Consider the following 53,822-nt stretch of genomic DNA (forward strand, 5'->3'; position numbering starts at 1 on the left):
GGCACATCATGACGGCGCCACACCTCCCTGCGACCTCGGTCTCTCCCGCGATCGATCCCGGCTGGGATCCGGCGGTCTGCGAGCCGCTGATCGAGCGGCTGTGGGCGCTGCGGCGCCAGATGACCGCGCTGGCTGACCGCCATGCCGACCGGCTGGCGGCCATCGACCCGGCCCACCAGGCGGGCGCGCGCAACCTGCTGCACTACCTGGCGCTGCGCTCCGGTGACCTGAGACCGCTGCAGCTCGAGCTTTCCCGGCTCGGGCTGTCCTCCCTGGGCCGCGCCGAGCCGCATGTGCTGGCCTCGATCGACAAGGTGCTCGGTCTGCTGCACCGGCTGAGCGGCCGCGACTGGACGCCGCGCGACCCGGACGAACCGGTCGGCAGCCGAGCCAGCACCCAGGCGCTGCAGCGGCATGCGGTGGCGCTGCTGGGCCGCACGCCGCCCGGGCGCGACGTGCGCATCATGGTGACGCTGCCGGGCGAAGCCGCCGCCGATCCGGGCCGGATCGACGCGATGGTGCAGGCCGGCATGGACATCGCGCGCATCAACTGCGCCCACGACACGCCGGCGCAGTGGCAGGCGATGGCCGAGGCGGTGCGGCTGGCCGCGCGCCGCGCCGGCCGCGAGGTGCGGGTCCTGATGGACCTGGGCGGCCCGAAGCTGCGCACTGGCCCGATCGAGAGCGGCCCGGAGGTGGTGCGGCTGCGCCCGCGCCGCGACGAGCTGGGCCGGGTGATCGCACCGGCGCGGCTGGCGCTGCGTCCGGCCGGCTCGGCCCGCCCGGTCGGCGCCGAGGCCGATGCGGTGCTGGGCGTCGACCCCGACTGGCTCGCGCCGCTGAAGGTCGGCGATCTGATCTCGCTGAAGGACGCCCGGCGCGCGCAGCGCCAGCTCGAGATCGTCGAGCGCCATGCCGACGGCGTGATCGCGGCCCTGAGCCGCAGCGCCTACCTGACCGCCGACGTGGTGCTGCGCCACGAGCCGCACCGCGATCGCCGCAGCGCGCTGCATGACCTGCCCGCGGCGCAGGGCCTGCTGCATCTGCGCCGCGGCGACCGGCTGCAGCTGCTGCCCGAGGGCCTCGGCCACGAGGCCCGCCCGGTCGGGCGCGGCCGGCGCGCGCAGCCGGCCAGCGTCTCCTGCACCCTGCCGGAAGCGCTGGCGGCGGTGCGGCGCGGCGACCGCATCTGGTTCGACGACGGCCGCATCGGCGGCGTGGTGCGCAAGCGTCTGGACGGCGGCGGCGTGCTGGTCGAGATCGGCTCGGCACGCGAGGGCGGCGAGAAGCTGGCCGCCGACAAGGGCATCAACCTGCCCGACACCGCGCTCGACCTGCCGGCGCTGACCGCGCAGGACCTGCAGGACCTCGACACCGTCGTCGCCACCGCCGACCTGGTCGGCCTGTCCTTCTGCCAGTCGGCCGACGATGTGCGCCGGCTGCGCGCCGAACTGGCCGCGCGCGGCGCCAGCACGCTGGGCCTGATGCTGAAGATCGAGACGCAGCGCGGCTTTGCCGCCCTGCCCTCGATCCTGCTGGCGACGATGGAGGGGCCGACCGCCGGCGTGATGATCGCGCGCGGCGACCTGGCGGTCGAATGCGGCTACGAGCGGCTGGCCGAGGTGCAGGAGGAAATGCTATGGGCCTGCGAGGCCGCGCACCTGCCGGTGGTCTGGGCCACCCAGGTGCTCGAGACGCTGGCGCGCACCGGCCGGCCCTCGCGCGCCGAGATCACCGACGCGGCGATGGGCGAGCGCGCCGAATGCGTGATGCTCAACAAGGGCCCGCACATCATGGACGCGATCCGCATGCTCGACGACATCCTGCGCCGCATGCAGGAGCACCAGTCGAAGAAACGCCCGCTGCTGCGCGCGCTGCGCGCCTGGCGGGGCGCGCTGGATGGACAGGGAGCCCCGGGCTGAGCGATGCTCGCGGGCATGAAGATCGACTTCGTCTCCGATGTTTCCTGTCCGTGGTGCGCGATCGGCCTGCATGCGCTGGAGCAGGCCCTGGACCGGGTCCGCGCCGACGGCATCAGCGCCACGCTGCATCTGCAACCCTTCGAGCTGAATCCGGCGATGCCGCCCGAGGGCGAGGAGATCGTCGGCCACCTGACGCGCAAGTACGGCATCACGCCCGAGCAGGTCGCGGCCAACACCGAGGCGATCCGCCAGCGCGGCGCCAGCGTCGGCTTCACCTTCGGGCTGGGCAAGCGAAGCCGGATCTGGAACACCTTCGACGCGCATCGGCTGCTGCATCACGCCGGGCTGATCTCGCCCGAGGCACAGTGCCGGCTCAAGCACGCGCTGCTGCGCGCCTACTTCACGCGGGGCCAGAACCCGGGCGCGCGCGACGTGCTGTGGCAGGCCGCGGCCGAGGCCGGGCTGGAGGCCGCCGAGGTCGACGCGGTGCTCTCGAGCGACCGCCATGCCGAGGCGGTGCGCGAGCGCGAGCTGTTCTACCAGCAGCACGGCATCCGCTCGGTGCCGGCGATCATCCTGAACGAACGCCACCTGATCTCCGGCGGCCAGCCGGTCGAGGTCTTCGAGCGGGCGCTGCGGCAGGTGGCGGCGCTGGAGGGCTGAGCGCCCTCACCCCCGGCCCCTTTCCGCGACGCCACCCTCTGCGACAATTCCGCGCATGGACACGCTCGACACCCAGGACATCGCCGCCTACATGAACCGGGTCGGCGCCGCCGCCCGCAGCGCCGCCACCGCGATGGCGGCCGCCTCCACCGCCGCGAAGAACCGCACGCTGCTGGCGCTGGCGCGGCTGCTGCGCGAGAACGGCCCGGCGCTCGACGCCGCCAACGCCCGCGATCTGGACGCGGCCTCGGCCGCCGGCCTGTCCGGCCCGATGCTCGACCGCCTGAAGCTCGGCCCGAAGGTGGTCGCCACCGTCGCCGAAGGCTGCGAGCAGCTGGCCGCGATGCCGGACCCGATCGGCGAGATCACCGGCGTGAAGCGCCGCCCGACCGGCATCAGCGTCGGCCAGATGCGCGTGCCGCTAGGCGTGTTCGGCATGATCTACGAGAGCCGCCCGAACGTGACGATCGAGGCCGCCTCGCTCGCCATCAAGAGCGGCAACGCCTGCATCCTGCGCGGCGGCTCGGAGGCGATCCACTCGAACCTGGCGCTGTGGAAACTGGTGCAGGCAGCGCTGGTCGAGGCCGGGCTGCCGGCCACCGCGGTGCAGCTGGTCGAGACCACCGACCGCGCGGCGGTGGGCCGCCTGATCGCGATGCCCGAGTTCGTCGACGTCATCATCCCGCGCGGCGGCAAGGGCCTGATCGAGCGCATCTCGGCCGAGGCGCGGGTGCCGGTCATCAAGCACCTCGACGGCAACTGCCACACCTACATCGACGCGCAGGTCGACCTCGCGCAGGCGCTGGTGGTCACCGACAACGCCAAGACGCAGAAGTACAGCCCCTGCAACGCCACCGAGTCGCTGCTGGTGCATGCGGATCAGGCGGCGGCCTTCCTGCCGCGGATCGGCGCGATCTTCGCCGCCAAGGGCGTGGAGATGCGCGCCTGCCCGCGTGCCCAGGCGATCCTGGCCGACGTGCCCGGCGCGACGGTGGTGGCTGCGGTCGAGCGCGACTGGGCCGAGGAATACCTGGCGCCCGTCATCAGCGTGAAGGTGGTCGACACGCTCGACGAGGCCATCGCGCACATCAACCGCTTCGGCAGCCACCACACCGACGCGATCCTGACCACCAACCACCCCAACGCGATGCGCTTCCTGCGCGAGGTGGACTCGGCCAGCGTGATGGTCAACGCCAGCACCCGCTTCGCCGACGGCTTCGAGTACGGCCTGGGCGCCGAGATCGGCATCTCCACCGACAAGTTCCACGCTCGCGGCCCGGTCGGCCTGGAGGGGCTGACCTCGATGAAGTGGGTGGTGCTCGGCCAAGGCGAGATCCGGCAATGAGCGCAGTGACACACGCCGCGCGCGACCCGCGCACCGCGCTGGTGCTGTTCTCCGGCGGCCAGGACTCGACCACCTGCCTGGCCTGGGCGCTGGAGCGCTTCCAGCGGGTCGAGACGCTGGGCTTCGACTACGGCCAGCGCCACCACATCGAGATGGACTGCCGCCTGACGGTGCGCGAGGAGCTGCAAGCCGCCTTTCCGCACTGGGCCGCGCGCCTGGGCGAGGACCATGTGCTCGACCTGAGCCTGATCGGCCAGATCTCCGACACCGCGCTCACCACCGAGCGCGAGATCGAGCTGCAGGCCAACGGCCTGCCCAACACCTTCGTGCCGGGCCGCAACCTGCTGTTCCTCGGCTTCGCCGCGACGCTGGCCTACCGGCGCGGCGCGTCGGTGCTGGTCGGCGGCATGTGCGAGACCGACTACTCCGGCTACCCGGACTGCCGCGACAACACGATGAAGGCGCTGCAGGTGGCGCTCTCGCTCGGCCTGGACACGCCGATGACGCTCGAGACGCCGCTGATGTTCCTGACCAAGGCGCAGACCTGGGACCTGGCCGAGCAGCTCGGCGGCCAGACGCTGGTCGAGCTGATCGTCGAGCACACCCACACCTGCTACCTGGGCGAGCGCGGGGCACGCCACCCCTGGGGCCACGGCTGCGGCCACTGCCCGGCCTGCGAGCTGCGCCGCGCCGGCCACGCCGCCTGGCTGGCCGACCTCTGAGCGGGAGCGCGCGCTCGCCATGTCCATCCCGGTCCTGATCGTCGTCGCGCTGCTGTTCTTCTGGGTCATCGGCGCGACCCAGCGCCTGAAGCGCCTGCGCAGCGCCGCCACGACCCTGTTCGCGCCGCTGTCGAGCGACCTGAGACAGCGCCATGCCATCGCGCTGGCGCTGGCGCATGCCTCGCGGCCGATGCTCGGCGACGAGCATGCGCTGATCGTGCGGCTGGTGGAGACCGCGCAGGCAGCCGGACATGCGCTGGACGCCGCCCAGGCACGCAGCATGCGCGGCACCGCGCTGCAGGCCATCGGCGAGGCGGAAGTCGCGCTGCTGCAGGCCCTGGACGGGCTGGCGCTGCATCTGCAGGATCTGACTTCCGGCAGCGGCCCGGTGGCCGCCATCACCGAGCTGCTGCGCCAGCGCGACACGCTGCAGGAGCAGCTCGCCGCCGATCGCCATCTCTACAACCATGCCGCGCAGACCTACAACGATGCGCTGCACCTCTTCCCGACCACGCTGGTGGCGACGCTGCTGCGCCTGCGCGACGCCCCGCTGCTGGCCAGCGGCGCGGCGCCCTCGCGCGGCGGCGTGCTCGTCAGCCGCCCGACGCCGATGATCTGAACTGCGGTCCCGCGGCCCCTCAGCGATACCGCGGCGTGCCGTTGCCGGGCGGAAACGCGTCTTCGAAAAAAACAATTTCCGGCTGGACAATCCCGTGTTCAAGGGGGCAAAGTGAGAAAAATTGCTGAATATGCAAGTTTTGTCTCACGATGCAGCATGCTCTGACACGCGCCCAGCCTGAACTGGATGCCGACGGCCTGGCGGTCTGGCAGCAGCTCGGGCGCCTGGCCGGACCGGGTGAGCGCCAGGCGGCGGCACTGGCGCTGCTGCTGTGGCCGGGCAACGATGCCGAGCGCCGCGCCTGGGACGAGACGGTGCGCGGCGTGCAGGGTGCCGCCTCGCTGCGCGATCGCATCGGCCGACTGCCGCCCGCTGCCCGGCTGCCCGCGCTGGAGCGGCTGCTGCTGCGGATCACGCTGGAGCAGCCGCTGGAGGATCGCCAGGCGCTGCTGCAGTCGGCGCGGCGGGTGATGTGCGCCGACGGCAGCGTCAGCGCGCTCGACCGGCTGGCCTGGCTGGCGATGCGCCATCTGCTGGGCGGACCGGTGCGGCTGCACCGCGGCGGACTGCGCGAGGACAACGAGCTGTCGCAGCTGCCGCTGGCGATGCGGCAGGCCATCGCCAGCCTGAGCGCCTACCTGGCGCGCATGGTGCCCGAGCCGCCACGGCGCGAGCGGGTCGATGCGGCCGGCGCCGCCTGGCATGACCGGGTGGTGCACGAAGTCTGGGGCTCGGCCTCCGTGCCGCCGCCTTGCCAGGTGCCCGATGTCGACCAGCTCGGCCGCGCGCTGCAGACGCTCGCCGGTCTGGGCTGGGTGCACCGGCCGCTGCTGGCACGGGCCTGGGTCGATGCGGCCGACACCCGACCCGGCCTGCGGACCCGGCTCGACGAGCCGCTACCGGTCGCCGCCGAGGCGCTGCGCCTGGCCTGCGTGCTGATCGACACCCCGCTGCCACCGACGCTGGCCGCGCACTTCATCCGCGAGCCGGAACAGCCGCGTCCCGGCAGCATGGCCTGAGCACGCCGGCCGCGTAGACTGCCGGCCGTGAGACACGATTCCCCCTCCCCTGCCGGCGCGGCCTCGCCGGCCTCGCTGCCGCTGTCGCAGCTGCTGCACCACACCGCCGAGATGGTCGCCGCGGTGCGCGCCGGCCGCTCGCTGTCCGATCTGCTGGCCACCTGCCCGCCGCAGGCCCGGCCCGGCACCCAGGCGCTGAGCTTCCATGTGATGCGCTGGATGGGCGGCGCCCAGGCCGCGCGCGAGCGGCTCGCGCCGCGCCGGCCCGCACCGGCGGTCGACGCGCTGCTGATCACCGCGCTGGCGCTGCTGTGGCCCGAGTCCGAGCCGCCCTATGCCGAGCACACGCTGGTCGACCAGGCGGTGGCCTGCGCACGCCGGCGCACCCCCGCCAGCGCCGGCTTCGTCAACGCGGTGCTGCGGCGCTTCCTGCGCGAGCGCGAGGTCCTGGTGCCGGCGCTGCGGCAGGAGGTGCCGGCGGCACGGCACCAGCATCCGCGCTGGTGGATCGATCAGGTCCGGCGCGACTGGCCCGACCGCTGGGAAGCGCTGCTGGACGCCGCCAACCAGCCCGGCCCGATGATGCTGCGGGTCCACGCCGGCCACGGCAGCGCGGAAAGCTATGTCGCCGCGCTGGCCGAGGCCGGGCTGCAGGCCCGTGCCGTCGGCGCCCGCGCGCCGCAGGCGGTGCTGCTGGAGACGCCGGCGCCGGTGCAGGCGCTGCCCGGCTTCGCCGACGGGCGGGTATCGGTGCAGGATCTCTCGGCGCAGCTGGCCGCGCCGCTGCTGCTCGGCGGCCTGCCCGGCGGCGAGCTGCCGGCCCTGCCGGCCGGCGCCCGGGTGCTCGACGCCTGCGCTGCGCCCGGCGGCAAGACCGCCCATCTGCTCGAGCTGGCCGACCTGGACGTGCTGGCCCTCGATGCCGACGCCGACCGTCTGAAGCGGGTCGACGAGACCCTGGCGCGGCTGCACCTGCAAGGCCGCACCCGCGCCGCCGATGCCCGCGACACCGCCGCCTGGTGGGACGGCCAGCGCTTCGATGCCATCCTGCTCGATGCGCCGTGCAGCGCCTCGGGCATCGTGCGTCGCCACCCCGACGTGCGCTGGCTGCGCCGCGCCAGCGACATCACCGAGCTGGCACGCACCCAGACCGGCCTGCTCGAGGCGCTGTGGCCGCTGCTGAAGCCGGGCGGCCGGCTGCTCTACGCCACCTGCTCGATCTTCCGGGCAGAGGGCGCCGGACAGATTTCATCATTTCTGCAACGCCATCCGGAGGCGCGTGCGCTGCGCGCGCCCGGCCATCTGCTGCCACTGCCCGACAATCGGGTCGAGGCGGCTGGCGCGACATCGTCGCCGGCAGCCGGTTCGGGCGACGGATTCTTCTACGCCCTCCTGCACAAGTCACCCGCGTCCTGATCGACCTGACGGCCCGTGCCGAGACCGCCTGAACTTCGCCCGCACAGCAGCCCGCGCCGCCGGCTGCTGGCACTGACGGCCGCCTCGCTGCTGGTCACGCACCTGCCGGCCCGGCCGGCAGCGCTCGACCTGGTGCGGCTCGATGCGCTGCGCGGCGATCAGGGCGTGCTGCTGAACTTCGAGACCCGCTTCGATCTGCCGCCCGCGGTGGAAGATGCACTCAACCGCGGCATCGCGCTGCATTTCTCGGCCGAGGCGGTACTGATGCAGGCGCGCTGGTACTGGCGCGACAAGGAGCGGGCCCGCGTCAGTCGCACCTGGCGGCTGGCCTACCAGCCGCTGACGCTGAGCTACAAGGTCAGCCAGGGCGGGCTGTCGCAGAGCTACCGCTCGCTCGGCGAGGCGCTGCGGGCGATGCAGCGCCTCACCCACTGGCGCATCGCCGATGCGCAGACCGCCGACGAGGACCGCCTCCAGCTCGAATTCACCTACCGCCTCGACACCGAGCAGCTGCCGCGCCCGATGCAGATCGGCATCGGCAGCCAGCCCGACTGGAACCTGCGCGCCAGCCGCTCGGTGCCGGTGCATGAGCAGCCGCCTTCGGGCAGCGGAGCGCGCCCTTGAGCCGCAGCTCGCTGCGCTGGACCGTCCTGATCGCGCTGCTGGCGATCGGGGGCACCGTGCTGGTGCTGGCCTTCCTGCTGTCGATCGCCACCAACAACCGGGTGCTCTACGAGCGCCACTACGAGTGGCTGCTGTGGGTCAACATCGGCGTGGCGGCCTCGCTGGGCCTGGTCATCGTCGCGGCACTGGCGCAGCTGGTGCGGCGCATGCGCCACGGCAAGTTCGGCAGCCGGCTGCTGGTCAAGCTCGCGGCGATCTTCGCCTTCGTCGGGGTGGTGCCGGGCATGCTGATCTACGGCGTGTCCTACCAGTTCGTCGCGCGCTCGATCGAGAGCTGGTTCGACGTCGAGGTCGAGGGCGCGCTGGAGTCGGGCCTGAACCTCGGCCGCACCACGCTGCAGCTGCTGGTCAACGATGTGGCCGCCAAGACCCGGCAGGCCGCGGAGAGCAGCGCCGAGAACGGCGCCGACCCGGGCAGCCGGGTGCAGCTGCTGATGCTCGAGCGGCTGCGCGAGCAGCTCGCCGCGCAGAGCGTGGCGGTGCTCTCGGGCAGCGGACAGGTGCTGGCCAGCGCAGGCGGCGCCGTCGGTGCGGCGATGCTGCCGGATCGGCCCAGCCCCTCGCTGCTGCGCCAGGCCCGCGGCCAGCGGGTCTTCGCCCAGCTCGAGGGCCTGGACGCCGACACGCCGATCGACGGCGCGATCACCTCGGGCGGCCCGGTGCGGGTGCGTGCCATTGCCTGGATGCCCTCGCCCTCGCTCAGCCTCGACGGCGCCGACCGCTATCTGCAGATCACCCAGACGGTGCCGCAGGAGCTGGTCGGCAACGCGCTTCGGGTGCAGCAGGCCTACAGCGAGTACCAGGAGCGCGCGCTCGGCCGCGAAGGCCTGAGGCGCATGTACATCGGCACCCTCACGCTCACGCTCATCCTGGGCATCTTCAGCGCGCTGCTGATGGCCGCCGGCCTGGGTCACCAGATCGGCCGCCCGCTGGTGATGCTGGCCGAGGGCGTGCGCCAGGTCGCGCGCGGCGACCTGCGCCCGACCGCCGTCTTCGCCTCGCGCGACGAACTGGGCGGCCTGACCCGCTCCTTCGCCGACATGACCCAGCAGCTCGCCGACGCGCGCGGCCTGGTGCAGCGCAGCCTGGCCGAGGCCGAGAGCGCCAAGGCGCACCTGCAGACCATCCTGGACAACCTCAGCTCGGGCGTGATCGTCTTCGAGGCCGATGGCCGCATCGACACCGTCAACCCCGGCGCCGCACGCATTCTCAGCCTCGACCCCTCGGCCTGGGCGCGGCATCCGATCGACCGCCTGCCCGGCCTGGAGACCTTCTCCGCCGCGGTGCTGGCGCGCTTCGAGACCCATCTGCGCGACCTCGAGGACACCGGCGACGAGCCGGCCGGCGACGCGCACTGGCAGGAATCGCTCGAGCTCGGCAGCACCGAGGCGCCGCAGACGCTGCTGGTGCGCGGCGCGCTGCTGCCCGAAGGCGCACGGCTGCTGGTCTTCGACGACATCTCCGACGTGGTGGTCGCGCAGCGCAGCGTCGCCTGGGCCGAGGTGGCGCGCCGGCTGGCCCACGAGATCAAGAATCCGCTGACACCGATCCAGCTCTCGGCCGAGCGGCTGCAGCACAAGCTCGAGGCCAAGCTGGCCGGCACCGACCAGCAGATGCTGGTGCGCTCGGTGGGCACCATCGTCACCCAGGTGCAGGCGATGAAGACGCTGGTCAACGAGTTCCGCGACTACGCGCGGCTGCCCTCGGCCCGGCTGGAGCCGCTGGACCTGAACGCGCTGGTCATCGAGGTGCTGGGCCTGTACGCGGCCCAGCAGGAAAGCGGCCGGCTGCGTGCCGAACTCGCGCCGGAGCTGCCGCTGCTGGCCGGCGACGCCAGCCAGCTGCGCCAGGTCATCCACAACCTGGTGCAGAACGCGCTCGACGCGGTGGCCGATCTTCCGGACGGCCTGGCCATCGTCTCGACCGAGTCCACCCGACCGGATGACGGCCAGACGCGTGCCATTCGCCTCAAGGTGATGGACAATGGCCCCGGTTTCTCGGAAAAAGTTCTCAAGCGTGCATTCGAACCCTATGTCACCACGAAGGCCCGCGGCACCGGCCTGGGGCTGGCCGTGGTGAAGAAGATCGTCGAGGAACACGGTGCGCGCATCCGCCTGGGCAACCTCGCCGACGAGGCGCAGGACCCGGCCGCGGGACCGGCGCGGACCGGTGCCCAAGTTTCGATATCATTTTCGCGATGGGCCCGAGGCGGGGGAACGCCTGCGGGCAACGAGCCCGGACGCCACCGAACCCCACCCTCTCCCGACGTCAGCGCGTCCTGATCACTCATGGCCAACATACTTGTCGTCGACGACGAAATGGGCATCAGAGCCCTGCTGCAAGAGATCCTGACCGACGAAGGTCACTCCGTCGAACTGGCGGAGAACGCCGCGCAGGCGCGCATGCTGCGCGAGCGCCAGCGTCCGGATCTTGTCCTTCTCGACATCTGGATGCCCGACGTCGACGGCATCACGCTGCTGAAGGAGTGGAACAGCGGCGCCCAGCTGACGATGCCGGTCATCATGATGTCCGGCCACGGCACCATCGACACCGCGGTCGAGGCGACCAAATACGGCGCGATGGCCTTCCTGGAAAAGCCGATCACGCTGCAGAAGCTGCTGCGCGCGGTCGAGCAGGGTCTGGCCAAGCCGCAGCCGGCCCGCACCGGGCCGGGAGAGACCGCCGCCGCCAGCCTGCCGCCCCAGCGCCCGGACCGCATCGACCTGCCCGGCAGCGAGCCGGTGGTGATCAGCGCCGCACCGGTTCACGGCGGCTATGTGCCGACGATCCAGAACCTGAACAGCCATGCGCATCAGGCGGCCTCCGCCGGCATCACCATGGCCAGCGGCCCGCAGGCCGACCAGAGCTTCAACCTCGACCGGCCGCTGCGCGAGGCGCGCGACGCCTTCGAGAAGGCCTACTTCGAGTTCCACCTGGTGCGCGAGAACGGCAGCATGACCCGCGTGGCCGAGCGCACCGGCCTGGAGCGCACCCACCTCTACCGCAAGCTCAAGCAGCTCGGCGTCGACCTCAGCCGCAACAAGCGCGGCGCCGGCTGAACACGGTCAGAAAAAAATCTCGCCGAAACGCTTGCAGATCCAAAAGAATACGTGCCATAATTTCCTTCTCGACGGCCAAGTAGCTCAGTTGGTAGAGCAGCGGATTGAAAATCCGCGTGTCGGTGGTTCGATTCCGCCCTTGGCCACCAGAACAAGAGAAGCCCGCTTGATTTCAAGCGGGCTTCTTGCTTTTCCGTTCCGGTTCGACTGTTCGCTTCGCCTGTGCACGTGCCCGCATGAGATCCCCGATCCACATCGTCGACGTCGATCGCCTCGAGACCTGGACCCGCTGGCGCGCCGGCCTGTGCGACAGCTGCGCGGCCAACTGCTGCACGATGCCGGTCGAGATCCGCCTGCCCGACCTGGTGCGCCTCGGCCTGGTCGACGCCTTCGAGGCCGAGCATGAAGAGCCCCGCCTGATCGCCCGCCGGCTGGTCAAGAGCAGGCAGGTCGAGCGCTACAACCAGAAGGACGGCATCTTCACGATGGCGCGCCGCGCCAACGGCGACTGCCAGTTCCTCGACGCCACCACGCGCCGCTGCACCGTCTACGAGCAGCGCCCCAACACCTGCCGCAAGCACCCGCAGGTCGGGCCGAAGCCGGGGCACTGCCCCTACGGCGCCCGCGAGGCGCGCACCGCCGACAGGAATGCACGCGAAGGCCGGCTGATCCGGAAATCATGATCCGGATCAAGACCTACAATCCGGGTCAACCCTGATGCCGGGCCTGTTTCCTGCATCGGGCTGCCATGGACGGCGGCGGCGATGCACGGCGATGGGCGCCAAGACACGCGAATCCGGCCCGAAGGAGTACGACATGCGCCGGATCACGCTGACGCTGGCCCTGCTGGGGGCGCTGCTGGCCAGCACCGCACGGGCGGAGACCATCACCGAAGTGCTCGAGCGCTCGCAGCTCTCGCGGCTGGACGGCCGTGTCGCGGCCCCGGCCGACAGCGAGCGCGCCGCGCGGGTGCGCGCCAGCTTCGCGCGTCTGGTCGCGCTGGCGCCGCCGGCGCATCCGGTCGAGCTGCGGGTGATGCAGGGCGGCGTGCAGGCCGAGGCGATGCTGGGCCGGCTGCTGGTCGTGGGCGAGGCGGTCGGCGATCTGCCCGAAGGCGAGCGGCTGATGCTGCTGTCGCACGAGTACGGCCATCTGGTGCTGGGGCACTGGGACCGCCTGGTCGGCCTGTACCGCCACCACATTCCCGGCGAGGTCCGGCCCGACACCACGGATCCGGTCGCGCAGGCGCTGGGCCGCGACGGCGCGGAGCTGTCGCACCGCCAGGAGTTCGAGGCCGATGCCTTCGGCTTCCGCCTGGCGCAGCAGCTCGGCGTCGGGCTGGACGAGGCGCTGTCGCTGCTGATGCGTCGCCCGGCCGCCAGCGACACGCCGACGCATCCGGCCACCCGCCGGCGCATCGCGCAGCTGCGCATGCTGCAGGCCCGCGAGGCCGGCAGCGATCCGGCCCCGCTGCGCGGCGCGACGACCGCCGCCGCCCCGGCCGCTACCCAGCCCTGACCGCCGCGTTCAGCGCGGCGCCGGCTCGCTGCGCACGCTGCTGAGCACGCCGTGCTCGCCCAGCCCCACCGGCGAGCCGCTCAGGATCGAGGCGGCCAGCGCCAGGCCACGCACCACCCGGCTGTCGGGCGCGTCCCAGTACTCCACCTTCAGCGGCACGATCTTCAGCAGCGCCAGGTCCGGCGAGTCCGGACCGTCCGGAAACCACGGGCGCGCGGCGGCCGTCCACAGCGCGTGGATGCGCTCGCGGTCGTCGACCTGCTCGGCGCGGCCGGCGATCGACACGAAGGTCGAATGCACCTCGTCGCTGAAGGCCAGATTGACCGGATGCGGCCGGGCATCCGCCTGGCGCCGGCAGAAGAACCACAGCAGGCCCTGGGCGTCGAACTCCAGCAGCGTCATCGGCCGGCTCTCGAGCAGCTCGCCGGTGCCGGGCTCGGTCAGCATCGCGAAGCGGTCCTTGCCGATCAGGTCGGCGAGCTGGCGCTGCGCGGCCAGCGGGTGATCCTTGTGCTGGGACATCGAAATCTCCTTGATGAAGTCGGGAACGGGAAGGGAGAAAGGACGGACGGGGGCCGGGGCCGGGCGGGCCGCTCACCACAGGCGCTCGAACATCAGCGCGGCGCGCTCGACCAGCCGGCCCGGCCAGGGCCGCTCGCGCCAGGAGGCCAGCGTCACCGGACGCGAGTCGGCGACGTCGCGCTCGAACATGCGCTCCATCGCGGCGCCGAAATCGCGCCCGAGCACGAAGGCGTTGACCTCGTCGTTGCCGGTGAAGCTGCGCCAGTCCATGTTGCTGGAGCCCACGCTGGAAAGCACGCCGTCAACCACGAAGGTCTTGGCATGCAGCACCGAGTGCTGCAGCTCGTGGATGCGCACGCCCGCCGACAGCAGCTGCTCGTAGCGCGCGCGCCCGGCGTGCAGCACCGGCGCGAAGTCGCTCATCGACGGCAGCACCAGCTGCACGTCGACGCCGCGGCGGGCGGCCTCGCACAGCGCCTCGACGATGCGGTCGCCCGGCGCGAAATAGGCCATCGTCAGATGCACGCTGCGGCGCGAGGCGGCGATCGCGCCCAGCAGCGTGGCGTGGATGCGGTTGTCGCCGGGCTCGTCGGGGCCGCTGGCGACGACGCGCACCACGTCGTCGCCGGTCGCCTCGGCCGGCAGCGTGCGCGAGGGCTCCTGCGGCGGCGCCAGCACCGCCTCGCAGCCCTGGCGCTGCCAGGTGGTGCGCACCAGCGCATCGAGCCGCACCGCCGCCGGGCCGCGGATCTCGACCTGCGTGTCGCGCCAGCCCGACTGCGCCGGATCGCGGCCCTCGGGCGGACGCCGACCCGACGAGCCGGCCCATGAGCCCGACGCATAGACCGCGCTGATGTTGATGCCGCCGGTGAAGGCGGTCTCGCGGTCGACGACGACGATCTTGCGGTGATCGCGGTGCAGCAGCCCCCAGTGGCCCAGGCGGCGGAGCGGATTGACCGGGTTGAACTCGCAGCTCGGCACGCCCTGCTGGCGCAGCGCCTCGAACAGCGCCGGATCGGTGCCGAAGGAGCCGACCGCGTCGCGCAGCAGCGCCACCTCGACGCCCTCGGCGCGCTTGCGCGCCAGCAGCCGCGCCAGGCGCTGCGCCAGCTCGGCATCGTCGACGATGTAGCTCTGCACCATCACGCTGGAGCGGGCGCGCTCGACCGCCGCGAACATCGCGTCGAAGGTGGCCGGGCCGTCCTCGAGCAGGCGCACCCGGTTGTGGCTGTACAGCCGCACCCGCGACTGCGCGCCCATCACCGCCAGATGGTGGCGCAGCAGCCCGGCCTCGCCCTCGGCCGCGACCTGTGCGATCACCCGCCGCGCCGGCGCCGGCGCCATCGCGCCCTGCGGGCCGACCACCTGCACCGCCGAGGCCGCCACCGCGGCCGGCTGCAGTTCGGCCTGGCGCAGCGCCTGGTCGATCTGGTGCGTGTCGGTCAGCCGACCCGCCGCGCAGGCCGACAGCAGCCCGCCGGCCAGCAGCATCGCCGCCGCGGCAGCGCGGCAGGGCCCGCAGCGGGAAGGCGCGGCGGCGGCGGAGCGATCGGAGGCGGAGCGGAACATGGCCCCAGCATCGGGCCGGAGCGCACGTGCGCCGATCGGCCGCCGCCGGCTCGGCATGTAGGCCAAGACCGACAGCCGGACCGCCCGGCGCCCGGCAGACGGCGCGCCGGCGCCGGCCGATGCTGTGGTCCAAGGAGAACACTGAACATGGACCTGGATGTCTTCGAACAATGGGGGCGCGGCGCCGGCACCTTTCTCGCCCAGGTGGACTGGCTGCAGATGCTGGCCGCGCTGCTGGTGGTGATCGCGGTGCGCGCCGCGCTGGGCAAGGGCCTGGAACTGGTCGGGCACCGCATGGAGCGGGTCGCGCAGCGCTCCAGCAACCGCTATGACGATCTGATCGCCGACATGCTCTCGGCGACCCGCCCCGGCATGCTGACGCTGTTCGCGCTCCTGGTCGGCCTGAACATGCTCGACTTCGGCGCGCGCTGGGACGAGCGCCTCGGCCAGCTCTGGTTCATCGCGCTGGCGCTGCAGGCGGGGCTGTGGGGCCAGCGGCTGATCCGCGGCAGCCTGCGTCTGTACGGCGAACGCCACGCGCCGGCCGGCGCGTCGACGACGCTGCTCTCGTGGGCGCTGCGCACGCTGCTGTGGTCGGTGCTGGGGCTGGCGGTGTTCTCGAACCTGGGCATCGACATCACCGCCTTCGTCGCCAGCCTCGGCATCGGCGGCATCGCGGTGGCGCTGGCGGCGCAGAACATCCTGGGCGACCTGTTCGCCTCGCTGTCGATCGCGGTCGACAAGCCCTTCGAGGTCGGCGACTCGATCTCGGTGGGCGCGGTCTCCGGCACGGTCGAGCGCGTCGGGCTCAAGACCACCCGCATCCGCAGCATCAACGGCGAGCAGATCGTCATGTCCAACACCGACCTGCTGCGCCAGACGGTGTCGAACTTCAAGCGCCAGCAGACCCGGCGCATCGCCTTCGGCTTCGGCCTGACCTACGACGCCACGCCCGAGCAGCTCGCCGAGGTGCCGCAGCGCCTGCGCCGCCTCATCGAGGCCGACCCGCAGCTCGAGTTCCGCCGCGCGCACTTCAAGAGCTTCGGCGAGAGCTCGCTGGACTTCGAGGTGGTCTACATCGTGCGCGACCCGTCCTACGACGTCTACATGGACCGCCAGCAGGCGCTGAACCTGGCGCTGATGAAGGAGCTCGCCGCGATGGGGCTGCAGTTCGCCTTTCCCTCGCGCACCGTCTATACCGTTGCCGGCATGGCGCCAACCTGAGCGCGAATCACGCGACTGCGCTGGCGCTTTTCGGATCCTGGGCGCGGCCGCCACTCGCCAAGATGCGCACCTGACTCATCACGCACGGGATTCGAAGATGAAGATGCGCTCCCAGATCATCGCGCTTGGCCTGGCCGGCGTGGCGGCGGCTGCGGCGACGGGAGGCATCGGCCTGCTGTCAGGCCGCCACCTGGGCGGCACGATCGGCGACGTGATCGGCACCAGCCAGGCGCTGCAGCACAGCCAGGAGGCCGACATGATGCATGACGCGGTGCGCGGCGATGCCCAGCTGGCGGTGCTGGGCGCGCTGCAGAACGAGCCGGCGCGCATCGACGAGGCCCAGAAGGATCTGCGCGAGCACGGCCAGAACTTCGAGCAGCAGCTCAAGGCGCTGCGCGCGCTGACGCCGGATGCGACGACGCTGGCCGCGCTCGACGCGGTCGAGCCCAAGGTGCGGGTCTATCTGGACACCGCCAGCCGGGTGGTGGCTGGCGCACGCAGCAATCCGGCGGGCGTGCAGCAGGATCTGCAGGCGCTGCAGGCCAGCTTCCTGGCGCTGGAAGAGGCGATGGAGCAGCTCTCCGACAGCATCACCGGCAACTATCGCCTGCAGAGCGAGGCGGCCAGCGCTGCGGTGGCACAGACACAGTGGCTGATCGCCGCCACGCTGCTGGTGACCGGCGCGCTGCTGGCCGGCGCGGCCTTCTGGCTCAGCGGCCAGATGACCCGGCCGATGCGCTCGGCGGTCGAGGCAGCCGACCGGCTCGCCGAAGGCGACCTCAGCCGCGCCATCGAGCCCGAGGGCAATGAAGAGACCCGCCAGCTGCTCGGCGCGATGGCGCGCATGCGCGACAGCCTGCGCGACATCGTCCAGCATGTGAAGTCCAACGCCGACGAGGTGGCCAACGCCAGCCTGCAGATCGCGCAGGGCAACCAGGACCTGAGCCGCCGCACCGAGGAGCAGGCCTTCGGCCTGCAGCAGACCGCCTCGACGATGGACCAGCTCAACTCGACCGTCAGCCACAACGCCGACAACGCGCAGAAGGCCAACGAGCTGGCCAGCAGCGCCGCCTCGATCGCCGCGCAGGGCGGCCGGGTGGTCGACGAGGTGGTCGAGACGATGCGCGGCATCAACGGCAGCTCGAAGAAGATCGCCGACATCATCGGCGTGATCGACGGCATCGCCTTCCAGACCAACATCCTGGCGCTGAACGCGGCGGTCGAGGCCGCACGCGCCGGCGAGCAGGGCCGCGGCTTCGCGGTGGTGGCCACCGAGGTGCGCAACCTGGCGCAGCGCTCGGCCGCCGCGGCGCGCGAGATCAAGACGCTGATCACCGGCAGCGTCAACCAGGTCGAGCAGGGCACGCATCTGGTCGATCAGGCCGGCCGGACCATGCAGGAGATCGTCAGCTCGATCGAGCAGGTCAGCCAGATCGTCGCGCAGATCAGCCACGCCAGTGCCGAGCAGAGCGTCGGCGTCAGCCACATCGGCGAGGCGGTGACGAAGATGGATCAGGCCACGCAGCAGAACGCAGCACTGGTCGAGCAGTCGGCGGCCGCGGCCGACGGCCTGAAGCGCCAGGCTCAGGACCTGGTGGGCGCGGTGTCGGCCTTCCGGCTCGACAGCCACGCCTGATCCGCCTGGCGCGGCCGACGCCGGGCCTCAGCCGCGCCGGCGTGCACTCCAGCGCGTCACCTGCGCCGCACCCTGGTGGCCCGGTCCCTCATCGAGCATCACCTCGCCCTGCCAGCCCGAGAGCTCCTCGCAGAGCATGCCGAAGTCGGCGCGCAGATCCTCCAGCGTGCAGAGCATGTCGAGGTCGCGCGGCCCGCCGCTGTCGCGGCCGAGCTGCGCGGGATGAAAGGCCTCGACGATCACCCGCCCGCCCGGGCGCAGCCCCTGCGCCAGCCGGCGATGCACCGGTGTCCGCCAGGCCGAGGGCAGGTGCACATAGATCAGCACCAGCGCGTCCCAGGCGCCCGGCACCGGCGCCCAGACCTCCAGATCGCCCAGCTCGACATCGATGTCGACGCCGCGCTGGCGCGCCAGCTGCAGGGCCTTGTCCAGCCCGACCGGCGAGGCATCGACCGAGCAGACCCGGTGGCCCTGCTGCGCCAGCCACACGCCGTTGCGTCCTTCGCCGTCGCCGGGCACCAGCACCCGCGAGCCCGGCGCCAGCCGCGTCGCCTCGGCGCGCAGGAAGGCGTTGGGCTCCAGGCCGTACTTGAAGGTCTCGCCCGCGAAGCGCTGGTCCCAGAACTGGCGTGCGCTCATGAGCCGCTCCCGAGCGGGCCCGAGGACGCGGGCGCCACCATCGGCCAGCCCCGTGCAGCCCAGCCGCTCATGCCCGAACCGACATGACGCACATTCGCGTAGCCGCGCTCGTGCAGCAGCGCCGCCACCCGGGCGGAACGGTTCTGGGTATTGCAGATCAGCAGCACCGGCTGGGCGGGATCACGCGGGATCTCGGCCAGCCGCGCCTCGAGCTGGCTCATCGGCAGCAGCCGCATGCCGGCGGCGACACCGGTGGCATGTTCGTGCGGCTCGCGAATGTCGAACACCAGCGCACGACCGGCCTCGAGCTCGGCGCGGGCGGTCTCGAGCGAGACCGGGGCATCGGGGCCGCCGGCCGGCGAGCAGGCCCCCAGCCAGGACAGCGGCAGCGCGGCAGCCAGCAGGCCCAGCGTCCGCCGGCGGGATCGGATCGGAAGATTCGGCATGAGCGGCGTTATACCCGGGCCGGCGCGCGCCGGACGTGCGCAGGATCATGCCCCGCCCGCCTCGCCCGAGCGGACGACTCGCTACAGTGCGGCCTCATGGCTGCCGCACCCGCACTGAAATTCCTCTCTCCCGCCTGGTTCTCGATCGTCATGGGCCTGTCCGGCCTGGCGCTGGCCTGGCGGCGCGCGGTGCCGCTGATGGGCGAGCCGGCGCTGGCGCTGTCGATCGCGCTGGGCGGGCTGGCCGCGGCGGTCTTCCTGGTGCTGGCCGGCCTGAGCGTGCTGCGGCTGCAGCGCCACCCGGAAGCCTGGGCGGAAGACCTGCGCCATCCGGTGCGCCATGCCTTCGTCGCGACCCTGCCGGTGTCGCTGATCCTGCTGGGCACGCTGGGCGTGGCGCTGGACGGCCACGGCGCGCTGGCCGAGGCCGTCTGGTGGGCCGGCAGCCTCGGCCAGCTCGCGGTCACCGTCTGGGTGCTGTCGCGCTGGTGGGCCGGCAACCGCGCCGGCGGCCTGCAGTGGGCGACGGTCACGCCGGTGCTGATCATCGCGGTGGTCGGCAATGTGCTGGTGCCGATGGCCGGCGTCGAGCTGGGTCATGCCGAGTGGGCGGCGGCGCAGTTCGGCATCGGGCTGCTGTTCTGGCCGCTGGTGATGGCGCTGCTGCTGGTGCGCATCGCCTCGCAGGGCCTGTGGCCGGAGCGGCTGATGCCCTCGCTCTTCATCCTGGTCGCGCCGCCGGCGGTGATCGGCCTGTCGGCACTGGCGCTGGGGGCGCCTGCGCTGGTCGGCTGGATGGCCTGGGGCGTGGCGCTGGCCTGCTTCCTGTGGGTGGCGACGCAGGGTCAGCGCATCGTCTCGCAGGCCTTCTCGGTCGGGCACTGGGCGGTGTCCTTCCCGCTGGCGGCGTTTGCCGGGCTGACGCTGGAGCTGGGCCGCCACGGCAGCGGCGGCCCGATGCCGGTGCTCGGCCCGCTGCTGCTGGCCTTCGCGTCGGTGATCGTGCTCGGTCTGTCGATGGGCACGGTGCGCGGCCTGCGCCAGCGCACCCTGCTGGCGCCGGAGCCGGTCGCGACGATCACCCCGATCTCAGGCTGAAGCGCGCCGATCCGACCAGGCCGCGCCCGGCACGTCGAAGCGGTCGGCATTCATCACCTTGACCCAGGCGGCGACGAAGTCGCGCACGAACTTCTCGCGGCTGTCGTCCTGGGCGTAGAGCTCGGCGTAGGCGCGCAGCACCGAGTTCGAGCCGAAGACCAGATCGACCCGGGTCGCCGTCCAGCGCGGCGTGCCGGTGGCACGATCGCGCAGCTCGTAGCGGTTGCGGCCCACCGGCGTCCAGCTCAGGCCCATGTCGGTCAGATGGACGAAGAAGTCGTTCGACAGCACGCCGACCCGGTCGGTCAGCACGCCGTCGCGGCTGCCGCCGTGATTGACGCCGAGCACGCGCAGACCGCCGACCAGCACCGTCATCTCGCAGGCGCTCAGCCCCATCAGCTGCGCGCGATCGAGCAGCAGTTCCTCCGGCGTGGCCGCGAAGTGCTGCTGCAGCCCGTTGCGGAAGCCGTCGGCCAGCGGCTCCAGCACCGCGAAGGAGGCCGCATCGGTCGTCGCGTCGGTGGCGTCGCCGCGGCCGGGCAGGAAGGGCACCGCGATCGGCACGCCCGCCGCCTGCGCCGCCTCCTCGATGCCGAGGCTGCCGGCCAGCACGATCACGTCGGCCACGCTGGCGCCGGTGTCGGCGGCGATGCGCTCGTACACCGCCAGCACCCGCGCCAGGCGCTCGGGCTCGTTGCCGGCCCAGTCCTTCTGCGGCGCCAGGCGGATGCGCGCGCCGTTGGCGCCGCCGCGCTTGTCCGAGCCGCGGAAGGTGCGCGCGCTGTCCCAGGCGGTGGCGATGCGATCGGCCAGGCTCAGGCCGCTGGCCCGGATCTGCGCCCGCACCGCGTCCAGGTCGATGTCGCTGCGGCCCGCCGGCACCGGGTCCTGCCAGAGCAGGTCCTCGGCGGGCACGTCCGGACCGAGATAGCGCACCTTCGGGCCCAGGTCGCGGTGGGTGAGCTTGAACCAGGCGCGGGCGAAGACCTCGCTGAAATGCGCCGGATCGCGGTGGAAGCGCTCGGCGATCGGCCGGTAGAGCGGATCCATCTTCAGCGCCATGTCGGCGTCGGTCATGATCGGATTGCAGCGGATCGAGGCGTCCTCGACATCGACCGGACGGTCCTCGTCGCGGATGTCGACCGGCTCCCACTGCCAGGCACCGGCCGGGCTCTTGCGCAGCGTCCACTCGTGGCCGAACAGCATGTCGAAATAGCCGTTGTCCCACCGGGTCGGATGGGTGGTCCAGGCGCCCTCGATGCCGCTGGTCACCGCATCGCGGCCGATGCCACGGCCGCTGCGGGCATTCCAGCCCAGGCCCTGCTCGTGCAGATCGGCGCCTTCCGGCGCGGGGCCGAGCTGTGCGGCGTCGCCGTTGCCGTGCGCCTTGCCGACGGTGTGGCCGCCGGCGGTCAGCGCCACCGTCTCCTCGTCGTCCATCGCCATGCGGGCGAAGGTCTCGCGCATGTCGAGGGCGGTGCGCAGCGGGTCGGGCTGGCCGTCGACGCCTTCCGGGTTCACATAGATCAGGCCCATCATCACCGCGGCGAGCGGGTTCTCGAGCGTGCGCTCGCCGTCGCGGCTGCCGGCGTAGCGGCTGCCCTCGCTGCCGGTGGGCGCCAGCCAGGCCTTCTCGGCGCCCCAGTAGATGTCCTTCTCGGGATGCCAGATGTCCTCGCGGCCGAAGGCGAAGCCGTAGGTCTTCAGCCCCATCGACTCGTAGGCCATGTTGCCGGCCAGGATCATCAGGTCGGCCCAGCTGATGCGCCGGCCGTACTTCTTCTTGATCGGCCACAGCAGGCGGCGCGCCTTGTCGAGGTTGCCGTTGTCCGGCCAGGAGTTCAGCGGCGCGAAGCGCTGGCTGCCGCTGCCGGCGCCGCCGCGGCCGTCGGCGATGCGGTAGGTGCCGGCCGAGTGCCAGGCCATGCGGATCATCAGGCCGCCGTAGTGGCCCCAGTCGGCCGGCCACCAGGGCTGGCTGTCGGTCATCAGCGCCTTCAGGTCGCGCTTGAGCGCCTCCACATCGAGCTGGCGCAGCTCGTCGCGGTAGCTGAAGCCGGCGTCCATCGGGTCGGTGCGGGTGTCGTGCTGATGCAGGATGTCCAGGTTCAGCGCCCGCGGCCACCAGTCGGCCTGGGCCTGCGCCGTGCGGGCGCTCGTGGGGCTGCCGTGCATCACCGGGCACTGCCCGCCGCGTGTCGTGCTGTTCGCATCCATGCTCATCTGATCTCTCCTGGGGGGGACGACAAGGTCGCCGGGAAGGCTATCCGGCCCGGTTCCGGCGCACCGGCACAAAAGCCGGACTGCACGGGCGTTCATGACGCCGTCGGGGTCTTGGCCGCAACAGGCGTGGAGAGACTTTAGATGGCAGCTATTGATCAATCTATTTGAATAGATTTATTATTGCGATAGCCGGGACCCGAGGCGCCATTCCTGCCGCGCCTGCCGGATCACCGCCACCGCCGCCGACAGCGCCAGCCCGCCCATGACACCCGCGACAATCAGGTCCGGCCAGCCGCGACCGGTGCCGAAGACGCCCAGCGCGGCGACCATCACCGCGACATTGCCGATCGCATCGTTGCGGCTGCACAGCCAGACCGAGCGCATGTTGGCATCGCCCTCGCGCCAGGCGTAGAGCATCGCCGCGACCGACACATTGGCCAGCAGCGCCAGCGCGCCGACCGCGCCCATCGTCGTCGCCTCGGGCACCGTGCCCTGCGAGAAGCTCCACAGCGCACGGCCCAGCACCACCAGGCCGAACAGGCCCATGCTGGCGCCCTTGAGCAGCGCCGCGCCCGCGCGGTGGCGCAGCGACATCCCCAGCACCCACAGCGACACGCCGTAGTTGGCCGCATCGCCCAGGAAGTCGATCGCGTCGGCCAGCAGCGACACCGAGCCCGAGCGCAGGCCCGCGCCGATCTCGACCGCAAACATCGCCGCGTTGATCAGCAGCGCCGCCCACAGCACGCGGCGGTAGCGCCCGCTGGTCGGGGCCGGCGGCGGGGAACAGGCATGGCCATGGCCGTGATCGCAGCAGGAATCGCTCATCGGGGAAGCTCCATCGTCAAGATCGGGATGAAGGCATTGCAAACCCTGAAGCGGCTTCAGGGTCAAGCCCTGACATCGCCCCTCGTGCGTGCGACCATGCGCGCATGAAGATCAGCGAACTGGCCCGCGCCACCCGCACGCCGGTGGGCACCATCCGCCACTACGAGCGCGAGGGCCTGCTGCCCGAGCCGCCACGCCAGCAGGACAACGGCTACCGGCGCTACGGCCCGGCCGATGTCGAGCGGCTCGGACTGATCCGCCAGGCGCGTGCACTCGACATGTCACTCGACGAGATCCGCGTGCTGCTGGCGCTGCACGACACGCCGCAGGCGCCGTGCGACGCGGTCAACGCGCTGCTCGACGCGCACATCGGCCACGTCAGCGCGCGCATTCTCGAGCTGCAGCAGCTCGAGGCGCGGCTGCTGGCCCTGCGCGCACGCTGCGCGCAGGCCAGCGACGCCGGCCACTGCGGCATCCTCGCCGGCCTGGCCTCGGGCGAGCCCGCCGGCCCGGAGGGCGCGACCGGCGACGGCAGCCTCCATGCGGGCGTGCATGTCGGCGGCGCGCACCGCGGCCACGGGCATTGACCCGGATCTGACCCGCGGGTGACAGCGCCCGGCCCGCCCGGCGTGGTCTTCTGCGGGCTCCCGGCCTGCCCGGACGCCGACGAGGAGACCCCGATGAGCCACACCGACACCGACGCCCACACCGATCCCGCCGCTTCTCCCGCCGCCACGCTGGCGCGCTGGCTCGACGACGAGCAGCGGGTGCGCGCCACGCTGGGTCCGCCAGGCGTGGCTCGGCCGGCACAGATCGCGCACCTGAGCGGCATGGAGTGGTTCACCGCGATCAGTCGCGGCGAGCTGCCCTCGGTGCCGATCGGCGCGACGCTGGACTTCCTGCCGATCGAGTTCGAGCCCGGCCGCTTCGTCTTCCAGGGCCGGCCGGACCTGCGCCACGCCAACCCGATGGGCACCATCCACGGCGGCTGGATCGCGACGCTGCTGGACTCCTGCGTCGCCTGCGCGGTGCACACGATGCTGCCGGCCGGACGCGCCTACACCACCGCCGAGCTGAAGATCAGCTATGTGCGCGCGCTCACGCCGCAGGTCGAGCGGGTGCGCGCCGAGGGCCGGGTGATTCACGCCGGCCGCCAGGCCGGCTTCGCCGAAGGCCGCCTGTTCGGCCCCGACGGCCGCCTCTACGCCCACGCGACGACAACCTGCATCGTGCTGTCGACCCGCGCAGCGGAGGGGTGAGATCGCGGCGCATCGTGGGTCCTCGCCTTCGCGAGGATGACGGATGGAAGGCGGAGGATGAAGAAGGAAAGGCGGAGGATCACGGAGACTCTGCCGTCATGCCCGCGCAGGCGGGCACCCACGCACGCACCAACGTGCCGACCCGATCCCCTCACTCAGCCTTCAACCCTCAGCCCTCATCCTTCAGCCGCTCGCGCAGGCCGCGCGCCGCCGGCCTGAGCGGCGTGCGGTTCGCGGTCCAGCCGGCCTGCCACGGCGGCGTGAGGCCGCGCAGCCGGTGCGCCATGCCGGTCAGCGTGCTGTAGAGGCCCGGGCTGGCGTTGACCTGGGCCCAGGCCTTCCACGCCAGCGCCTCCTTCCAGTCCTTCGCGCTGGCCTGGCCGGCCAGCGGCGCGTGGCCGGGCTCGGCATCGTGCTTGGCGGCGTGGCGCAGCTGCATCAGCAGCTCAGGAATCGGAATGCCGACCGGGCAGACCTCCGCGCAGGCGCCGCACAGGCTGCTGGCGGTGGGCAGATCCTGCGTCGGCTCCAGGCCCAGCAAATGCGGCGAGATGATCGAGCCGATCGGCCCCGGATAGGTCGTGCCGTAGGCCAGGCCGCCGATGCGCGCGTAGACCGGGCAGTGGTTCATGCACGCGCCGCAGCGGATGCACTGCAGCGTCGGGCGGAAGTCGGCATCACGGTAGGCCTGCGTGCGGCCGTTGTCGAGCAGCACCAGGTGCAGCTCGCGCGGGCCGTCCAGCTCGCCCTCGCCTTCCCTGCGCGGTCCGGTGATGACGTTCAGATAGGTCGTGATCGCCTGGCCGGTGGCTGAGCGGGTCAGCAGGCTGTAGAGCGGCAGCACCTGCTCGAAGGTCTCGACCACCTTCTCGATGCCGGTGATGGCGATGTGCACGTCGGGCACCGTGGTGCACATGCGGCCGTTGCCCTCGTTCTCGACCAGCACCAGCGTGCCGGTGTCGGCGACCATGAAGTTCACGCCCGACACCCCGATCGGCGCGTCGCGGAACTGGTCGCGCAGCACGCGCCGGCCGATCGCGATCAGCGCGTCGACGTCCTCGGTGTAGGGCGTGTCGGGAATTTTCTCCTCGAAGAGCGCGGCGATCTGCTGCTTGGTCTTGTGGATCGCCGGCATGATGATGTGGCTCGGGCGCTCGCCGGCGAGCTGGACGATGTACTCGCCCATGTCGCTCTCCAGGCAGTCGATGCCGTGCTCGAGCATGCGGTGGTTCAGCTCGATCTCCTCGCTGACCATCGACTTGCCCTTGACCATCGCCTGCGCGCCGTGGCGCTGCGCGATCGCCAGGAAGATCGCGTTGGCGTCCTCGGGCGTCTGCGCCCAGTGGACGTGCACGCCGCGCGCCTTCAGATTCGTCTCCAGCCGTTCCAGCAGCTCGGGCAGCCTGGAGAGGCTGTACTGGCGCACCGCCTCGCCAACGCCGCGCAGCGCCTCGAAGCCGTCGCGGTCGCTGAAATGGCCGGCGCGCTTGGTCTGCAGGAAGTCCATCGCGCTGCGGAAGCTCGCGCGCAGGTGGTCGTCGTCGACCGCGACCCGGGTGTTGGCCTTGAACTGGCGCGGATCGACGAAGGTCAGCGGGGCTTCAGTCACAGGGACACCTCCAGGTCATTGACGAGCACGATCACCAGCGCCTTCGGGCCATGCGCGCCGAAGGCCAGCACCTGCTGGATGTCGGCGGTCTTGGACGGGCCGGTGACCAGCACCAGGTTGGTCGGCATGCCGGTGGTGGCCAGGTCCTGTGCGGCGATGGCCGCCGGCAGGCTGGCGTACAGGTCGCTGGCGCGCAGCACCGCCACATGCAGCGGCGGCACCAGCGACAGCGTGCGCGGCTCGTCCGGCCCCGGGCGCAGCACCAGCGTGCCGGTGTCGGCGATGCCGGCGCGTGCGGTGGTCAGGCCGGCGTCGATGCGGTCGAACAGCTCGGTCTTCCAGTGCGCCAGCGGCCGGTCGAAGCGGCAGGCCTCGACCTCGGCCAGCGCGGCCATGAAGCCGGGATCGGCGGCCGGCCCGCGACCGACGGCCACGCGGCGCGCGCCGTGCTCGGCCAGCACCGTGCGCACCACCGCCGACCAGTCGGCGGGCGTGGCATGGCGCAGGTCGGCGCGCCAGCCGCGCGCGGCGGCCTCGAACGGGCCGATCAGCGCGGCCGGGTCGATGCGTGCGCCCAGACGGCCGCGGCCGAACGGCCCGGCGTGATAGGCCGCCAGCGACGGCACGGGCAGCGGCTGCGACGGCGCGCTCTGGCGCAGCCGGGCGAGGATGGCGCCGCGGGCGGCGCCGGTGTCGGGGGAGGCGGTGGATGAGGTCATGCGGAAGGCTCGGTGATCCGTCGTTGATGCGTCGAGGGTCAGTCGGTGACCTGCTGCGCCGCGCCCGGCAGGCCCAGGCGCTCGCGTAGGAAGCTGCCGATGTGCACGCAGCGCGGCTCGCCGGCGGCACAGCCGCCGCGCTTCTCGGCGGCGTGGTGCAGATTGAGCAGGCAGCCGCAGTCGGCGCTGACGATGACCTCGGCGCCGGTGGCGCGCACGCTCGCCAGCTTGTCCTCGACCATCGCACCCGAGATCGCCGGATGGCGCGCCGAGAAGGTGCCGCCGAAGCCGCAGCACTCGGCCTCGCGCGCCTGCGCCACCACCTCGACGCCGGGCAGCGCGTCCAGCAGCGCGCGGCTCGGCACCTGCACGCCCATCTCGCGCCGTGCCGAGCACGAGGTGTGCAGCGCCACCTTCACCGGCCGGCTGGACGGCGCCGCCGCCAGCCGCTCGCCCAGGCCCAGCACGTCGCGCGCGAAGGTGCTGAACTCGACCACCCGCGCGCCGATGTCGCGCGCCTTCGCCAGCCGCACGGCATCGTCGGCGAACAGCCGCGGCCAGTGGTGCACCATCATCCCGGCGCACGAGCCCGAGGGCACGACGATCGGCCAGGCCTCGGGGAACAGATCGAGCTGGGCCGCCGCGACGGTGCGCGCCTCGTCGGTGTAGCCGCTGGTGTAGGCCGGCTGGCCGCAGCAGCTCTGCGCCTCGGGAAACTCGACCCGCAGGCCGGCGTCGCGCAGCAGCGCGATCGCGTCCATGCCGGCCTGCGGCGCCATCAGGTCGACGACGCAGGTGGCGAAGAAATAGACGGAAGAAGGCTTGGGCATGGCGATCGGGCGGCGGCGGATCCGGTGGGGTGCAGGGGAAGCCGATGATGCGCGTGCGCCCGTCAGGGCCTACAGTGGTCAGACCAATTCCCGATCACGTTCCGATGAAGCACGCCCTCGCCGCCCGTCTGCCCGACCAGCTCGCCTCGCGCCTGGAGCGCGCCATCCTGGCCGGCGAGCACCGCCCGGGCGAGCGCCTGCCGCCCGAGCGCGACTGGGCGGCGCGGCTGGGCGTGTCGCGCGCGGCGCTGCGCGAGGCGCTCGGGCAGCTGGCCGAGCGCGGGCTGGTGATCCGCCGCCACGGCGCGGGCACCTTCGTCAGCGATCAGCCCGACGCGCGCCGCGCCGACGCCTGGACGCAGCTGCTGCAGCGCCAGCCGCTGATGCAGGCCGACCTGCTGGAATTCCGCGACATGCTCGAGGCGCGCTGCGCCGAGCTGGCCGCCGAGCGCGCCGACGAGAGCGACCGAGCGCGGCTGGCGGCCTGCCACGCGGCGGTGGCCGCGGCCTACGCCGGCCGCGACCGCCCGGCGCAGGTGCGCGCCGACGTGGCCTTCCACCGCGCCATCGCCGACGCGACCCGCAACCCCGTCTTCTCCTACCTGGTGGCGACGCTGCTGGCGCTGCTGCACGAGCATGTGAACCTCAGCATCGCCGACCTGGCACCGGACTCGGACGAGGCGCGGGCGCTGGCCGCGCAGCACGCGGCGCTGTGGCGCCGCATCGAGGCGCGCGATCCGGCCGGTGCGGCCCAGGCGGCGCGCCGCCACATCGACTTCGTGCGCCAGCGCTGGCAGCGGGCGCTGGAAGACTGAATCAGCGACCCAGTCGTCAGCCCGCTCAGGCTCGCCCTCCGCGCATCGCCTCGCCATTGGCCAGCATGCGCTGCAGCAGCGACACCAGCAGCTCGAACTCCTCGGGCCGGAAGCCGGCAAGGTGCGCGTTGAGCACATCGACCAGCACCGGCGGCACCTTCTCGGCCACCTCGCGGCCCGCCTCGGTCAGGACCAGCTGCACGACGCGGCGGTCGCTGGTCGAGCGCTCGCGCCGCACCAGGCCCTTGGCCTCGAGTCGGTCGAACAGGCGGGTGATCGCCGCCGGATCGACATCGAGATCGCGCGCCAGGGCCGCCGCGGTCACGCTGTCCGGGCAGCCCTTGAGGAGCTTGAACAGCGGCAGCCACTGCGCATGCGTCAGGTCGTGCTCGGCCAGCCGCCGGTCGGCCTCCATCAGCACCGAACTCAGCACCCGGCGCATCAGCAGGCCCAGGCTGCGGTCGGGGCTGTAGGTGCTGCAGTCGTAGATCGGCGGCAGCGCGCCGACCGCATCGTGTCGGGTCTCAGGTCCGATTTCTTGTGCGGTCTTGTGTTTGTTCATGGAGAGCAATTTCCATTGCTTAGTCAATGATTGACCAAGCAATATATCATGCCCCTGCACAGAATCCAGATTTCTCATGTACCCGGCGCATGGCCGACTGGCCGGGCTGCAGCCACAGCTGCAGGCGCTGTTCGCCAGCATTCCGAGCGACGGGTACCGCCGCGATGCGCTGTGGCCCTGCAGACCGCTCTGGCAAACTGCCGCCATGACGCCCGCCGAACCGATCCCTGCAAGCTCCGCGACCGCCGCGATCTCCGTCGTCTGCCTGTGCGCCGGCTGGTGCACCACCTGCCAGGCCTATGGCACGACCTTCGCGCAGCTGGCGCGCGACTGGCCGCAGGTGCGATTCGCCTGGATCGACATCGAGGAGCACAGCGATGCGCTCGGCGACGCGGCGCTCGACATCGAGAACTTTCCGACCGTGATGGTGCTGCGTGGCGCGCGGCCGCTGTTCTTCGGCACGATCCTGCCGCATGCGGGCACGCTGGCGCGGCTGGTGCAGTCCGCGGTGGAGGGCGGCGCCACGCAGGCGGTCGACGCCGATGGCCAGGCGCTGGCCGCGCCGGTGGCGGCGCTGCTGGCTCAGGGTGTCGGCGGCGTCGGCACCGGCGCGGCCGCGTAGCGCACGCTCAGCGACACCGTCGAGGGCTGGGCCGGCAGACCGGCCAGATGATCGATCTCGCCCCAGGCCTCGATCGACAGCGCGCCGGCCTGCCAGCGCAGCCGGTTCAGGCCGGCGTTCGGGATCGCGCAGGCACGCGCGCTCGACAGCGGCTGGCCGCTGACGCGGCGCCAGAGCATGTCGAGCACGCCGCCGTGCGTCACCACCAGCACCCGCGCGCCGGCATGGCGTGCCGCCAGCGCGTCGAGCGCGCCGTTCACCCGTGCCGAGAAGGCCCGCACGCTCTCGCCGCCGGGCAGCGCGAAGTCGGCGTCCTGGCGCAGCCACCGCTGCCACAGCGCGGGATGGCGCGCGATCACCTCCTCGGCCGTCAGCCCCTCGAACAGGCCGAAGCCCTGCTCGCGCCAGACCGGATCGAGCTCGGGCAGGGCCGCGCGCCTGGCCAGCAGCGGCGCGGCGGTCTGGCGCACCCGCATCAGGTCGCTGCTGACGATCAGGTCGAAGGGCTCGTCGGCGAGGCGCTCGGCCAGCCGCTCGGCCTGCAGCAGACCGGTCGCATTGAGCGGCACATCGAGCTGGCCCTGGAAGCGGTGGACCCGGTTCGAGTCGGTCTCGCCGTGGCGGACCAGCGTGAGAAGCGTCGGCGGCGTGCGGTGGATCATGGTCGGCCAGTATGCGGGCTGGCCACACCGGGACGACAGGCCCGACGCTGCATAATCTGCCGGCCCTGCGACCGGCGTGCACTATCGCCGTCCGGCCGTGGCCAGGCAGACTCGATACGATCCGATTCCATTCCTTCCATCACCACCGAGACCCGATCATGGCCGACATCCAAGACGCGCAACCCGTTTTCCAGATCCAGCGCGTGTACCTGAAGGACCTGTCGCTGGAACAGCCGAACTCGCCGCAGATCCTCGTCGAGCAGGGCCAGCCGTCCGTCGACATCAACCTGGCCGTCGAGGTGCAGCCGGTGGTCGAGGGCATCTATGAAGTCGCGGTGACCGCCACCGTGACCACCAAGCTCGGCGACCGCACCCTGTTCCTGTGCGAGGCCAAGGAAGCCGGCATCTTCGAGATCCGCAACATCGAGGAAGACCAGATGTCGCCGATCCTGGGCATCGCCTGCCCGGGCATCGTCTATCCCTACCTGCGTGCGGTCGTGGCCGACACCGTCACCCGCGCCGGCTTCCCGCCGGTGCATCTGGCCGAGGTCAACTTCCAGGCGATGTACGAAGCCCAGCAGCAGGGCAACGGCGCGCTGAACGCCTGAAGATGCAGATCTCGGTGCTCGGCGCCGGAGCGTGGGGCACCGCGCTCGCGGCGCAGGCGGCCACCCGCCACCCGACCCGGCTCTGGGCCCGCGATCCGGCCCAGGCGGCGGCGATCGCCGCCAGCCGGCGCAATGCGCGCTATCTGGCCGATGTCGCGCTGCCCGACGCGCTGGACATCACCGACGATCTGGCCGCGGCGCTGGCGCATGCCGGTCCGGACGGCCTGCTGATCGTCGCCACGCCGATGGCGGGCCTGCGCGAGATGCTGCAGCGCCTGCCCGACGGCGCGGCGGTGCTGTGGCTCAGCAAGGGCTTCGAGGCGGGCAGCGGCCGGCTCGGCCACGAGATCGCCCGCGAGGCGGCCCCGGGGCTGCGTGCGGGCGTGCTCAGCGGCCCGAGCTTCGCGCTCGAGGTCGCGCGCGGCCAGCCCACCGCGCTGGTGGCGGCCAGCCAGGATGCGGCGCTGTGCCAGTCGGCCATCACCGCGCTGCACGGCCCGACGCTGCGCATCTATTCGTCGAGCGATCCGGTCGGCGTGGAGGTCGGCGGCGCGGTCAAGAACGTGCTGGCGATCGCCACCGGCATGGCCGACGGCATGGCGCTGGGCCTGAACGCCCGCGCGGCGCTGATCACCCGCGGCCTGGCCGAGATGACCCGGCTGGGCCTGGCGCTGGGCGGCCGTGCCGAGACCTTCATGGGCCTGTCCGGCCTGGGCGATCTGGTGCTGACCGCCACCGGCGATCTCTCGCGCAACCGCCGCGTCGGCCTGAAGCTGGCCGAGGGCCAGACGCTCGAGCGCATCCTGGTCGAACTCGGCCATGTGTCGGAAGGCGTCTACAGCGCCGGCACCGTGCTGGAGCGCGCCACCGCGCTCGGCGTGGACATGCCGATCACCCGCGCGGTGGTCGGCGTGCTGCAGGGCGAATTCACCCCGCGCGAGGCGGTGCAGGCGCTGATGCAGCGCGAGGCGCGGGCCGAGAGCTGACGCGCCCCTCAGGCCGCGCCGGCGTAGCCGTTCTGCCGCCAGGCCTCGAACACCGTCACCGCCACCGCGTTGCTCAGGTTCAGGCTGCGCTGATCGGGACGCATCGGCAGGCGCACCCGCTGCCCGGCCGGAAAATGCCCGTCGCGCAGCGCCGGCGGCAGGCCGCTGGTCTCGCAGCCGAAGACCAGCCAGTCGCCCGGCTGCCAGGCCACCTCGGCGAAGGGCCGGCTGCCGCGGGTGGTCATCGCGAACATGCGTGCAGGATCAGGCCGGCAGGTCTCGAGCAGCGCCTCCCACGAGCCATGGCGCTGCACCGGCGCGTACTCGTGATAGTCGAGGCCGGCGCGGCGCAGCAGCTTGTCATCCATCGAGAAGCCCAGCGGCTCGACCAGATGCAGCTCGCAGCCGGTGTTGGCCGCCAGACGGATGACGTTGCCGGTGTTCGGCGGGATTTCGGGGTGGACAAGGACGATGCGGAACATGCCCGGATCATCGCCGATCGGCATGCGCCACCACCCAGACCTGCACCTCGCTCGCACCGGCCTGGCGCAGCACCGCGGCCAGCTCGGCGGCGGTGGCGCCGGTCGTCAGCACATCGTCGACCAGCGCGACCGAGGCGCCGGCCAGCAGCCGGCGGCCCGCCGGCGTGGGCGCGAAGGCGCCCTTCAGATTGCGCCCGCGCGCCTGGCGGTCCAGTCCGACCTGGTGCGGGGTGTCGATCAGCCGCTCGACCAGATCGGCGCGTGCCTGCAGGCCCAGCGGCGGCGCCAGCCGGCGCGCCAGTTCCCAGGACTGGTTGTAGCCGCGCTCGCGCAGGCGTGGCAGCGCCAGCGGCACCGGCAGCACCCAGTCCGGCCAGCGCAGCCGGTCCGCGTCGGCAGCCTGCTGCAGGGCCTGGGCCAGCAGCGCGGCCAGCGGCGTAGCCAGCTCGCAGGCGCCGCCGTACTTGAAATCGGCGATCAGCGTGCTCCAGGGCGGCTGGTAGTCGAGCGCGGCATGGCAGACCAGTCCGGTCTCCGACAGGACCACCGGCGGCGCGGCGGCGAAGACCGACTGGCAGCGGGTGCAGATCACCGCGTCCTGCCAGGCGGCGCAGACACGGCAGCGGCTGCCCAGGCCGCGCAGCAGGCGCGGCCAGCGTCCCAGCGGAGAAACCGATCCGGTGCTGCGCGCGGCCATGGCCGGCTCACTATACTGCGCCGGCATCATGCAAGACGCCTCTTCCCCCGCCGCTGCCGATGCCCCGCGACTGCGCGAACCGCGCATCGCTCCCGCCGCCCTGGCCCGCCATCTGGCGCGCGCCGCCCAGCATCCGCCGCCGTGGCTGCACGAGGAGATCGCCCGCCGCATGGACGAGCGCCTCGGCCTGATCCTGCGTCAGCCGGCGCGCCTGATCGACTGGTGGAGCCCGACCTCGGGCGGCGCGCCGCTGCTGCAGGCACGCTATCCGCAGGCGCGGCTGCTGCGCACCGGCCTGGACGGCCGTCCGCTCGAGGACGAGGCCCGCGGCGAGGGCCGCTGGTGGCAGCGCCTGCTGGGCGCCGGCCGCACCCGCCCGAGCAGCGAGAACGAGGCGCCCGCCGAGCTGCTGTGGGCCAACATGATGCTGCACTGGATCGACGACCGCCCGGCGCTGCTGGCACGCTGGCATGAGCTGATCGCGGTCGACGGCTTCCTGATGTTCTCCTGCTTCGGCCCGGACACCCTGGCCGAGCTGCGCACGATCTGGGCCGAGGCCGGCTGGGGCGCGCCCGGCAGCGACTGGGTCGACATGCACGACCTCGGCGACGACCTGGTGCAGGCCGGCTTCGCCGATCCGGTGATGGACATGGAGCGGCTGACGCTGACCTGGGATTCACCGCAGGCCCTGCTGGCCGAGCTGCGCACGCTCGGCCTGAACACGCATCCCGCTCGACAACCCGGATTGCGGGGCCGGCAGTGGCGCCGGACACTGGAATCGACCCTCACCGACCGGCTGCGCGGCCCCGACGGACGCCTGCATCTGGGTTTCGAGATCATCTACGGCCACGCCTTCCGTCCGGTCGCCCGCCCGCGTGTCGAGGCGCGCACCGAGATCTCCCTCGACACGATGCGCGAGATGACCCGCCGCCGACCGGCCTCGCCCTGAACCGGTCCGATTCCGACCTCCACGGCCTGCTGCTGCCCGGCACGGGCCCGCCCCCGTCATGCCGACGGTCAGGCCCCTCCATCACGTCACTCCATTGATCCGGATCATTCATTCAATGAAAACAACTGATCCACATCAAGAAAAAATTCACTGAAATCGCTTGCAGACCATCGGGACTTGTCGGGATGTCCGAAAGACCCGCTCGGCGTCATGCTTTGACTCAGCCTTCGCGGCCGGCCATCCGGTCCGGCCCGCGCATGGCCTGACAAGAAGAGCAGAACACGAGACAACGCCCAAGCCGACGCGATGGCCGGCTGGAGAGAAAGCGAGCGCAGAGATGTCGAGCATTTCCCCTTGGCTGGGTGCAGGCCGGGTCGGTCTGACGGGCTGGATCCTGCTGGGCGCCACCGCAGCGCAGGCGGTCAACGACCTGCCCGGCGGCCCGGCCGTGCGCCAGATGAGCTACGCCAAGCCCGCCACGCAGATCGCGGCCCAGATGGACTGGCTGCACTCGGTGATGATGGTCATCTGCGTGCTGATCTGCATCGCGGTGTTCGGGGTGATGTTCTATTCCATCCTGAAGCACCGCAAGTCGCGCGGCCACAAGCCGGCCGACTTCCACGAAAGCGTCAAGGTCGAGATCGCCTGGACGGTGGTGCCCTTCCTGATCGTCATCGGCATGGGCGCGATGGCCACGAAGACGGTGGTCGCGCAGAAGGACACCACCAATGCCGACATCACCATCAAGGCCACCGGCTACCAGTGGAAGTGGGGCTACGACTACCTGAAGGGCGAGGGCGAGGGCATCAGCTTCCTGCAGACGCTCGACACCAGCCACCGCGCGATGTCGGACGCCGGCCAGCCTGCCGGCGACGACTACCTGCTGAAGGTCGACAACCCACTGGTGGTGCCGGTCGACAGCAAGATCCGCATCATCACCACCGCCACCGACGTCATCCACGCCTGGATGATCCCGCAGTTCGGCGTCAAGCAGGACGCGATTCCCGGCTTCGTGCGCGACACCTGGTTCCGCGCCGACAAGACCGGCGACTTCTACGGCCAGTGCGCCGAACTCTGCGGCAAGGAGCACGCCTACATGCCGATCCATGTGAAGGTGGTGAGCGCCGCCGAATACACCGCCTGGGTCGATGCCGAGAAGAAGAAGATCGCCGCGCGGGCCGACGATCCGAAGAAGGAATGGAAGCTGGCCGACCTGGTCGCACGCGGCGAGAAGGTCTATGCGGCCAACTGCGCCGTCTGCCACCAGGCCAACGGCAAGGGCGCCGGCCCGATCAAGGGCCTGGATGCCTCGCCGGTCGTGCTCGATGCCGACAAGGGCCGCCAGATCGCGGTGCTGCTCAACGGCCAGAACAACGGCGCGATGCCGGCCTGGAAGCAGCTCTCCGACACCGAGATCGCCGCTGTCATCACCTACACGAAGAACGCCTGGTCCAACCGCACCGAGCAGATCGTGCAGCCGGCCGACATCGTCGCCGCCCGCAAGTAAGAAGGACGACCCAGCATGAGCGCAGTTCTCCACCCGGGCGGTCACGGCCACGACGCTGCCCACGACGATCACCACCACGCGCCGCACGGCTGGCGGCGCTGGGTCTTCGCGACCAACCACAAGGACATCGGCACGCTGTACATGCTGTTCAGCTTCGCGATGCTGATGGTCGGCGGCGTGCTCGCGCTGCTGATCCGCGCCGAGCTGTTCCAGCCGGGCCTGCAGTTCGTCAACCCGGAGCTGTTCAACCAGCTCACGACGATGCACGGCCTGATCATGGTGTTCGGCGCGATCATGCCGGCCTTCGTCGGCTTCGCGAACTGGATGCTGCCGCTGCAGATCGGCGCCTCCGACATGGCCTTCGCGCGGATGAACAACTTCAGCTTCTGGCTGATGATCCCGGCGGCGCTGGTGCTGGTGATGTCCTTCTTCATGCCGGGCGGCGCGCCGGCCGCCGGCTGGACGCTCTACGCGCCGCTGACGCTGCAGATGGGCCCGTCGATGGACGCCGCGATCTTCGCGATGCACATCATGGGCGCGTCGTCGATCATGGGCTCGATCAACATCATCGTGACCATCCTCAACATGCGCGCGCCCGGCATGACGCTGATGAAGATGCCGATGTTCGCCTGGACCTGGCTGATCACCGCCTATCTGCTGATCGCGGTGATGCCGGTGCTGGCCGGCGCGATCACGATGACGCTGACCGACCGCCACTTCGGCACCAGCTTCTTCAACCCGGCCGGCGGCGGCGACCCCGTCATGTACCAGCACATCTTCTGGTTCTTCGGGCACCCCGAGGTCTACATCATGATCCTGCCGGCCTTCGGCATCGTCAGCCAGATCATCCCGGCCTTCGCGCGCAAGAAGCTGTTCGGCTATGCCTCGATGGTCTACGCGACCGCCTCGATCGCCATCCTGTCGTTCATCGTCTGGGCGCACCACATGTACACGACCGGCATGCCGCTGACCGGCCAGCTGTTCTTCATGTACGCGACGATGCTGATCTCGGTGCCGACCGGCGTGAAGGTGTTCAACTGGATCGCGACGATGTGGCGCGGCTCGATGACCTTCGAAACGCCGATGCTGTGGGCGGTGGGCTTCATCTTCGTGTTCACGATGGGCGGCTTCACCGGCCTGATCCTGTCGATGGCGCCGATCGACATCAACCTGCAGGACACCTACTACGTGGTGGCGCACTTCCACTACGTGCTGGTGGCGGGCTCGCTGTTCGCCCTCTTCGCCGGCGTCTACTACTGGGGTCCGAAGTGGTCGGGCGTGATGTATTCGGAGACGCGCGGCAAGATCCACTTCTGGGGCTCGCTGATCACCTTCAACATCACCTTCTTCCCGATGCACTTCCTGGGTCTGGCCGGCATGCCGCGTCGCTATGCCGACTACCCGATGCAGTTCACCGACTTCAACATGCTCGCCTCGATCGGCGGCTTCGGCTTCGGGCTGATGCAGGTCTACTTCTTCCTGTTCATCGTCGTGCCGATGATGCGCGGCCAGGGCGAGAAGGCGCCGCAGAAGCCCTGGGAAGGCGCAGAAGGCCTGGAGTGGGAAGTGCCCTCGCCGGCGCCCTTCCACACCTTCGAGACGCCGCCGAAGCTCGATGCCACCGCCACCCGCGTGATCGGCTGACCCTGGAGAATCGCCATGAACGACCAGTCCACCTGCTCGCCCGACGACGACCGGGCCGCCGATCGCCGCAGCGCCAATCTGCGCCTGGCGCTGATCCTGGCCTCGGTCGCCACCGTCTTCTTCGTCGGCTTCGTCGCGAAGATCGCGCTGCTCGGCGGCGCCTGAGCCGGACGCCGGACCCGCGATGAGCGCTCGCCCCGTGCCGCCCGCCACACCTGGCGCCGCCGCAGCCGACCCCACGCTGCGGCACGACAACCGGCAGCTGCTGGGCAAGCTGTGCCTGGTCGCCGCCGTGATGTTCGGCTTCGGCTATGCGCTGGTGCCGATGTACGAGGCGATCTGCACCGCGCTGGGCATCAACGTGCTGACGCTCAACGAGCAGCGCACCTCGGCACATGCGGCCCGCGCCGACCGGACCAACACCCAGGTCGACACCAGCCGCACCATCACCATCGAGTTCGACGCCAACGCGCGCGGCCCCTGGGACTTCCGCCCGGCGCAGCGCTCGGTCACCGTGCATCCAGGCGAGGTCGCCACCGTGATGTACGAGTTCCGCAACATCCAGGACCGCACGATGGCGGCGCAGGCGATCCCGAGCTACGCCCCGAAGCAGGCCACCGCGCACTTCAGCAAGCTCGAGTGCTTCTGCTTCAACGAGTACGTGCTCAAGCCGGGTGAGTCGAAGACCTGGCCGGTGGTCTTCGTCATCGACCCGAAGCTGCCGAAGGACGTCACCACCATCACGCTGTCCTACACCTTCTTCGAAGTCGGCGCCAAGGTGCCGGCCGCGCCCGGAGGTGGCTCGTGAGCACGCCGCAGGATCCTCGCCGCGCCCCGACCTCGGCCGACGAGCTGCGCGAGGTGGTGGCCCGCAAGGGCTCCTTCGTGCAGACGCTCAAGGCGGTGGCCTGGTCCTTTCTCGGCATCCGCCGCGGCGCCGGCTGGCAGGAGGACATCAGCCGGCTCAATCCGGTGCATGTCATCGTGGCCGGCCTGATCGGCGCAGCCCTGTTCGTCGGCGCGCTGGTGCTGCTGGTGAGCTGGATCGCCGCCTCGTCTCCGGGCTGAGGCGGCGTCCCGCTCGGCCCCTCTTCCTCCCACCTCTTTCCCGACAACCCCCAGAACACCCGGCTCCAGGAGACCCATGATGTCGGCAAGCACCCCGGGCCACGCGCCCTACTACTATGTCCCGGCGCCCTCGCGGCATCCGGTGATGATGTCGATCGGCCTGTTCTTCGTCGTGTTCGGCGCCGGCCAGTGGGTCAATGCCCATGCCTGGGGCATGTACTCGGTGCTGTTCGGGATGCTCTGGTGCGCCTTCGTGCTGCGCCAATGGTTCGGCGAGGCCGCCGCGGAGGCCGAGGGCGGCCTGCTCAGCGACCGGGTCGACATTTCCTACCGCTGGAGCATGGCCTGGTTCATCTTCTCGGAGGTGATGTTCTTCGCGGCCTTCTTCGGCGCGCTGTACTGGGCCCGAGTGCACTCGGTGCCCAGCCTGGGCAGTGCGGAGAACGCGCTGCTGTGGCCGGACTTCAAGGCCGCCTGGCCCAGCGCGGTGGCCGGTGCCACCGCCTCGCCGGCCGGCACCGTCGAGCCCTTCCGGACCATGGGCCCGTGGCCGCTGCCGACGATCAACACCGCGCTGCTGCTGACCTCGGGCGTCACGCTGACCATCGCGCACCATGCGCTGATCGCCGGCCGGCGCGCGTCGACCATCCTGTGGATGTGGATCACGGTGCTGCTGGGCGTGGTCTTTCTCGGCTGCCAGGCCTACGAGTACATGCACGCCTACCGGGACCTGAACCTGAAGCTGTCCTCGGGCATCTACGGCTCGACCTTCTACATGCTGACCGGCTTTCACGGCTTCCATGTGCTGGTGGGCACGCTGATGCTGCTGGTGATCACGATCCGGCTGATGAAGGGCCATTTCACCCCGGAGCGCCACTTCGGCTTCGAGGGCGCGGCCTGGTACTGGCACTTCGTCGACGTGGTCTGGCTCGGCCTCTACTTCATCGTCTACTGGATGTGAGCTGGCGCTGAGGGGCGGGCCTGAGGCGCAGGCCTCAGCGACCCGCCGGAATGCCGGTGGGCTCGATCCAGCCCAGCGCATGGGCCAGCAGCACGAACAGGAAGATGGCGACCGACACGCCGACCCGGATGGCCAGCGCGCGCGCCATCCGCCCCTTCGGCGCCGCAGCCCCGTCCGGCCCCCGACGCAGCATGAACAGCCCGGCCGCCGCCAGGGCAAGCAGGATCAGGACCAAGGCAAGCGCGATGACGATCTTCATGGCCCGCGATTGTTCCAGCGCCACCGCGGGCGCGACAGCGCAGGAACCCGGTGCCCGGCGCCGGTCGGGCCGGATCGTGGGACTGGCCTGGATGGCGGCGCTGCTGATGATCGCGCTGACCGCCCGGCTCGGCTTCTGGCAGCTCGACCGCGCGGCGCAGAAGCAGGCGCTGCAGGCACAGCAGGCCCAGCGCGGGCAGCTGCCGGCGCTGGATGCCGCGACGCTGGCCCGCACGCCCGAGCAGAGCGTCGCGCAGCTGCAGCGCACGGTGCGGCTGCAGGGCCGCTGGGCACCGGAGGCGACCGTCTTTCTCGACAACCGGCCGATGGCCGGCCAGGTCGGCTTCCATGTGCTGACGCCGCTGCGGCTGGACGATGGCAGCGCGGTGCTGGTGCAGCGCGGCTGGGTGCCGCGTCACCGGCTGCAGCGCGATCTGCTGCCGCCGGTGCACACGCCGGACGGCCCGGTGAGCCTGCTGGCGCGGGTGATCGCCGAGCCTTCGCGGCTGCGCGAGCTGGGCGAGCCCGCCCTGACCGGGCCGATCCGCCAGAACCTCGACCTCGCCACCGCCGCCCGCGAGACCGGCCTGACGCTGCGCCCGCTGGTGCTGCTGCAGCTCGATGCGCCCGGACAGCCGTCCGGCACCGACGGCCTGCGCCGCGACTGGCCGGCGCCGGACTTCGGCATCGAGCGTCACCACGGCTATGCGCTGCAGTGGTTTGCGCTCAGCGCGCTAGGCTCCGGACTGCTGCTGTGGTTCGGATGGCTCCGGCCGCGCCTCTCCTCCCGCAACGATCCCGAGACCTGACGCCCCGCCATGACCGATGACGCCCGCGCCCAGCCGCTGACCCTCGCGGTCCACGGCCTGCCCAGCCCGGAGGCCGCGCTGCAGAGCGCCGACCGCCGCACTCGCCTGGGCCGAATCAAGATGCTGCTGGTGCTGCTGGCCTGTGCCGCACCGGTGATCGCCTCCTACTTCACCTACCACGTCATCCGGCCGCAGGCCCGTACCCACCACGGCCAGCTGATCCAGCCGCCACGCGAGCTGCCGGGCGCGGCCGAGCTGCCGCTGCAGGATCTCAAGGGCCGTGCGGTCGACCCCCGCACGCTCAAGGACCAGTGGCTGCTGGTGGTCGTCGCCGACGGCGCCTGCGACGCCGTCTGCGAGCGGCTGCTGTATGCGCAGCGCCAGCTGCGCGAATCGCTCGGCCGCGAGAAGGACCGGCTCGACCGGGTCTGGCTGGTGACCGGCGAGGCCCCGCCGCGCGCCCATCTGCTGCCGGCGCTGGCCGGCGCGCAGGTGCTGTCGGCCCCGCGCGAGGCCCTGGGCCGCTGGCTGCGGCCGGACGAGGGCCAGCCGCTGTCGGCCCATCTCTATCTGGTCGACCCGATGGGCATGTGGATGATGCGACTGCCCGCAGACTTCGAGCCGGCCAAGGCCAAGCGCGATCTCGACCGGCTGCTGCGCGCCTCCAGCTCCTGGGACCGGGCCGGCCGCGATCCGGCCATCGTCGGCGACGGCGCGGCACGGTGAGCACGATGAGCACGGCGACTCCCCCTGCCCCGGCCGGCATCGACCTCGATCCGCTGCTGCAGATGCTCGGCTTCGGCGCCGCGCTGGCGCTGCTGGCGCTGGGCTGGCTGCTGTGGCGCCACCGCGGCGCCGGCACGCCGCAGCGGCTGCGCGCACTGACGCTGCTGACGCTGGTGCTGACCTTCGATCTGGTGCTGTTCGGCGCCTTCACCCGGCTGAGCGACTCCGGCCTGGGCTGCCCGGACTGGCCCGGCTGCTACGGCAGCGCCAGCCCGCTGGGCGCACATGCCGAGATCACCGAGGCCCAGACCGCGATGCCCACCGGCCCGGTCACCCATCGCAAGGCCTGGATCGAGATGATCCACCGCTATCTGGCCACCGGCGTCGGCGCGCTGATGACGGTGCTGATGATCTGGAGCGCACTGGCGGTGCGGCGGCTGCGCCGCAGCGATCCGGCCGCGGCCGCGCGCATCGCGCCGGGCTGGGCGGCGCTGGGCTTCGTCTGGGTCTGCCTGCAGGGCGCCTTCGGCGCGCTCACCGTCACGATGAAGCTCTATCCGGCCATCGTCACCGCGCATCTGCTCGGCGGCATCGGCCTGCTGGTGCTGCTGGCGGTGCAGATGCAGCGCCACGATCCGCAGCCGCTGCAGCTGCCGGCCACTCTGCGCCGTGCCGCCTGGGGCGTGCTGGCCCTGCTGGTGCTGCAGGTCGCGCTGGGCGGCTGGGTCAGCACCAACTATGCGGTGCTGGCCTGTCAGGACATTCCGACCTGCCAGGGCCGGTGGTGGCCGCCGATGGACTTCGAGTCCGGCTTCACGCTGCGCCGGCCGCTGGGCCATCTGCCCGACGGCAGCGTGCTGCCCTTCGAGGCGCTGACCGCCATCCACATGGCGCACCGGCTCGGCGCGGTGGTCGTGCTGACGGCACTGCTGGCCTTCGGGCTGGCGCTGCGCCGTCAGCCCGGCGCCGCGGGGCCGGCGCGCGCGCTGCTCGGCCTGGCCGCGCTGCAGCTGCTGACCGGCCTGTCGAACGTGGTGCTGGACTGGCCGCTGCTGGCGGCGCTGCTGCACACCGGCGGTGCGGCGCTGCTGACAACCCTGATGGCGGCGCTGGTCGCGCGCAGCCATGCTCGGCAGCATCGCAGCGCACCACGCGCCGTTCTCGACCCCCAGCTGATCCGCACCTGATCTGCGCCTGATCTGCGCCTGATCCGCACCGCATTGCCGTTTCCCGGGAGACCCGCCATGAGCTCGACCACGCTGCCCCCGAGCGCCGCCCCCCTGACCCGCTGGCGCCAGTACACCGCGCTGACCAAGCCGCGGGTGATCCAGCTGATCGTGTTCTGCGCGCTGATCGGCATGCTGCTGGCGGTCCCGGGCGTGCCGGGTCCGCATGAGCTGGGCCTGGCGCTGGCCGCCTCGGTCGGCATCGGGCTGGTGGCCAGCGCGGCGGCCGCCTTCAACTGCCTGATCGAGCAGCACATCGACGCCCGCATGAAGCGCACCGCCTGGCGCCCGACCGCACGCGGCGACCTGAGCCGCGGCCAGGCCCTGCTGTTCTCGGCCGTGCTCGGCAGCGCCGGCATGGTGCTGCTGCATCAGGCGGTCAACCCGCTGACCGCCTGGCTGACCTTCGGCACCTTCGTCGGCTACGCGGTGGTCTACACCGTGATCCTCAAGCCGCTGACGCCGCAGAACATCGTCATCGGCGGCGCCTCCGGCGCGATGCCGCCGCTGCTGGGCTGGACCGCGATGACCGGCGAGGTCAGCCCCGAGGCGGTCGGCCTCTTCCTGATCATCTTCCTGTGGACGCCGCCGCATTTCTGGGCGCTGGCGCTGTACCGCGCCGAGGACTACGCACGCGCCGGCCTGCCGATGCTGCCGGTCACGCACGGCAGCGAGTTCACCCGGCTGCAGATCCTGCTCTACACCATCGTGCTGGTGCCGGCAACGCTGCTGCCCTTCATCCAGGGCCTCAGCGGCCTGCCCTATCTGTTCGCGGCGCTGGTGCTGGGCGCGCTGTTCATCGCCCGGGCCTGGAAACTCTGGCGCGGCTACAGCGAATTGCTGGCCCGCAAGACCTTCCGCTTCTCGATCTGGCATCTTTCGCTGCTGTTCGGCGCCTTGCTGATCGACCATTACCTGAGACCCTGGCTGTGACCGAGACCTCCGACCGACACTCTGCCCGACACCACGCCGCTTCGTCCTCCCCCTCTTCCTCGCGACGCCGGCTGCTGCGTCGCGCGCCGGCCGCGCTGGCGCTGCTGGGCGCCAGCGGCGGCGCCCTGCTGGCCGGCTGCGAGCGCAGCGCCCCGCCCATCGCCTTCAAGTCGCTCGACATCACCGGCGCCGACTACGCGCGCCAACTGGCGCTGACCGACGCCCGCACCGAGCAGCCCTTCCTGCTGTCGAACCTGAAGGGCAAGATCGTGGTGGTCTTCTTCGGCTTCACCCAGTGCCCGGATGTCTGCCCGACCACGCTGAGCGCGCTGGCCGAGACCCGCCAGCTGCTCGGGCCCGACGGCGCCCGGCTGGTCGGCGTCTTCGTCACCGTCGACCCGAAGCGCGACACCGCGGCGCTGATGAAGGCCTATGTCGGCAGCTTCAGCCCGGACTGGGTGCCGCTGCGCGGCTCGGCCGACGAGGTCGCCGCCGCGGCCAAGGAGTTCAAGATCTTCTACCGCGAGGTGCCGGGCAAGACCGAGAGCAGCTACACCATCGACCACACCGCCGCATCCTATGTGTTCGACACCCAGGGCAAGGTGCGGCTCTATGTGCGCCACAACACGCCGCCGGCGGACCTGGCCGCCGACATCCGCACGCTGCTGGCTCAGGCGGGCTGACGGCGGATCATCGCCTCCAGCGGCAGCGGCCGGATGCGCGCGGCCATGCCGGCGCAGCCGAAGGCCTCGAAGCGCTCGCGGCACAGCGCCGAGGCCGCTTGCGTCGCCGCGGCCAGTGCCTTGCGCGGGTCGAACTCGGCGCGGCTCGTCGCCAGGGCTTGGCGCATCGCGCCGCTCATCGCCAGGCGGATGTCGGTGTCGATGTTGACCTTGCGCACCCCGTGGCGGATGCCGCGCACGATCTCCTCGACCGGCACGCCGTAGGTCTCGCGCAGCTCGCCGCCATGCTCGCGGATGATCGCCAGCCATTCCTGCGGCACGCTGGAGGCGCCGTGCATCACCAGGTGCGTGTCCGGCACCGCGGCATGGATCTCGGCGATGCGGTCGATCGCGAGGATCTCGCCGTCGGGGCGGCGGCTGAACTTGTAGGCGCCGTGGCTGGTGCCGATCGCGATCGCCAGTGCGTCGACGCCGGTGGCGGCGACGAAGCCGCGCGCCTCGGCCGGGTCGGTCAGCAGCTGGTCGCGGCGCAGCCGGCCGGCCGCGCCGACGCCGTCCTCCTCGCCGGCCTCGCCGGTCTCCAGCGAGCCCAGGCAGCCCAGCTCGCCCTCGACCGACACGCCCACCGCGTGCGCGATGCGGCAGACCTCGGCGGTCACGTGCAGGTTGTAGTCGTGGTCGGCCGGCGTCTTCGCGTCCTCGCGCAGCGAGCCGTCCATCATCACGCTGGAAAAGCCCGAGCGGATCGCCTGCACGCACACCGCGGGCGAGGCACCATGGTCCTGGTGCAGCACCACCGGCAGGTCCGGATGGGTCTCGATCGCCGCCAGCACCAGATGGCGCAGATAGGCCTCGCCGGCGTACTGGCGCGCGCCCGCCGAGGCCTGCAGGATCACCGGACTGCCGGTGGCCTGCGCCGCCTGCATGATCGCGTGGACCTGCTCCATGTTGTTGACGTTGAAGGCGGGCACGCCGTAGTCATGCTCGGCGGCGTGGTCGAGCAGCTGGCGCAGCGAGATCAGGGCCATGGCAAGGTCTCCGTGTCGTTGGAAGGAAAGAATCCGCGGGCGTCGTGCAGCGCATGCCAGGCCCTCAGCAGCGCCAGGTCCACCGGCGCGTCCGGGTCGCCGGCGGGGCCCGGCAGCACCGGCCGCCAGCCGCCGCGCCGGTGCAGGCCCGGCCCGATGGCCAGCACCTCGTCGAAGATCGCGTCGGCGAAGCAGTGGCTGCGGGTGACGACGACCGGCACGCCGGCGGCGCGTGCGGCGGCCGCGCCGCCGGGCGAGTCCTCGAGCGCCAGCGTCTGCAGCGGGCTCAGGTCCAGCCGGGCCAGCACCGCGCGGTAGGCCTCCGGATCGGGCTTCTTGCGGGCGGTGTCCTCGCCGCAGACCACCGCGTCGAACCTGCTCGCCCAGCGCGAGCCCAGCTGCGCGCGCAGCAGCGCATCGACGTTGGCGCGGCTGGTCGTGGTCGCGATCGCCATGCGCACGCCCTGGTCGGCGCACTGCGCCATCAGCCCGAGCACGCCGGGACGCAGCGCGACGGCACCGGCACGCACCCGTTCGGCATAGAAGCCGTTCTTCAGCCGATGCAGCTCGGCGGCCAGCGCCAGCCGCTCGCCGGCCAGTGCAGGCGCGTCGCTGTGGCCGGCCATGTCATGCAGCAGCCGCTCGCGCCCGCCGGTGACCGCCAGCAGCTCGACATAACGCGCCTCGTCCCAGCGCCAGCCGAGCCCGAGCCGCTCGAAGGCGAGGTTGAAGGCGACGCGGTGGCCGTCGCGCTCGGTCTCGGCCAGCGTGCCGTCGACATCCCACAGCAGCGCACGCAGCGCCCCCGGTTCAGCGGCCGGCATCGGCATGTCCGTCTCCCCGGCACCCGGCCCGTTCCGCCTGGCGCAGCGCGATCAGGTGGGCTGCCAGCGCCGGCAGCCCGGGAAACAGCGCATCCGGCCGCGCCAGCGCGACCGGCTCGCCGCCGTCGTAGCCATACGGCACCGCCCAGGCGACGGCGCCGGCGTTGCGCGCGGCCTGCACGTCGGTGCGCGAGTCGCCGACATGGGCCAGCCGCGCCACCGGCACGCCCAGCGCCTCGGCCGCATGGCGCAGCACCGCGCCATCGGGCTTGCGCTGCGCCAGCGTGTCGCCGGCCACCAGCAGCGACAGCCGCGGGGCCAGGCCGCAGCGCTCCAGCAGCCGCCGCGCCGCCGCACCGGCCTTGTTGGTGACGCAGCCCAGGTGCACGCCCTCGTGCGCCAGCGCGTCGAGCGCCTCCCGCGCGCCGGGATAGGGCCGGGCCACGCTGCCGACGATCGCCGCATAGTGGCGGTCCAGCACCGGCAGCATGCGGTCGGCCAGCAGCCGCCCGACCAGGCGCGGATCGTCGGCCTGCATCTGCTGCAGCAGCCCGATCATCAGCGCGTGCAGGCCGTGGCCGATGCGCGCGCCGATCTCCGTCGGCGGCCGCGGCGCCAGGCCGAACTCCGCCAGCGTCAGGTTGACCGCCGCGGCGATCTCGCCGGCGGTGTCGACCAGCGTGCCGTCGAGGTCCAGCGTCAGCGCGTCGATCGTCATGACGCGGCCTCCGACGGCTCGGGCCGCGCCAGCACCTGCTGCACCTGATCCACCAGCGCCTCGACCGTCAGGCCGAAGTGCTCGAACAGCGCCGCGGCCGGCCCGGACTCGCCGAAGGTGTCGATGCCGAGCACCGCCGCGCAGCCATAGCCGCCCCAGGCGGCGCGCACGCCGGCCTCGATGCCGATGCGCGGCAGGCCGCGGCCGAGCACCGCGTCGCGCCAGGCGGCCTCCTGGCGATCGAACAGCGTCATCGACGGCAGCGAGACCACCCGCACCGGGCAGCCCAGCACATCGAGCCGCTGCTGCGCGCGCATCGCCAGATCGACCTCCGAGCCGGTCGCCAGCAGCACCGCACGCGCCGCCGGCCGGTCCGACAGCACATAGCCGCCGCGCGCGATCGCCGCCTGCTGCTGCGCGTCGCGCGACTGCGCCGGCAGGTTCTGGCGCGACAGCAGCAGCGCGCTCGGCCGGGGCGGCCCCTGCAGCGCCGCGCTCCAGGCCGCGGCGGTCTCGGCCTCGTCGCAGGGCCGCCAGACCTCCAGCCCCGGGATCAGGCGCAGGCTGGCGGCATGCTCGACCGGCTGGTGCGTCGGGCCGTCCTCGCCCAGGCCGATCGAGTCGTGCGTCAGCACATGCACCACGCGCAGCCGCATCAGCGCGGCCATGCGGATGGCGTTGCGGCTGTAGTCGCTGAAGGTCAGGAAGGTGCCGCCGTAGGGAATGAAGCCACCGTGCAGCGCCAGCCCGTTCATGACCGCGGCCATGCCGAACTCGCGCACGCCGTAGTGCACATGGCGGCCGTCGATGCGCCCGGCCAGCAGCGCGCCGCAGCCGGGAAAGTCGGTCAGGTTCGAGCCGGTCAGGTCGGCCGAGCCGCCGATCAGCTCCGGCAGCGCCGGCCCCAGCCGGGCCAGCACCTGCTGCGAGGCCTTGCGGGTGGCGACCGCGGGCGCCGCTGCGGCCCCGGGCGGCGCGGCCGCCGTGCTCGCGTCGAAGCCGGCCGGCCGCTCGTCACGCATCACCCGGCGCTCGAACTCGGCGGCCGCCTCAGGAAACGCGCTGCGATAGGCCTCGAAGCGCAGCCGCCAGTCGCGGTGCGCCGCCGCGCCGGCCTCGCGGCGGTCCCAGGCGGCGCGCACCGCCGGCGGCACCTCGAAGGGCGGATGCGGCCAGCCGATCGCCGCGCGGGTCAGCGCGATCTCCTCGTCGCCAAGCGGCTCGCCGTGGGCCTTCGCGGTGCCGGCACGGTTCGGCGAGCCCTGGCCGATGCAGGTGCGGCAGATGACCAGCGTCGGCGCCTCGTCGCGGCCGGTGGCGCGCACCTGGCGCAGCGCCGCGTCGAGCGCCTCGACGTCATGGCCGTCGAGCGGCCCGATCACCGACCAGCCGCAGGCGCGGAAGCGCGCCGCGGTGTCGTCGCCGAACCAGCCGGCGACCGGGCCGTCGATCGAGATGCCGTTGTCGTCGTAGAGCAGCGCCAGATGGCCGAGCCGCCAGACGCCGGCCAGCGAGATCGCCTCCTGGCTCAGGCCCTCCATCAGGCAGCCGTCGCCGGCGAAGACCCAGGTGCGGTGATCGACCACCGCATGGCCGTCGCGGTTGAACTCGGCCGCCAGGCGCTTTTCCGCCAGCGCCAGGCCGACCGCGTTGGCCAGGCCCTGGCCGAGCGGCCCGGTGGTCGTCTCGACGCCCGGCGTCACGCCGACCTCCGGATGGCCGGGCGTGCGGCTGCCGAGCTGGCGGAAGGCCTTCAGGTCCTCGATCGACAGGTCGTGGCCGCTCAGGTGCAGCAGCGCGTACAGCAGCATCGACGCATGCCCGTTCGACAGCACGAAGCGGTCGCGGTCGGGCCAGCGCGGATCGGCCGGATCGATCTTCAGATGGCGGCCCCACAGCGCGGTGGCCATCTCGGCCATGCCCATCGGCGCGCCAGGGTGGCCGGAGCGGGCGCGCTGCACCGCGTCCATCGCCAGCGCGCGCAGCGCGGCGCTCATGTCAGGCGTCGTCATGTCGGCGTCCCCCCGCTCACAGCGCGTTGAGCGCACGACGGCGCCGTTCCATCATCCGCCAGATGAAGGGCGTGAAGATCAGCTGCATCGCCAGCTCCATCTTGCCGCCGGGCACGACGACGGTGTTGGCCCGCGACATGAACGAGTCGTCGATCATGTTCAGCAGGTAGGGAAAGTCGATGCCCTTCGGGTTGGCGAAGCGGATCACGCACAGGCTCTCGGCCGGCGTCGGAATGTCGCGCGCGATGAAGGGGTTGGAGGTGTCGACCACCGGCACGCGCTGGAAGTTGACATGCGTGTGCGCGAACTGCGGGCAGATGTAGTGCACATAGTCGGGCATGCGGCGCAGGATGGTGTCGGTCACCGCCTCGGCCGAGTAGCCGCGCACGTTCTTGTCGCGCCAGAGCTTCTGGATCCACTCGAGGTTGATCACCGGCACCACGCCGATCAGCAGGTCCGGGTGCCGCGCGATGTTCACCTCCTGCGTCACCACCGCGCCGTGCAGGCCCTCGTAGAACAGCAGGTCGGTGCCCTCGGGCAGCGACTCCCACGGCGTGAAGGTGCCGGGCTCCTGGCCATGGGGCGCGGCCTCGACCGGATCGTGCAGATAGCGCCGGCGCATGCCGGTGCCGGTCTCGCCGTAGCTGCGGAAGAGCTGCTCCAGCTCCGGGAAGAGATTGTTCTCCGGGCCGAAGTGGCTGAAGTGGCGGTTGCCGTCGCGCTCGGCCTCGGTCTGGCGGGCGCGCATCGCGGCGCGGTCGTGGCGGTGGAAGCTGTCGCCCTCGATGATCGCGGCGCGGATCTGCTCGCGGCGGAAGATGTTCTCGAAGGTGCGCGTCACCGAACTGGTGCCCGCGCCGGACGAGCCGGTGATGGCGATGATGGGATGTCGCTCGGACATGGCGGAGGTCTCCTGGAAGGCGTTGTTCGTGTCGTCGTGTCGTCGTGTCAGCGGAACAGGCCGCGCTCGGCGAACAGCGGGTTCAGCGCGATGTCGCGGTCGGGCTCGCGGTGGTAGCGCTCGATGCGCTCGACCTCCTCGCGCGAGCCGAAGACCAGGCCGATGCGCTGGTGCAGGCCGCTGGGGCGCACGCCCAGCACCGGCTGGCGTCCGGTCGAGGCGCGCCCGCCCGCCTGCTCGATCAGGAAGCCGACCGGCGCGGCCTCGTAGAGCAGGCGCAGCCGCCCGGCACGGTTCGGGTCGCGGGTGTCGCGCGGGTAGAGGAAGATGCCGCCGCGCATCAGGATGCGGTGCGCCTCGGCCACCATGCTGGCAATCCAGCGCATGTTGAAGTCCTTGCCGCGCGGGCCGCTGGTGCCGGCCAGGCACTCGTCGACATAGCGCTTGACCGGCGGCTCCCAGAAGCGGCTGTTGCTGGCGTTGATCGCGAACTCGCGGGTCTGCGCAGGCACCCGGATGTCGGGGTGGGTCAGCATGAACTCGCCCAGGTTCGGGTCGAGCGTGAAGCCGGCCACGCCATTGCCCACGCTCAGCACCAGCATCGTCGCCGGCCCGTACAGCGCGTAGCCGGCGGCGATCTGCGCCGCGCCGGGCTGCAGGAAGTCGGCCTCGGTCACCTCGTGATCGCTGTCGAGCAGATCCTGCGGCGCGCGCAGGATCGAGAAGATCGAGCCCACCGTCATGTCGACATCGAGATTGCTCGAGCCGTCGAGCGGGTCGAACACCAGCAGGTACTTGCCGCGCGGCCCGGCGGCCGGGCGCGGCACCGGCCACGGCGTCTCCAGCTCCTCCGAGGCCATGCCCGACACGCCGCCCGAGGCCTCGTTGCGGCGCAGGAAGACCTCGTTGGCGAAGATGTCCAGCGGCTTCTGCTCCTCGCCCTGCACGTTGATCGCAGCGGCCGCCGCCGGCCCGGCGGTCGCCGCGCCGGCACCGGACACGCCGAGCCGGCCCAGCGCGACCTCGCGCGCGATCGCCTTGCACGCCAGCGCGACATCGAGGATCAGCGCGTTGAGCGCGCCGCTGGCCTGCGGAAAGCGGCGGCGCTCCTCGATCAGGTACTGGGTCAGCGTCGTCGGCGGGCGGGGGGCGCCGGACGGGGCGGTGTGGGGCATGCTCGTCTCCTCGAGGGATCGGTCTTGTGCTTGGGGATGTGCTCGGGGCGCTTCAGCCCGGGGCGGCCGCGAACACCCGGCTCGCGGCGATGTCGGCGGGCTCCAGCGTGCCCAGCAGCGCCGCGTCAAGCACGCGGTCGCGCTCGGCGAACAGCCGGCTGGCCTGGCGCAGCCGCGCGCGGTCGAGCGCGTTGCGCACGCTGCGCGCGTTGGCGAAGTGCGGCTGGCGCAGCCGCAGGTCGAGATAGCGCGCGAAGGTCTCGCGCGCGCCGGCGCCGAAGCGGTAGTGCTGCGCCGCCAGCATCCGGTCGGCGATCGCCAGCAGCTCGTCGGCGCCATAGTCGGGAAAGTCCAGGTGATGCGCGATGCGGCTGCTCAGGCCCGGGTTGGACTGGAAGAAGGTGTCCATGCGGTCGCGGTAGCCGGCCACGATCACCACCAGGTCGTCGCGCTGGTTCTCCATCACCTGCAGCAGGATCTCGATCGCCTCCTGGCCGTAGTCGCGCTCGTTCTCCGGGCGGTAGAGGTAGTAGGCCTCGTCGATGAAGAGCACGCCGCCCATCGCCTTCTTCAGGATCTCGCGCGTCTTCGGCGCGGTGTGGCCGATGTACTGGCCGACCAGGTCGTCGCGTGTCACCGCCACCAGATGGCCCTTGCGGATGTAGCCGAGCCGGTGAAGGATCTGCGCCATGCGCAGCGCCACCGTGGTCTTGCCGGTGCCGGGATTGCCGGTGAAGCTCATGTGCAGGCTCGGCGCCTGCGCGGCCAGACCGACGCCGGCGCGCAGCCGGTCGATCACCAGCAGCGCGGCGATGTCGCGGATGCGCTGCTTGACCGGGCGCAGGCCGACCAGATCGTGCTCCAGCTCGTCGAACACCGCCTCGACCTGGCTCTGCGCCAGCACCTCGCCGACGGTGCGCGGCGCGGTGGCGGCCGGGCTGTCCGGCGTCGGCGACGTCTGCGGCAGGTCGGGCGTCCCGGCGGCGCGGGACGGGCCGGACGTCTGCCCGGGAATGGCGTAGAGCGGGCGGTTCATCGCGGGGCTCCTGCGGACTGCGGGCGGCGGACGCGTCAGCCCGCGCGGGCGTGGCGCTCGCCCTCGGGGCGGTCGGCTCCGTAGCCGCGCACCGTGTAGCGCAGCGTGCGCCCGCTCGTCTCCTGCCGCACCAGGCCGAAGCCGGGCTCGTTCGCCGGCCGGTGGACGATGAAGCTCATCGTGATCGACTCGACGCCACGGGTCGAGTCGAAGGCCATCATGCGGATGTAGTGGCCGGGAAAGGCGGCGCGGCACTGCTGCAGCTCGGTCATCACGCCGGCGGCGTCCTGCAGGTCGAACATCGGCAGGCCGTGCATTTCCCAGTAGGTGTTGCGCGGGTGCGGGTCGTCGGTGTATTCGACGCTCCAGGCGTAGCCGCGGTCCAGGCCGTACTGGATCTGGGCGCGGATCTCGTCGTCCGTCAGGTCGGGCAGGAAGCTGAACTGGCCCTGGGTCAGGCGGCCGGTGGGGTTGGTCATCATGGTGGGGGCTCCTCAGGCGGGATCAGGCGATATCAGGCGGTGGCGGGCGTCACGGCGAAATCGCTGGTGTCGGTCGAGGCGTAGTTGAAGGAGATGTCGCCCCAGGTGTCGAGCGCCTGCTGCAGCGGCGTGCAGAAGCGGGCAGCGGCACGCAGGATCTCCGGACCTTCGTGGCGGATGTCGCGGCCCTCGTTGCGGGCCTTGACCATGCACTCCAGCGCCACGCGGTTGGCCACCGCACCGGCCTGGATGCCGGCCGGGTGGCCGATCGTGCCGCCGCCGAACTGCAGGATCACGTCGTCGCCGAACAGGTCGATGAGCTGGTGCATCTGGCCGGCGTGGATGCCGCCCGAGGCCACCGGCATGACCTTGCGCATGTCGCACCAGTCCTGGTCGAAGAACAGGCCGCGCGGCAGGTCCTGCTTCGTGTAGCTGTCGCGGCAGACGTTGTAGTAGCCCTGCACCGTCATCGGATCGCCTTCGAGCTTGCCGACCGCCGTGCCGGTGTGCAGGTGGTCGACACCGGCCAGGCGCAGCCACTTGGCCATCACCCGGAAGCTCACGCCGTGGTTCTTCTGCCGCGTGTAGGTGCCGTGGCCGGCGCGGTGCATGTGGACGATCATGTCGTTCCGGCGCGCCCAGTTGGCGATGGACTGGATCGCGCTCCAGCCGGTGATCAGGTCGACCATGATCACCACCGAGCCCAGCTCCTTGGCGAACTCGGCGCGCTCGTAGATGTCCTCCATCGTCGCGCCGGTCACATTGAGGTAGCTGCCCTTGACCTCGCCGGTGGCGGCGCTGGCCTTGTTGACGCCGTCCATCACGTAGAGGAAGCGGTCGCGCCAGTGCATGAAGGGCTGCGAGTTGATGTTCTCGTCGTCCTTCATGAAGTCGAGGCCGCCCTTCAGGCCCTCGTAGATCACGCGGCCGTAGTTGCGCCCGGACAGGCCCAGCTTGGGCTTGGTGGTGGCGCCCAGCAGCGGGCGGCCGAACTTGTCCAAGCGCTCGCGCTCGACCACCAGCCCGGTCGGCGGACCCTTGAAGGTCTTGACCAGCGCCACTGGCACGCGGATGTCCTCCAGCCGGGCCGCCTTCAGCGGCTTGAAGCTGAAGACGTTGCCGATCAGGCTGGCGGTGATGTTGGCGATCGAGCCTTCCTCGAACAGGATGATGTCGTAGGCGACCCAGGCCAACCACTCGCCCGGCCGGCCCGGCACCGGCTCGACCCGATAGGCCTTGGCGCGGTAGCTGTCGCAGGCGGTCAGGCGGTCGGTCCAGACCACGGTCCAGGTGGCGGTGGAGCTTTCACCGGCCACGGCGGCGGCGGCCTCGATCGGATCGACGCCGTCCTGCGGCGTGATGCGGAACAGGCACAGCGTGTCGGTGTCCTTCGGGACGTAGTCGGCGTCCCAGTAGCCCATCTGGCGGTACTTGAGGACGCCGGCGCTGTAGCGCTTCTTCGCGTCGGTGACGAGGCCGGGTTCGACGGGCTGGTTCATGCATGTCTCCTGTCGTGGGGATGGGATGGCCCCACTGTAGGAAGACGGATCACTCAGGTAAATTCATGTCTTGTTGGCTCTCGATTCAGGATTCCTGAATCATTGAAGAATCCATGAAGAACCTGACCCTGCGCCAGCTGCGCGTCTTCGCCGAGGTGGCGCGCCACCTCAGCTTCGTGCGCGCGGCCGAGCAGCTGCACCTGACGCCGCCGGCGGTGACGATGCAGGTCAAGGAGCTGGAGGAGGCGATCGGCCTGCCGCTGTTCGATCGCCAGGGCCGCAAGGTCTCGCTGACCACCGGCGGCGAGTACTTCCTGGTCTACGCGCGCCGGGTGCTGGCGACGCTGAAGGACGCCGAGGTGGCGATGGCGCGGCTGCGCCAT

At 71.7% G+C, this 53,822-nt stretch carries 56 protein-coding genes, 1 tRNA gene and 2 pseudogenes (1 of these 59 running past the window's edge); 36 read left to right on the top strand and 23 right to left on the bottom strand.

Features of this window, described 5'->3' with window-relative positions; all coding sequences use genetic code 11:
* From HZU84_RS12240 to HZU84_RS12300, 14 genes and pseudogenes are all read left to right on the top strand, one after another.
* Window positions 1-1,922 (top strand): pyruvate kinase (locus tag HZU84_RS12240; RefSeq protein ID WP_310734039.1); only part of this gene is annotated, 1,922 nt, incomplete at its 5' end.
* 3 nt (window positions 1,923-1,925) lie between these two features.
* A complete protein-coding gene (locus tag HZU84_RS12245) occupies window positions 1,926-2,585 on the top strand; it encodes a DsbA family oxidoreductase (protein ID WP_149504610.1) in 660 nt (219 codons plus the stop codon).
* Window positions 2,586-2,676: 91 nt separating this feature from the next.
* Window positions 2,677-3,930 carry a glutamate-5-semialdehyde dehydrogenase gene (locus HZU84_RS12250; protein ID WP_375139035.1) on the top strand — a complete coding sequence of 418 codons (1,254 nt, stop codon included), beginning with the start codon at window positions 2,677-2,679 and terminating at the stop codon, window positions 3,928-3,930.
* Window positions 3,927-4,652: a 7-cyano-7-deazaguanine synthase QueC gene (gene queC, locus HZU84_RS12255; protein ID WP_149504612.1), complete on the top strand. Its 726-nt coding sequence runs from the start codon at window positions 3,927-3,929 to the stop codon at window positions 4,650-4,652. Before HZU84_RS12250 ends, queC begins: the two co-directional genes overlap by 4 nt.
* Before the next feature lie 19 nt (window positions 4,653-4,671).
* A complete protein-coding gene (locus HZU84_RS12260; protein WP_149504613.1) occupies window positions 4,672-5,271 on the top strand; it encodes a LemA family protein in 600 nt (199 codons plus the stop codon).
* Between the two features lie 149 nt (window positions 5,272-5,420).
* The gene (locus tag HZU84_RS12265) at window positions 5,421-6,290 is read left to right on the top strand and encodes a hypothetical protein (RefSeq protein ID WP_149504614.1); all 870 of its coding nucleotides are present in this window, start codon (window positions 5,421-5,423) and stop codon (window positions 6,288-6,290) included.
* A gap of 18 nt (window positions 6,291-6,308) precedes the next feature.
* A complete protein-coding gene (rsmB, locus tag HZU84_RS12270) occupies window positions 6,309-7,706 on the top strand; it encodes a 16S rRNA (cytosine(967)-C(5))-methyltransferase RsmB (protein WP_375139036.1) in 1,398 nt (465 codons plus the stop codon).
* A gap of 15 nt (window positions 7,707-7,721) precedes the next feature.
* Window positions 7,722-8,330, top strand: a complete 609-nt coding sequence (locus HZU84_RS12275) for a DUF4390 domain-containing protein (RefSeq protein WP_244954327.1) — start codon at window positions 7,722-7,724, stop codon at window positions 8,328-8,330.
* Window positions 8,327-10,672, top strand: coding sequence for a sensor histidine kinase (locus HZU84_RS12280; RefSeq protein WP_149504615.1), 2,346 nt, complete (start codon window positions 8,327-8,329; stop codon window positions 10,670-10,672). The genes HZU84_RS12275 and HZU84_RS12280 overlap by 4 nt, the downstream gene beginning before the upstream one ends.
* Before the next feature lie 6 nt (window positions 10,673-10,678).
* Window positions 10,679-11,042: pseudogene (locus tag HZU84_RS21115) on the top strand (response regulator); the annotation flags it as partial.
* Window positions 11,043-11,266: 224 nt separating this feature from the next.
* Window positions 11,267-11,449: pseudogene (locus HZU84_RS21120) on the top strand (helix-turn-helix domain-containing protein); the annotation flags it as partial.
* Between the two features lie 73 nt (window positions 11,450-11,522).
* Window positions 11,523-11,598 (top strand) — tRNA-Phe (locus HZU84_RS12290).
* A gap of 87 nt (window positions 11,599-11,685) precedes the next feature.
* Window positions 11,686-12,132, top strand: a complete 447-nt coding sequence (locus tag HZU84_RS12295; RefSeq protein ID WP_149504617.1) for a YkgJ family cysteine cluster protein — start codon at window positions 11,686-11,688, stop codon at window positions 12,130-12,132.
* A 91-nt stretch (window positions 12,133-12,223) separates the two neighbouring features.
* Complete coding sequence (locus HZU84_RS12300) at window positions 12,224-12,967, top strand: M48 family metalloprotease (RefSeq protein WP_149504618.1); 744 nt, start codon at window positions 12,224-12,226, stop codon at window positions 12,965-12,967.
* 9 nt (window positions 12,968-12,976) lie between these two features.
* Here the strand turns inward: HZU84_RS12300 and HZU84_RS12305 are convergent, their stop codons facing one another.
* Complete coding sequence (locus HZU84_RS12305) at window positions 12,977-13,489, bottom strand: pyridoxamine 5'-phosphate oxidase family protein (RefSeq protein ID WP_149504619.1); 513 nt, start codon at window positions 13,487-13,489, stop codon at window positions 12,977-12,979.
* 72 nt (window positions 13,490-13,561) lie between these two features.
* A complete protein-coding gene (locus HZU84_RS12310) occupies window positions 13,562-15,058 on the bottom strand; it encodes a phospholipase D-like domain-containing protein (RefSeq protein ID WP_244954328.1) in 1,497 nt (498 codons plus the stop codon).
* Window positions 15,059-15,205: 147 nt separating this feature from the next.
* On the opposite strand from HZU84_RS12310, the gene HZU84_RS12315 reads away from it, so the two are divergent.
* Both HZU84_RS12315 and HZU84_RS12320 read left to right on the top strand, forming a co-directional pair.
* Complete coding sequence (locus tag HZU84_RS12315; RefSeq protein WP_244954329.1) at window positions 15,206-16,282, top strand: mechanosensitive ion channel family protein; 1,077 nt, start codon at window positions 15,206-15,208, stop codon at window positions 16,280-16,282.
* 97 nt (window positions 16,283-16,379) lie between these two features.
* On the top strand, window positions 16,380-17,918 hold the full coding sequence (locus HZU84_RS12320; RefSeq protein WP_149504620.1) for a methyl-accepting chemotaxis protein: 1,539 nt from the start codon (window positions 16,380-16,382) through the stop codon (window positions 17,916-17,918).
* Window positions 17,919-17,945: 27 nt separating this feature from the next.
* On the opposite strand, the gene HZU84_RS12325 is transcribed toward HZU84_RS12320, so the two are convergent.
* Both HZU84_RS12325 and HZU84_RS12330 read right to left on the bottom strand, forming a co-directional pair.
* Window positions 17,946-18,557 (bottom strand): class I SAM-dependent methyltransferase, encoded by a 612-nt coding sequence (locus HZU84_RS12325; RefSeq protein ID WP_149504621.1) that lies wholly within the window; start codon window positions 18,555-18,557, stop codon window positions 17,946-17,948.
* Window positions 18,554-19,003 (bottom strand): rhodanese-like domain-containing protein, encoded by a 450-nt coding sequence (locus HZU84_RS12330; RefSeq protein WP_149504622.1) that lies wholly within the window; start codon window positions 19,001-19,003, stop codon window positions 18,554-18,556. Before HZU84_RS12330 ends, HZU84_RS12325 begins: the two co-directional genes overlap by 4 nt.
* Before the next feature lie 96 nt (window positions 19,004-19,099).
* Here HZU84_RS12330 and HZU84_RS12335 point away from each other — a divergent pair, with 96 nt between their 5' ends.
* A complete protein-coding gene (locus HZU84_RS12335) occupies window positions 19,100-20,101 on the top strand; it encodes an SLAC1 anion channel family protein (RefSeq protein WP_149504623.1) in 1,002 nt (333 codons plus the stop codon).
* Here the strand turns inward: HZU84_RS12335 and katG are convergent.
* Complete coding sequence (gene katG / locus HZU84_RS12340; RefSeq protein WP_149505353.1) at window positions 20,093-22,318, bottom strand: catalase/peroxidase HPI; 2,226 nt, start codon at window positions 22,316-22,318, stop codon at window positions 20,093-20,095. The two genes, HZU84_RS12335 and katG, sit on opposite strands and share 9 nt — an antisense overlap.
* 183 nt (window positions 22,319-22,501) lie before the next feature.
* On the bottom strand, window positions 22,502-23,149 hold the full coding sequence (locus HZU84_RS12345) for a cation efflux transmembrane domain-containing protein (RefSeq protein WP_149504624.1): 648 nt from the start codon (window positions 23,147-23,149) through the stop codon (window positions 22,502-22,504).
* 104 nt (window positions 23,150-23,253) lie between these two features.
* On the opposite strand from HZU84_RS12345, the gene HZU84_RS12350 reads away from it, so the two are divergent.
* Window positions 23,254-23,736: a Cd(II)/Pb(II)-responsive transcriptional regulator gene (locus HZU84_RS12350; protein ID WP_149504625.1), complete on the top strand. Its 483-nt coding sequence runs from the start codon at window positions 23,254-23,256 to the stop codon at window positions 23,734-23,736.
* Window positions 23,737-23,829: 93 nt separating this feature from the next.
* Window positions 23,830-24,408, top strand: coding sequence for a PaaI family thioesterase (locus HZU84_RS12355; protein ID WP_149504626.1), 579 nt, complete (start codon window positions 23,830-23,832; stop codon window positions 24,406-24,408).
* 169 nt (window positions 24,409-24,577) lie between these two features.
* On the opposite strand, the gene HZU84_RS12360 is transcribed toward HZU84_RS12355, so the two are convergent.
* Genes HZU84_RS12360 through HZU84_RS12370 form a run of 3 tightly spaced genes read right to left on the bottom strand, consistent with a single transcriptional unit; the run spans window position 24,578 to window position 27,566 of the window.
* Window positions 24,578-26,017, bottom strand: a complete 1,440-nt coding sequence (locus HZU84_RS12360) for a LutB/LldF family L-lactate oxidation iron-sulfur protein (protein WP_149504627.1) — start codon at window positions 26,015-26,017, stop codon at window positions 24,578-24,580.
* Complete coding sequence (locus tag HZU84_RS12365) at window positions 26,014-26,736, bottom strand: LutC/YkgG family protein (RefSeq protein WP_149504628.1); 723 nt, start codon at window positions 26,734-26,736, stop codon at window positions 26,014-26,016. Before HZU84_RS12365 ends, HZU84_RS12360 begins: the two co-directional genes overlap by 4 nt.
* A 38-nt stretch (window positions 26,737-26,774) precedes the next feature.
* Window positions 26,775-27,566 (bottom strand): (Fe-S)-binding protein, encoded by a 792-nt coding sequence (locus HZU84_RS12370; protein WP_149504629.1) that lies wholly within the window; start codon window positions 27,564-27,566, stop codon window positions 26,775-26,777.
* Window positions 27,567-27,670: 104 nt separating this feature from the next.
* Here HZU84_RS12370 and HZU84_RS12375 point away from each other — a divergent pair, with 104 nt between their 5' ends.
* The gene (locus HZU84_RS12375; RefSeq protein WP_149504630.1) at window positions 27,671-28,381 is read left to right on the top strand and encodes a FadR/GntR family transcriptional regulator; all 711 of its coding nucleotides are present in this window, start codon (window positions 27,671-27,673) and stop codon (window positions 28,379-28,381) included.
* A gap of 25 nt (window positions 28,382-28,406) precedes the next feature.
* On the opposite strand, the gene HZU84_RS12380 is transcribed toward HZU84_RS12375, so the two are convergent.
* A complete protein-coding gene (locus tag HZU84_RS12380) occupies window positions 28,407-28,943 on the bottom strand; it encodes a MarR family winged helix-turn-helix transcriptional regulator (protein ID WP_149504631.1) in 537 nt (178 codons plus the stop codon).
* A 76-nt stretch (window positions 28,944-29,019) separates the two neighbouring features.
* On the opposite strand from HZU84_RS12380, the gene HZU84_RS12385 reads away from it, so the two are divergent.
* Window positions 29,020-29,565, top strand: coding sequence for a thioredoxin family protein (locus tag HZU84_RS12385; protein ID WP_244954330.1), 546 nt, complete (start codon window positions 29,020-29,022; stop codon window positions 29,563-29,565).
* On the opposite strand, the gene HZU84_RS12390 is transcribed toward HZU84_RS12385, so the two are convergent.
* A complete protein-coding gene (locus tag HZU84_RS12390; protein ID WP_149504632.1) occupies window positions 29,526-30,227 on the bottom strand; it encodes a histidine phosphatase family protein in 702 nt (233 codons plus the stop codon). The genes HZU84_RS12385 and HZU84_RS12390 overlap by 40 nt on opposite strands.
* Before the next feature lie 158 nt (window positions 30,228-30,385).
* On the opposite strand from HZU84_RS12390, the gene secB reads away from it, so the two are divergent.
* Window positions 30,386-30,835, top strand: a complete 450-nt coding sequence (secB, locus tag HZU84_RS12395) for a protein-export chaperone SecB (protein ID WP_037481127.1) — start codon at window positions 30,386-30,388, stop codon at window positions 30,833-30,835.
* A 2-nt stretch (window positions 30,836-30,837) separates the two neighbouring features.
* Window positions 30,838-31,821: an NAD(P)H-dependent glycerol-3-phosphate dehydrogenase gene (locus HZU84_RS12400; RefSeq protein ID WP_149504633.1), complete on the top strand. Its 984-nt coding sequence runs from the start codon at window positions 30,838-30,840 to the stop codon at window positions 31,819-31,821.
* An 8-nt stretch (window positions 31,822-31,829) separates the two neighbouring features.
* On the opposite strand, the gene trmL is transcribed toward HZU84_RS12400, so the two are convergent.
* Together trmL and HZU84_RS12410 are read right to left on the bottom strand one after the other, a co-directional pair.
* Window positions 31,830-32,303 (bottom strand): tRNA (uridine(34)/cytosine(34)/5-carboxymethylaminomethyluridine(34)-2'-O)-methyltransferase TrmL, encoded by a 474-nt coding sequence (gene trmL / locus HZU84_RS12405; RefSeq protein ID WP_149504634.1) that lies wholly within the window; start codon window positions 32,301-32,303, stop codon window positions 31,830-31,832.
* Window positions 32,304-32,310: 7 nt separating this feature from the next.
* Window positions 32,311-33,000, bottom strand: coding sequence for a ComF family protein (locus HZU84_RS12410; RefSeq protein WP_244954331.1), 690 nt, complete (start codon window positions 32,998-33,000; stop codon window positions 32,311-32,313).
* 28 nt (window positions 33,001-33,028) lie between these two features.
* Between HZU84_RS12410 and HZU84_RS12415 the strand changes: the two genes are divergently transcribed.
* From HZU84_RS12415 to HZU84_RS12445, 7 genes are all read left to right on the top strand, one after another.
* Window positions 33,029-33,949: a biotin synthase gene (locus HZU84_RS12415; RefSeq protein WP_244954332.1), complete on the top strand. Its 921-nt coding sequence runs from the start codon at window positions 33,029-33,031 to the stop codon at window positions 33,947-33,949.
* A 337-nt stretch (window positions 33,950-34,286) separates the two neighbouring features.
* Window positions 34,287-35,456 carry a cytochrome c oxidase subunit II gene (coxB, locus tag HZU84_RS12420; protein WP_149504635.1) on the top strand — a complete coding sequence of 390 codons (1,170 nt, stop codon included), beginning with the start codon at window positions 34,287-34,289 and terminating at the stop codon, window positions 35,454-35,456.
* A gap of 15 nt (window positions 35,457-35,471) precedes the next feature.
* Window positions 35,472-37,100: a cytochrome c oxidase subunit I gene (gene ctaD / locus HZU84_RS12425; RefSeq protein WP_149504636.1), complete on the top strand. Its 1,629-nt coding sequence runs from the start codon at window positions 35,472-35,474 to the stop codon at window positions 37,098-37,100.
* Between the two features lie 78 nt (window positions 37,101-37,178).
* Window positions 37,179-37,265 carry a cytochrome oxidase small assembly protein gene (locus HZU84_RS21125; protein ID WP_375131466.1) on the top strand — a complete coding sequence of 29 codons (87 nt, stop codon included), beginning with the start codon at window positions 37,179-37,181 and terminating at the stop codon, window positions 37,263-37,265.
* Window positions 37,266-37,284: 19 nt separating this feature from the next.
* Window positions 37,285-37,908 (top strand): cytochrome c oxidase assembly protein, encoded by a 624-nt coding sequence (locus tag HZU84_RS12435; RefSeq protein ID WP_149504637.1) that lies wholly within the window; start codon window positions 37,285-37,287, stop codon window positions 37,906-37,908.
* A complete protein-coding gene (locus tag HZU84_RS12440) occupies window positions 37,905-38,168 on the top strand; it encodes a DUF2970 domain-containing protein (protein ID WP_149504638.1) in 264 nt (87 codons plus the stop codon). The genes HZU84_RS12435 and HZU84_RS12440 overlap by 4 nt, the downstream gene beginning before the upstream one ends.
* A 79-nt stretch (window positions 38,169-38,247) precedes the next feature.
* Window positions 38,248-39,129 carry a cytochrome c oxidase subunit 3 gene (locus HZU84_RS12445; RefSeq protein WP_149504639.1) on the top strand — a complete coding sequence of 294 codons (882 nt, stop codon included), beginning with the start codon at window positions 38,248-38,250 and terminating at the stop codon, window positions 39,127-39,129.
* Between the two features lie 34 nt (window positions 39,130-39,163).
* Here the strand turns inward: HZU84_RS12445 and HZU84_RS12450 are convergent, their stop codons facing one another.
* Entirely contained in the window at window positions 39,164-39,388 is a 225-nt protein-coding gene (locus tag HZU84_RS12450; protein ID WP_149504640.1) for a DUF2909 domain-containing protein, read from the bottom strand.
* Here HZU84_RS12450 and HZU84_RS12455 point away from each other — a divergent pair.
* Genes HZU84_RS12455 through HZU84_RS12475 form a run of 5 tightly spaced genes read left to right on the top strand, consistent with a single transcriptional unit; the run spans window position 39,387 to window position 43,764 of the window.
* On the top strand, window positions 39,387-40,196 hold the full coding sequence (locus HZU84_RS12455) for an SURF1 family protein (RefSeq protein ID WP_244954333.1): 810 nt from the start codon (window positions 39,387-39,389) through the stop codon (window positions 40,194-40,196). The two genes, HZU84_RS12450 and HZU84_RS12455, sit on opposite strands and share 2 nt — an antisense overlap.
* 9 nt (window positions 40,197-40,205) lie before the next feature.
* A complete protein-coding gene (locus tag HZU84_RS12460; protein WP_149504641.1) occupies window positions 40,206-40,922 on the top strand; it encodes an SCO family protein in 717 nt (238 codons plus the stop codon).
* Between the two features lie 5 nt (window positions 40,923-40,927).
* The gene (locus HZU84_RS12465) at window positions 40,928-42,109 is read left to right on the top strand and encodes a COX15/CtaA family protein (protein WP_149504642.1); all 1,182 of its coding nucleotides are present in this window, start codon (window positions 40,928-40,930) and stop codon (window positions 42,107-42,109) included.
* Window positions 42,110-42,166: 57 nt separating this feature from the next.
* Window positions 42,167-43,081: a heme o synthase gene (gene cyoE, locus HZU84_RS12470; protein WP_149504643.1), complete on the top strand. Its 915-nt coding sequence runs from the start codon at window positions 42,167-42,169 to the stop codon at window positions 43,079-43,081.
* Window positions 43,078-43,764: an SCO family protein gene (locus HZU84_RS12475; protein ID WP_244954334.1), complete on the top strand. Its 687-nt coding sequence runs from the start codon at window positions 43,078-43,080 to the stop codon at window positions 43,762-43,764. The genes cyoE and HZU84_RS12475 overlap by 4 nt, the downstream gene beginning before the upstream one ends.
* On the opposite strand, the gene fba is transcribed toward HZU84_RS12475, so the two are convergent.
* Genes fba through HZU84_RS12520 form a run of 9 tightly spaced genes read right to left on the bottom strand, consistent with a single transcriptional unit; the run spans window position 43,752 to window position 53,439 of the window.
* Window positions 43,752-44,792, bottom strand: a complete 1,041-nt coding sequence (gene fba / locus HZU84_RS12480; protein WP_149504644.1) for a class II fructose-bisphosphate aldolase — start codon at window positions 44,790-44,792, stop codon at window positions 43,752-43,754. The two genes, HZU84_RS12475 and fba, sit on opposite strands and share 13 nt — an antisense overlap.
* Entirely contained in the window at window positions 44,783-45,616 is an 834-nt protein-coding gene (locus tag HZU84_RS12485; protein ID WP_149505359.1) for an HAD-IA family hydrolase, read from the bottom strand. Before HZU84_RS12485 ends, fba begins: the two co-directional genes overlap by 10 nt.
* On the bottom strand, window positions 45,603-46,334 hold the full coding sequence (locus HZU84_RS12490) for an HAD-IA family hydrolase (protein WP_149504645.1): 732 nt from the start codon (window positions 46,332-46,334) through the stop codon (window positions 45,603-45,605). Before HZU84_RS12490 ends, HZU84_RS12485 begins: the two co-directional genes overlap by 14 nt.
* Window positions 46,331-48,346 (bottom strand): transketolase, encoded by a 2,016-nt coding sequence (tkt, locus tag HZU84_RS12495; protein ID WP_244954336.1) that lies wholly within the window; start codon window positions 48,344-48,346, stop codon window positions 46,331-46,333. Before tkt ends, HZU84_RS12490 begins: the two co-directional genes overlap by 4 nt.
* Before the next feature lie 16 nt (window positions 48,347-48,362).
* Complete coding sequence (locus HZU84_RS12500; protein WP_149504646.1) at window positions 48,363-49,247, bottom strand: phosphoribulokinase; 885 nt, start codon at window positions 49,245-49,247, stop codon at window positions 48,363-48,365.
* 47 nt (window positions 49,248-49,294) lie between these two features.
* On the bottom strand, window positions 49,295-50,422 hold the full coding sequence (locus tag HZU84_RS12505; RefSeq protein ID WP_149504647.1) for a class 1 fructose-bisphosphatase: 1,128 nt from the start codon (window positions 50,420-50,422) through the stop codon (window positions 49,295-49,297).
* Window positions 50,423-50,474: 52 nt separating this feature from the next.
* Window positions 50,475-51,458: a CbbX protein gene (cbbX, locus tag HZU84_RS12510; protein WP_149504648.1), complete on the bottom strand. Its 984-nt coding sequence runs from the start codon at window positions 51,456-51,458 to the stop codon at window positions 50,475-50,477.
* Window positions 51,459-51,493: 35 nt separating this feature from the next.
* Entirely contained in the window at window positions 51,494-51,940 is a 447-nt protein-coding gene (locus HZU84_RS12515; RefSeq protein ID WP_149504649.1) for a ribulose bisphosphate carboxylase small subunit, read from the bottom strand.
* 32 nt (window positions 51,941-51,972) lie between these two features.
* Window positions 51,973-53,439, bottom strand: coding sequence for a form I ribulose bisphosphate carboxylase large subunit (locus tag HZU84_RS12520; protein ID WP_149504650.1), 1,467 nt, complete (start codon window positions 53,437-53,439; stop codon window positions 51,973-51,975).
* Window positions 53,440-53,552: 113 nt separating this feature from the next.
* On the opposite strand from HZU84_RS12520, the gene HZU84_RS12525 reads away from it, so the two are divergent.
* Window positions 53,553-53,822 carry the 5' portion of a LysR family transcriptional regulator gene (locus HZU84_RS12525; protein ID WP_149504651.1) on the top strand. It continues 666 nt past the right edge of the window, so the window shows 270 of its 936 coding nt (coding positions 1-270); it begins with the start codon at window positions 53,553-53,555; its stop codon lies beyond the right edge, outside the window.

The organism is Sphaerotilus sulfidivorans, from assembly GCF_013426975.1.
GTDB lineage: Bacteria > Pseudomonadota > Gammaproteobacteria > Burkholderiales > Burkholderiaceae_C > Sphaerotilus > Sphaerotilus sulfidivorans.

Excerpts from the sequence above, each read along its gene's own strand:
- HZU84_RS12245 (WP_149504610.1), top strand. The coding sequence starts at position 1,926 with ATGCTCGCGGGCATGAAGATCGACTTCGTCTCCGATGTTTCCTGTCCG.
- HZU84_RS12250 (WP_375139035.1), top strand. The coding sequence starts at position 2,677 with ATGAACCGGGTCGGCGCCGCCGCCCGCAGCGCCGCCACCGCGATGGCG.
- queC (WP_149504612.1), top strand. The coding sequence starts at position 3,927 with ATGAGCGCAGTGACACACGCCGCGCGCGACCCGCGCACCGCGCTGGTG.
- HZU84_RS12260 (WP_149504613.1), top strand. The coding sequence starts at position 4,672 with ATGTCCATCCCGGTCCTGATCGTCGTCGCGCTGCTGTTCTTCTGGGTC.
- HZU84_RS12265 (WP_149504614.1), top strand. The coding sequence starts at position 5,421 with ATGCAGCATGCTCTGACACGCGCCCAGCCTGAACTGGATGCCGACGGC.
- HZU84_RS12295 (WP_149504617.1), top strand. The coding sequence starts at position 11,686 with ATGAGATCCCCGATCCACATCGTCGACGTCGATCGCCTCGAGACCTGG.
- HZU84_RS12300 (WP_149504618.1), top strand. The coding sequence starts at position 12,224 with ATGGGCGCCAAGACACGCGAATCCGGCCCGAAGGAGTACGACATGCGC.
- HZU84_RS12305 (WP_149504619.1), bottom strand. The coding sequence starts at position 13,489 with ATGTCCCAGCACAAGGATCACCCGCTGGCCGCGCAGCGCCAGCTCGCC.
- HZU84_RS12310 (WP_244954328.1), bottom strand. The coding sequence starts at position 15,058 with ATGTTCCGCTCCGCCTCCGATCGCTCCGCCGCCGCCGCGCCTTCCCGC.
- HZU84_RS12315 (WP_244954329.1), top strand. The coding sequence starts at position 15,206 with ATGGACCTGGATGTCTTCGAACAATGGGGGCGCGGCGCCGGCACCTTT.
- HZU84_RS12320 (WP_149504620.1), top strand. The coding sequence starts at position 16,380 with ATGAAGATGCGCTCCCAGATCATCGCGCTTGGCCTGGCCGGCGTGGCG.
- HZU84_RS12325 (WP_149504621.1), bottom strand. The coding sequence starts at position 18,557 with ATGAGCGCACGCCAGTTCTGGGACCAGCGCTTCGCGGGCGAGACCTTC.
- HZU84_RS12330 (WP_149504622.1), bottom strand. The coding sequence starts at position 19,003 with ATGCCGAATCTTCCGATCCGATCCCGCCGGCGGACGCTGGGCCTGCTG.
- HZU84_RS12335 (WP_149504623.1), top strand. The coding sequence starts at position 19,100 with ATGGCTGCCGCACCCGCACTGAAATTCCTCTCTCCCGCCTGGTTCTCG.
- katG (WP_149505353.1), bottom strand. The coding sequence starts at position 22,318 with ATGGATGCGAACAGCACGACACGCGGCGGGCAGTGCCCGGTGATGCAC.
- HZU84_RS12345 (WP_149504624.1), bottom strand. The coding sequence starts at position 23,149 with ATGAGCGATTCCTGCTGCGATCACGGCCATGGCCATGCCTGTTCCCCG.
- HZU84_RS12350 (WP_149504625.1), top strand. The coding sequence starts at position 23,254 with ATGAAGATCAGCGAACTGGCCCGCGCCACCCGCACGCCGGTGGGCACC.
- HZU84_RS12355 (WP_149504626.1), top strand. The coding sequence starts at position 23,830 with ATGAGCCACACCGACACCGACGCCCACACCGATCCCGCCGCTTCTCCC.
- HZU84_RS12365 (WP_149504628.1), bottom strand. The coding sequence starts at position 26,736 with ATGACCTCATCCACCGCCTCCCCCGACACCGGCGCCGCCCGCGGCGCC.
- HZU84_RS12370 (WP_149504629.1), bottom strand. The coding sequence starts at position 27,566 with ATGCCCAAGCCTTCTTCCGTCTATTTCTTCGCCACCTGCGTCGTCGAC.
- HZU84_RS12375 (WP_149504630.1), top strand. The coding sequence starts at position 27,671 with ATGAAGCACGCCCTCGCCGCCCGTCTGCCCGACCAGCTCGCCTCGCGC.
- HZU84_RS12380 (WP_149504631.1), bottom strand. The coding sequence starts at position 28,943 with ATGAACAAACACAAGACCGCACAAGAAATCGGACCTGAGACCCGACAC.
- HZU84_RS12385 (WP_244954330.1), top strand. The coding sequence starts at position 29,020 with ATGTACCCGGCGCATGGCCGACTGGCCGGGCTGCAGCCACAGCTGCAG.
- HZU84_RS12390 (WP_149504632.1), bottom strand. The coding sequence starts at position 30,227 with ATGATCCACCGCACGCCGCCGACGCTTCTCACGCTGGTCCGCCACGGC.
- secB (WP_037481127.1), top strand. The coding sequence starts at position 30,386 with ATGGCCGACATCCAAGACGCGCAACCCGTTTTCCAGATCCAGCGCGTG.
- HZU84_RS12400 (WP_149504633.1), top strand. The coding sequence starts at position 30,838 with ATGCAGATCTCGGTGCTCGGCGCCGGAGCGTGGGGCACCGCGCTCGCG.
- trmL (WP_149504634.1), bottom strand. The coding sequence starts at position 32,303 with ATGTTCCGCATCGTCCTTGTCCACCCCGAAATCCCGCCGAACACCGGC.
- HZU84_RS12410 (WP_244954331.1), bottom strand. The coding sequence starts at position 33,000 with ATGGCCGCGCGCAGCACCGGATCGGTTTCTCCGCTGGGACGCTGGCCG.
- HZU84_RS12415 (WP_244954332.1), top strand. The coding sequence starts at position 33,029 with ATGCAAGACGCCTCTTCCCCCGCCGCTGCCGATGCCCCGCGACTGCGC.
- coxB (WP_149504635.1), top strand. The coding sequence starts at position 34,287 with ATGTCGAGCATTTCCCCTTGGCTGGGTGCAGGCCGGGTCGGTCTGACG.
- ctaD (WP_149504636.1), top strand. The coding sequence starts at position 35,472 with ATGAGCGCAGTTCTCCACCCGGGCGGTCACGGCCACGACGCTGCCCAC.
- HZU84_RS12435 (WP_149504637.1), top strand. The coding sequence starts at position 37,285 with ATGAGCGCTCGCCCCGTGCCGCCCGCCACACCTGGCGCCGCCGCAGCC.
- HZU84_RS12445 (WP_149504639.1), top strand. The coding sequence starts at position 38,248 with ATGTCGGCAAGCACCCCGGGCCACGCGCCCTACTACTATGTCCCGGCG.
- HZU84_RS12455 (WP_244954333.1), top strand. The coding sequence starts at position 39,387 with ATGGCCCGCGATTGTTCCAGCGCCACCGCGGGCGCGACAGCGCAGGAA.
- HZU84_RS12450 (WP_149504640.1), bottom strand. The coding sequence starts at position 39,388 with ATGAAGATCGTCATCGCGCTTGCCTTGGTCCTGATCCTGCTTGCCCTG.
- HZU84_RS12460 (WP_149504641.1), top strand. The coding sequence starts at position 40,206 with ATGACCGATGACGCCCGCGCCCAGCCGCTGACCCTCGCGGTCCACGGC.
- HZU84_RS12465 (WP_149504642.1), top strand. The coding sequence starts at position 40,928 with ATGAGCACGGCGACTCCCCCTGCCCCGGCCGGCATCGACCTCGATCCG.
- cyoE (WP_149504643.1), top strand. The coding sequence starts at position 42,167 with ATGAGCTCGACCACGCTGCCCCCGAGCGCCGCCCCCCTGACCCGCTGG.
- fba (WP_149504644.1), bottom strand. The coding sequence starts at position 44,792 with ATGGCCCTGATCTCGCTGCGCCAGCTGCTCGACCACGCCGCCGAGCAT.
- HZU84_RS12485 (WP_149505359.1), bottom strand. The coding sequence starts at position 45,616 with ATGCCGGCCGCTGAACCGGGGGCGCTGCGTGCGCTGCTGTGGGATGTC.
- HZU84_RS12490 (WP_149504645.1), bottom strand. The coding sequence starts at position 46,334 with ATGACGATCGACGCGCTGACGCTGGACCTCGACGGCACGCTGGTCGAC.
- tkt (WP_244954336.1), bottom strand. The coding sequence starts at position 48,346 with ATGACGACGCCTGACATGAGCGCCGCGCTGCGCGCGCTGGCGATGGAC.
- HZU84_RS12500 (WP_149504646.1), bottom strand. The coding sequence starts at position 49,247 with ATGTCCGAGCGACATCCCATCATCGCCATCACCGGCTCGTCCGGCGCG.
- HZU84_RS12505 (WP_149504647.1), bottom strand. The coding sequence starts at position 50,422 with ATGCCCCACACCGCCCCGTCCGGCGCCCCCCGCCCGCCGACGACGCTG.
- cbbX (WP_149504648.1), bottom strand. The coding sequence starts at position 51,458 with ATGAACCGCCCGCTCTACGCCATTCCCGGGCAGACGTCCGGCCCGTCC.
- HZU84_RS12515 (WP_149504649.1), bottom strand. The coding sequence starts at position 51,940 with ATGATGACCAACCCCACCGGCCGCCTGACCCAGGGCCAGTTCAGCTTC.
- HZU84_RS12520 (WP_149504650.1), bottom strand. The coding sequence starts at position 53,439 with ATGAACCAGCCCGTCGAACCCGGCCTCGTCACCGACGCGAAGAAGCGC.